Annotated in this window: 48 protein-coding genes, 3 tRNA genes, 1 pseudogene and 2 riboswitches (1 of these 54 running past the window's edge); of the genes and pseudogenes, 27 read left to right on the forward strand and 25 right to left on the reverse strand. The window is 68.1% G+C overall.

Translation table 11 applies throughout. From position 1 onward, the window contains the following. Positions 1-226: 226 nt before the first annotated feature. From BUE42_RS11380 to BUE42_RS11400, 5 genes are all read right to left on the reverse strand, one after another. On the reverse strand, positions 227-1618 hold the full coding sequence (locus BUE42_RS11380) for an L-serine ammonia-lyase (RefSeq protein WP_073465233.1): 1392 nt from the start codon (positions 1616-1618) through the stop codon (positions 227-229). 20 nt (positions 1619-1638) lie between these two features. Next, positions 1639-4539, reverse strand: a complete 2901-nt coding sequence (gene gcvP, locus BUE42_RS11385; RefSeq protein WP_073465234.1) for an aminomethyl-transferring glycine dehydrogenase — start codon at positions 4537-4539, stop codon at positions 1639-1641. 22 nt (positions 4540-4561) lie between these two features. After that, positions 4562-4936, reverse strand: coding sequence for a glycine cleavage system protein GcvH (gene gcvH, locus BUE42_RS11390; protein WP_047594784.1), 375 nt, complete (start codon positions 4934-4936; stop codon positions 4562-4564). A 46-nt stretch (positions 4937-4982) separates the two neighbouring features. Continuing rightward, entirely contained in the window at positions 4983-6131 is a 1149-nt protein-coding gene (gcvT, locus tag BUE42_RS11395) for a glycine cleavage system aminomethyltransferase GcvT (RefSeq protein ID WP_073465388.1), read from the reverse strand. A gap of 59 nt (positions 6132-6190) precedes the next feature. Next, positions 6191-6302: riboswitch (glycine riboswitch) on the reverse strand. 16 nt (positions 6303-6318) lie between these two features. Beyond that, a riboswitch (glycine riboswitch) is annotated at positions 6319-6403 on the reverse strand. Between the two features lie 33 nt (positions 6404-6436). Next, on the reverse strand, positions 6437-6703 hold the full coding sequence (locus BUE42_RS11400) for a hypothetical protein (protein WP_143171442.1): 267 nt from the start codon (positions 6701-6703) through the stop codon (positions 6437-6439). Between the two features lie 206 nt (positions 6704-6909). Here BUE42_RS11400 and BUE42_RS11405 point away from each other — a divergent pair, with 206 nt between their 5' ends. Together BUE42_RS11405 and BUE42_RS11410 are read left to right on the forward strand one after the other, a co-directional pair. Beyond that, the gene (locus tag BUE42_RS11405) at positions 6910-7161 is read left to right on the forward strand and encodes an AbrB/MazE/SpoVT family DNA-binding domain-containing protein (RefSeq protein ID WP_073465389.1); all 252 of its coding nucleotides are present in this window, start codon (positions 6910-6912) and stop codon (positions 7159-7161) included. Next, positions 7158-7553: a type II toxin-antitoxin system VapC family toxin gene (locus BUE42_RS11410; RefSeq protein WP_073465236.1), complete on the forward strand. Its 396-nt coding sequence runs from the start codon at positions 7158-7160 to the stop codon at positions 7551-7553. Before BUE42_RS11405 ends, BUE42_RS11410 begins: the two co-directional genes overlap by 4 nt. A gap of 57 nt (positions 7554-7610) precedes the next feature. Here BUE42_RS11410 and BUE42_RS11415 read toward each other — a convergent pair whose 3' ends face one another. Next, positions 7611-7853 (reverse strand): AbrB/MazE/SpoVT family DNA-binding domain-containing protein, encoded by a 243-nt coding sequence (locus tag BUE42_RS11415; protein WP_073465237.1) that lies wholly within the window; start codon positions 7851-7853, stop codon positions 7611-7613. Between the two features lie 247 nt (positions 7854-8100). Between BUE42_RS11415 and BUE42_RS11420 the strand changes: the two genes are divergently transcribed. Beyond that, positions 8101-8457, forward strand: coding sequence for a hypothetical protein (locus tag BUE42_RS11420; RefSeq protein WP_073465238.1), 357 nt, complete (start codon positions 8101-8103; stop codon positions 8455-8457). Positions 8458-8733: 276 nt separating this feature from the next. Here BUE42_RS11420 and BUE42_RS11425 read toward each other — a convergent pair whose 3' ends face one another. From BUE42_RS11425 to BUE42_RS11445, 5 genes are all read right to left on the reverse strand, one after another. After that, positions 8734-10143, reverse strand: a complete 1410-nt coding sequence (locus BUE42_RS11425; protein WP_073465239.1) for an efflux transporter outer membrane subunit — start codon at positions 10141-10143, stop codon at positions 8734-8736. Then, on the reverse strand, positions 10140-13331 hold the full coding sequence (locus BUE42_RS11430) for an efflux RND transporter permease subunit (RefSeq protein WP_073465240.1): 3192 nt from the start codon (positions 13329-13331) through the stop codon (positions 10140-10142). The genes BUE42_RS11425 and BUE42_RS11430 overlap by 4 nt, the downstream gene beginning before the upstream one ends. Further along, positions 13328-16480 carry an efflux RND transporter permease subunit gene (locus tag BUE42_RS11435; RefSeq protein WP_073465241.1) on the reverse strand — a complete coding sequence of 1051 codons (3153 nt, stop codon included), beginning with the start codon at positions 16478-16480 and terminating at the stop codon, positions 13328-13330. Before BUE42_RS11435 ends, BUE42_RS11430 begins: the two co-directional genes overlap by 4 nt. Positions 16481-16492: 12 nt before the next feature. Further along, on the reverse strand, positions 16493-17932 hold the full coding sequence (locus BUE42_RS11440) for an efflux RND transporter periplasmic adaptor subunit (protein ID WP_073465242.1): 1440 nt from the start codon (positions 17930-17932) through the stop codon (positions 16493-16495). A 186-nt stretch (positions 17933-18118) separates the two neighbouring features. Continuing rightward, a complete protein-coding gene (locus BUE42_RS11445; RefSeq protein ID WP_073465390.1) occupies positions 18119-19804 on the reverse strand; it encodes an electron transfer flavoprotein-ubiquinone oxidoreductase in 1686 nt (561 codons plus the stop codon). On the opposite strand from BUE42_RS11445, the gene BUE42_RS32140 reads away from it, so the two are divergent. Further along, the gene (locus tag BUE42_RS32140) at positions 19803-20057 is read left to right on the forward strand and encodes a hypothetical protein (RefSeq protein ID WP_143171443.1); all 255 of its coding nucleotides are present in this window, start codon (positions 19803-19805) and stop codon (positions 20055-20057) included. The two genes, BUE42_RS11445 and BUE42_RS32140, sit on opposite strands and share 2 nt — an antisense overlap. 263 nt (positions 20058-20320) lie before the next feature. Here BUE42_RS32140 and BUE42_RS11450 read toward each other — a convergent pair whose 3' ends face one another. Then, entirely contained in the window at positions 20321-21448 is a 1128-nt protein-coding gene (locus BUE42_RS11450) for an NADH:flavin oxidoreductase/NADH oxidase (protein ID WP_073465243.1), read from the reverse strand. 144 nt (positions 21449-21592) lie between these two features. Between BUE42_RS11450 and BUE42_RS11455 the strand changes: the two genes are divergently transcribed. The 3 genes from BUE42_RS11455 (at position 21593) to BUE42_RS11465 (ending at position 25518) form a co-directional block, all read left to right on the forward strand. Further along, positions 21593-22375, forward strand: a complete 783-nt coding sequence (locus tag BUE42_RS11455) for an SDR family oxidoreductase (RefSeq protein ID WP_073465244.1) — start codon at positions 21593-21595, stop codon at positions 22373-22375. Further along, complete coding sequence (locus BUE42_RS11460; RefSeq protein WP_235002273.1) at positions 22372-23037, forward strand: YceH family protein; 666 nt, start codon at positions 22372-22374, stop codon at positions 23035-23037. Before BUE42_RS11455 ends, BUE42_RS11460 begins: the two co-directional genes overlap by 4 nt. 72 nt (positions 23038-23109) lie before the next feature. After that, on the forward strand, positions 23110-25518 hold the full coding sequence (locus BUE42_RS11465; protein WP_083614077.1) for a transporter substrate-binding domain-containing protein: 2409 nt from the start codon (positions 23110-23112) through the stop codon (positions 25516-25518). 4 nt (positions 25519-25522) lie between these two features. Here BUE42_RS11465 and BUE42_RS11470 read toward each other — a convergent pair whose 3' ends face one another. The 3 genes from BUE42_RS11470 to BUE42_RS11480 all read right to left on the reverse strand — a co-directional run bounded on the left by BUE42_RS11470 (position 25523) and on the right by BUE42_RS11480 (position 28153). Beyond that, positions 25523-26092, reverse strand: a complete 570-nt coding sequence (locus BUE42_RS11470; protein ID WP_073465246.1) for a LuxR C-terminal-related transcriptional regulator — start codon at positions 26090-26092, stop codon at positions 25523-25525. 54 nt (positions 26093-26146) lie between these two features. Next, positions 26147-27139: a phosphoribosyltransferase gene (locus BUE42_RS11475; RefSeq protein WP_073465247.1), complete on the reverse strand. Its 993-nt coding sequence runs from the start codon at positions 27137-27139 to the stop codon at positions 26147-26149. A gap of 114 nt (positions 27140-27253) precedes the next feature. Next, positions 27254-28153, reverse strand: coding sequence for a PEP-CTERM sorting domain-containing protein (locus BUE42_RS11480; RefSeq protein ID WP_073465248.1), 900 nt, complete (start codon positions 28151-28153; stop codon positions 27254-27256). Positions 28154-28338: 185 nt separating this feature from the next. Here BUE42_RS11480 and BUE42_RS11485 point away from each other — a divergent pair, with 185 nt between their 5' ends. Together BUE42_RS11485 and BUE42_RS11490 are read left to right on the forward strand one after the other, a co-directional pair. Further along, positions 28339-29046 (forward strand): CoA transferase subunit A, encoded by a 708-nt coding sequence (locus BUE42_RS11485; RefSeq protein WP_073465249.1) that lies wholly within the window; start codon positions 28339-28341, stop codon positions 29044-29046. A 2-nt stretch (positions 29047-29048) separates the two neighbouring features. Beyond that, complete coding sequence (locus tag BUE42_RS11490; RefSeq protein ID WP_073465250.1) at positions 29049-29687, forward strand: 3-oxoacid CoA-transferase subunit B; 639 nt, start codon at positions 29049-29051, stop codon at positions 29685-29687. A gap of 3 nt (positions 29688-29690) precedes the next feature. On the opposite strand, the gene BUE42_RS11495 is transcribed toward BUE42_RS11490, so the two are convergent. After that, complete coding sequence (locus BUE42_RS11495; RefSeq protein ID WP_073465251.1) at positions 29691-30731, reverse strand: quinone-dependent dihydroorotate dehydrogenase; 1041 nt, start codon at positions 30729-30731, stop codon at positions 29691-29693. Positions 30732-30800: 69 nt separating this feature from the next. Between BUE42_RS11495 and rpiA the strand changes: the two genes are divergently transcribed. From rpiA to BUE42_RS11510, 3 genes are all read left to right on the forward strand, one after another. After that, positions 30801-31460, forward strand: a complete 660-nt coding sequence (rpiA, locus tag BUE42_RS11500) for a ribose-5-phosphate isomerase RpiA (protein ID WP_073465252.1) — start codon at positions 30801-30803, stop codon at positions 31458-31460. Positions 31461-31538: 78 nt separating this feature from the next. Continuing rightward, positions 31539-31724 (forward strand): hypothetical protein, encoded by a 186-nt coding sequence (locus BUE42_RS11505; RefSeq protein ID WP_073465253.1) that lies wholly within the window; start codon positions 31539-31541, stop codon positions 31722-31724. A gap of 14 nt (positions 31725-31738) precedes the next feature. Beyond that, positions 31739-32836 (forward strand): alpha/beta fold hydrolase, encoded by a 1098-nt coding sequence (locus BUE42_RS11510; RefSeq protein ID WP_073465254.1) that lies wholly within the window; start codon positions 31739-31741, stop codon positions 32834-32836. Here BUE42_RS11510 and mnmC read toward each other — a convergent pair whose 3' ends face one another. The 4 genes from mnmC to earP form a co-directional block, all read right to left on the reverse strand. Next, positions 32837-34699 (reverse strand): bifunctional tRNA (5-methylaminomethyl-2-thiouridine)(34)-methyltransferase MnmC2/FAD-dependent 5-carboxymethylaminomethyl-2-thiouridine(34) oxidoreductase MnmC1, encoded by a 1863-nt coding sequence (mnmC, locus tag BUE42_RS11515; RefSeq protein WP_073465255.1) that lies wholly within the window; start codon positions 34697-34699, stop codon positions 32837-32839. Further along, on the reverse strand, positions 34696-35640 hold the full coding sequence (locus BUE42_RS11520) for a heme-dependent oxidative N-demethylase subunit alpha family protein (RefSeq protein ID WP_143171444.1): 945 nt from the start codon (positions 35638-35640) through the stop codon (positions 34696-34698). The genes mnmC and BUE42_RS11520 overlap by 4 nt, the downstream gene beginning before the upstream one ends. Before the next feature lie 65 nt (positions 35641-35705). Continuing rightward, positions 35706-36260, reverse strand: a complete 555-nt coding sequence (efp, locus tag BUE42_RS11525; protein ID WP_073465257.1) for an elongation factor P — start codon at positions 36258-36260, stop codon at positions 35706-35708. Positions 36261-36352: 92 nt separating this feature from the next. Then, entirely contained in the window at positions 36353-37390 is a 1038-nt protein-coding gene (gene earP / locus BUE42_RS11530) for an elongation factor P maturation arginine rhamnosyltransferase EarP (RefSeq protein ID WP_143171457.1), read from the reverse strand. A 26-nt stretch (positions 37391-37416) separates the two neighbouring features. Between earP and uvrC the strand changes: the two genes are divergently transcribed. The 4 genes from uvrC to BUE42_RS11550 are packed head-to-tail and all read left to right on the forward strand — an operon-like array spanning position 37417 to position 41450. Then, positions 37417-39390: an excinuclease ABC subunit UvrC gene (uvrC, locus tag BUE42_RS11535; protein ID WP_073465258.1), complete on the forward strand. Its 1974-nt coding sequence runs from the start codon at positions 37417-37419 to the stop codon at positions 39388-39390. Then, on the forward strand, positions 39377-39913 hold the full coding sequence (locus BUE42_RS32145; protein ID WP_143171445.1) for a hypothetical protein: 537 nt from the start codon (positions 39377-39379) through the stop codon (positions 39911-39913). The genes uvrC and BUE42_RS32145 overlap by 14 nt, the downstream gene beginning before the upstream one ends. 23 nt (positions 39914-39936) lie before the next feature. Then, positions 39937-40503 carry a CDP-diacylglycerol--glycerol-3-phosphate 3-phosphatidyltransferase gene (gene pgsA / locus BUE42_RS11545; protein WP_073465260.1) on the forward strand — a complete coding sequence of 189 codons (567 nt, stop codon included), beginning with the start codon at positions 39937-39939 and terminating at the stop codon, positions 40501-40503. Continuing rightward, positions 40500-41450 carry a DMT family transporter gene (locus tag BUE42_RS11550; RefSeq protein ID WP_073465261.1) on the forward strand — a complete coding sequence of 317 codons (951 nt, stop codon included), beginning with the start codon at positions 40500-40502 and terminating at the stop codon, positions 41448-41450. The genes pgsA and BUE42_RS11550 overlap by 4 nt, the downstream gene beginning before the upstream one ends. Here BUE42_RS11550 and BUE42_RS11555 read toward each other — a convergent pair. After that, entirely contained in the window at positions 41353-42333 is a 981-nt protein-coding gene (locus BUE42_RS11555) for a LysR family transcriptional regulator (RefSeq protein ID WP_235002275.1), read from the reverse strand. The genes BUE42_RS11550 and BUE42_RS11555 overlap by 98 nt on opposite strands. A 75-nt stretch (positions 42334-42408) precedes the next feature. Between BUE42_RS11555 and BUE42_RS11560 the strand changes: the two genes are divergently transcribed. The 9 genes and pseudogenes from BUE42_RS11560 to BUE42_RS34275 all read left to right on the forward strand — a co-directional run. Continuing rightward, positions 42409-43296, forward strand: a complete 888-nt coding sequence (locus BUE42_RS11560; protein ID WP_200798946.1) for an alpha/beta fold hydrolase — start codon at positions 42409-42411, stop codon at positions 43294-43296. Positions 43297-43300: 4 nt separating this feature from the next. Beyond that, positions 43301-44401 (forward strand): tartrate dehydrogenase, encoded by a 1101-nt coding sequence (locus BUE42_RS11565; RefSeq protein WP_073465263.1) that lies wholly within the window; start codon positions 43301-43303, stop codon positions 44399-44401. Between the two features lie 267 nt (positions 44402-44668). Then, complete coding sequence (locus BUE42_RS11570; RefSeq protein ID WP_047485758.1) at positions 44669-44941, forward strand: HU family DNA-binding protein; 273 nt, start codon at positions 44669-44671, stop codon at positions 44939-44941. 10 nt (positions 44942-44951) lie between these two features. Continuing rightward, positions 44952-45027, forward strand: a tRNA-Val gene (locus BUE42_RS11575). Between the two features lie 171 nt (positions 45028-45198). After that, positions 45199-47136, forward strand: coding sequence for a SurA N-terminal domain-containing protein (locus BUE42_RS11580; protein ID WP_073465264.1), 1938 nt, complete (start codon positions 45199-45201; stop codon positions 47134-47136). Between the two features lie 54 nt (positions 47137-47190). Continuing rightward, positions 47191-47266, forward strand: a tRNA-His gene (locus BUE42_RS11585). A gap of 213 nt (positions 47267-47479) precedes the next feature. Next, positions 47480-47872, forward strand: a complete 393-nt coding sequence (locus BUE42_RS11590) for a 2'-5' RNA ligase family protein (RefSeq protein WP_073465265.1) — start codon at positions 47480-47482, stop codon at positions 47870-47872. A 480-nt stretch (positions 47873-48352) separates the two neighbouring features. Next, positions 48353-48739: a hypothetical protein gene (locus BUE42_RS32150; RefSeq protein WP_143171446.1), complete on the forward strand. Its 387-nt coding sequence runs from the start codon at positions 48353-48355 to the stop codon at positions 48737-48739. A gap of 81 nt (positions 48740-48820) precedes the next feature. Further along, a pseudogene (locus BUE42_RS34275) lies at positions 48821-49171 on the forward strand (SOS response-associated peptidase family protein); the annotation flags it as partial. A 666-nt stretch (positions 49172-49837) separates the two neighbouring features. Here the strand turns inward: BUE42_RS34275 and BUE42_RS11610 are convergent. Then, a tRNA-OTHER gene (locus BUE42_RS11610) sits at positions 49838-49918 on the reverse strand. 464 nt (positions 49919-50382) lie between these two features. Here BUE42_RS11610 and BUE42_RS32155 point away from each other — a divergent pair. Beyond that, positions 50383-51360 (forward strand): hypothetical protein, encoded by a 978-nt coding sequence (locus BUE42_RS32155; protein WP_143171447.1) that lies wholly within the window; start codon positions 50383-50385, stop codon positions 51358-51360. Positions 51361-52120: 760 nt separating this feature from the next. Continuing rightward, complete coding sequence (locus tag BUE42_RS11615) at positions 52121-53665, forward strand: sensor histidine kinase (RefSeq protein WP_073465268.1); 1545 nt, start codon at positions 52121-52123, stop codon at positions 53663-53665. Here the strand turns inward: BUE42_RS11615 and BUE42_RS34280 are convergent. The 3 genes from BUE42_RS34280 to BUE42_RS11630 all read right to left on the reverse strand — a co-directional run. Continuing rightward, positions 53615-54145 carry a cupin domain-containing protein gene (locus BUE42_RS34280; protein WP_073465269.1) on the reverse strand — a complete coding sequence of 177 codons (531 nt, stop codon included), beginning with the start codon at positions 54143-54145 and terminating at the stop codon, positions 53615-53617. The two genes, BUE42_RS11615 and BUE42_RS34280, sit on opposite strands and share 51 nt — an antisense overlap. A 21-nt stretch (positions 54146-54166) precedes the next feature. Next, complete coding sequence (locus tag BUE42_RS11625; RefSeq protein ID WP_073465270.1) at positions 54167-54400, reverse strand: hypothetical protein; 234 nt, start codon at positions 54398-54400, stop codon at positions 54167-54169. A gap of 680 nt (positions 54401-55080) precedes the next feature. After that, positions 55081-56024, reverse strand: partial view of an outer membrane protein transport protein gene (locus BUE42_RS11630; protein WP_200798947.1) — the 3' portion only. 418 nt of this gene lie beyond the right edge of the window; 944 of the gene's 1362 nt are visible here — the last part of the coding sequence; its start codon lies beyond the right edge, outside the window; it ends in the stop codon at positions 55081-55083.

Raw genomic sequence — 56024 nt, forward strand, 5'->3', positions numbered from 1 at the left:
GGGACGGGGCGCCGGAGCTGGCTGGTTTGATGGCCCCGCGCGCAGCGCGATCGTGAACTGACTGTCGCCGACTGTTTGACCACAACGAACGAAGTGAGTGGCGGGAGTTTCGGCGACGGGCCATCAAACCAGTCAGCGGAGGGAAGTCGATGCGCCCCCGGGGGGCGCATCGACCGCACCGTCCGGCGCACCACAGCCTCCCCGCACGCGCCTTCCGCACGCGCCGTCAACACTCCACGATGTTCACCGCCAACCCGCCGCGCGCCGTTTCCTTGTACTTCGTCATCATGTCCGCGCCGGTGTCGCGCATCGTCTTGATGACCTTGTCGAGGCTCACGTGGTGCGTGCCGTCGCCGCGCATCGCCATGCGGGCGGCGTTGATCGCCTTCACCGACGCGATCGCGTTGCGCTCGATGCACGGGATCTGCACCAGCCCGCCCACCGGGTCGCAGGTGAGCCCCAGGTGGTGCTCCATGCCGATCTCGGCCGCGTTCTCCACCTGCTCGGGCGTGCCGCCCAGCACCGCGCACAGCGCGCCCGCCGCCATCGAGCACGCGACGCCGACCTCGCCCTGGCAGCCGACCTCGGCGCCGCTGATCGACGCGTTCTCCTTGTAGAGGATGCCGATCGCCGCGGCCGTCAGCAAAAAGTCGACGATGCCGGCCGGCGTGGCGCCCGCGACGAAGCGCGCGTAGTAGTGCAGCACCGCCGGCACGATGCCGGCCGCGCCATTGGTCGGTGCCGTCACGACGCGCCCGCCGGCCGCGTTCTCTTCGTTGACGGCCAGCGCATACAGGTTCACCCAGTCCAGCACCTGCAGCGGATCGCGCAGCGCCGCCTCGGGGTTCGATGACAGCTGCCGGTGCAGGTCGGCCGCGCGCCGCCGCACCTTGAAGCCGCCGGGCAGCACGCCGTCGGTGCGCGAGCCGCGCACCACGCAGTCCTGCATCACCTGCCAGATGTGCAGCAGCCCGGCATCGATCTCCGCATCGCTGCGCCAGTGCCGCTCGTTGCGCCGCATGATCTGCGCGATGCTGCAGCCCTCGCGCTTGGCGATCAGCAGCAGGTCGGCGCCCGAATGGAAGGGCAGCGGCAGCACCGTGGTGTCCGGCGCCAGCACCTTCTGCTTGCTGCCGTCGGCCGCCAGCTCCTCGCTGACGACGAAGCCGCCGCCCACCGAGTAGTACGTGCGAGCCACCAGTTCGGCACCCTCCGCGTCGTACGCGGCGAAGCGCATGCCATTCGCATGGAAGGGCAGCGTCTGCCGGCGGAAGAAGACCAGGTCGGTCTTCTCGGTGAACGTGATCGCGTGCTCGCCGAGCAGGCTCAGCTGCTTGCTGCCGCGGATCGCGTCGAGGTGCGCAGGGATCGCATCCGGATCGATGCGGTCCGGCTCATGCCCCGCCAGCCCGAGCAGCACCGCCTTGTCGGTGCCGTGCCCCTTGCCGGTCGCGCCGAGCGAGCCGTACAGCTCGGCCAGCACGCGGGTCACGCGCGGCAGCAGGCCATCGTGCTGCAAGCGCAACGCGAACAGCCGCGCCGCGCGCATCGGCCCCACGGTGTGCGAGCTCGACGGGCCGATGCCGATCTTGAACAGGTCGAAGACCGACACGGCCATGGGGCGTCCTCAGGTTGAGATCACGAGTAGTCGGACAGCGGCGGGCAGCTGCAGAACAGGTTGCGGTCGCCGTAGACGTTGTCCACGCGCCCGACCGGCGACCAGTACTTCTGCTTCTTCAGGCTCTTCACCGGAAAGGCCGCTTCCTCGCGCGAATACGCATGCGGCCACTCGGTCTTCATCAGCGCGCCGGTGGTGTGCGGCGCGGCCTTCAGCGGGTTGTCGTCCTGCGGCCACTGCCCTTGCTCGACCTTGCGGATCTCCTCGCGGATCGCGATCATCGCGTCGCAGAAGCGGTCCAGCTCGACCAGCGGTTCGCTCTCGGTCGGCTCGACCATCAGCGTGCCGGCCACCGGGAAGCTCAGCGTCGGTGCATGGAAGCCGTAGTCGATCAGGCGCTTGGCGACGTCTTCGGCGCTCACACCCGAGGTCTCCTTCAGCGGGCGCAGGTCGAGGATGCACTCGTGCGCGACGCCGCCTCCCTTCACGCCGGCGATGTTGCCGCTGTAGTGGATGTCGTAGTGATCGGCCAGCCGCGCGGCCACGTAGTTCGCGCTCAGGATCGCGGTCTCGGTCGCGGCCAGCAGGCCTTCGGCGCCCATCATCCGCACGTACATCCAGCTGATCGGCAGCACCGCCGCATTGCCCAGCGGCGCAGCCGAAACGGCGCCCACTTGCTGTTCAGTGCCGATGCCCGCCGCGCGGTGCGCCGGCAGGAACGGCACCAGGTCGGCCGCGACGCACACCGGGCCGACGCCCGGGCCGCCACCGCCGTGCGGGATGCAGAAGGTCTTGTGCAGGTTCAGGTGGCTCACGTCGCCGCCGAACTCGCCCGGTGCGGCAATGCCGACCAGCGCGTTCATGTTCGCGCCGTCCACGTAGACCCGCCCGCCATGCTGGTGCACCAGCGCGCACAGCTCCTTCACACGCGTCTCGAACACGCCGTAGGTGGACGGGTAGGTGATCATCACGCAGGCCAGGTTCGCGCTGTGCTGCTCGCACTTGGCCTTCAGGTCGGCGAGGTCGACGTTGCCGTCGGCATCGCACTTCGTGACGACCACCTGCAGCCCCACCATCTGGGCGCTGGCCGGGTTGGTGCCGTGCGCCGATTCGGGGATCAGGCAGATGTTGCGGTGGCCTTCGCCGCGCGACTTGTGGAAGGCCTTGATCACCAGCAGCCCGGCGTACTCGCCCTGCGAGCCGGCGTTGGGCTGCAGGCTGATGCCGGCATAGCCGGTGGCCTGGCACAGCCAGTCGCGCAGCTGCTGGTCGAGCAGCGCGTAGCCGGCCAATTGGTCGCGCGGTGCGAACGGGTGCACGTTGGCGAACTCCGGCCAGGTGATCGGGATCATCTCGCTGGTCGCGTTCAGCTTCATCGTGCAGGAGCCGAGCGGGATCATGCTGCGGTCGAGCGCGAGGTCCTTGTCGGACAGGCTGCGGATGTAGCGCAGCATCTCGGTCTCGCTGTGGTGCGTGTTGAACACCGGGTGCGACAGGAAGGCGCTGCGGCGCGCCAGCTCGGCCGGCACCAGCGCGGCAATGCCCTTCTCGCTGCGCGACCACAGTGCCGTGCCGTCGAACGGGCGAGACGGCACGATGCGCAGCAGCGTGTCGATGTCGCCGCGGGTGGTGGTCTCGTCGAGCGTGATGCCCACGCTCGCGGCCGACGCGCGGCGCAGGTTGAAGCCCGATTCGCGCGCGGCCTGCAGCACGGCCTCGGTGCGGCCGCCGGTCTGCACCTGCAGCGTGTCGAACGCGCTCTCGTGCGCCAGCGTGCAGCCGGCTTCCTTCAGGCCGGCCGCCAGCACCGCGGTGTAGCTGGCGACGCGGCCGGCGATGCGCTTCAGGCCTTGCGGGCCGTGGTACACGGCGTACATGCTGGCGATCACCGCCGGCAGCACCTGGGCCGTGCAGATGTTCGACGTCGCCTTCTCGCGGCGGATGTGCTGCTCGCGCGTCTGCAGCGCGAGGCGGTAGGCCGGGTTGCCGTGCACGTCGACGCTGACGCCGACGAGGCGGCCGGGCATCGAGCGCTTGAACTCGTCCTTCGTCGCCATGTAGGCGGCGTGCGGGCCGCCGTTGCCCATCGGCATGCCGAAGCGCTGCGTGTTGCCGACCGCGATGTCGGCACCCATCTCGCCGGGCGGCGTGATCAGCGTGAGGGCCAGCAGGTCGGCCGCGACGATGGCCAGGCCACCAGCGGCATGCACCGCGGCGATGACCGGTGCCAGGTCCCGCACGACGCCGTTGACGCCGGGGTACTGGAACAGCGCGCCGAAGGGCTTGTCCTTCGCCGCATCGGCGGCCGGGCCGGTGACGACCGCGAGGCCCAGCGGCTCGGCGCGCGTGCGCACCACCTCGAGCGTCTGCGGCAGCACGTCGTCGGCGACGAAGAAGGTGCTGCTCTTGCTCTTGCCGACGCGCAGCGCGAGCGTCATCGCCTCGGCCGCGGCGGTGGCTTCATCGAGCATCGACGAGCCGGCGATGGCCAGGCCGGTCAGCTCGCAGACCATGGTCTGGAAGTTGACGAGCGCTTCCATGCGGCCCTGCGAGATCTCGGCCTGGTAGGGCGTGTAGGCGGTGTACCAGGCCGGGTTCTCGAGGATGTTGCGCAGGATGACGCCCGGCGTGAGGGTGCCGTGGTAGCCCTGGCCGATGAAGCTCTTGAGCACCTGGTTGCGCGCGGCGATGCCCTTCAGCTCGGCCAGCGCCTGCGCCTCGGTCAGCGCGGCCGGCAGCTGCATCGGCACCGGGCGGGCGATCGCGCGCGGCACGATCGCGTCGATCAGCGCGCGGCGCGACGCGGCACCGATGGCCGACAGCATGTGCCGTTCATCCGCCTCCTCGATGCCGATGTGGCGGGCGACGAATTCGGTGGGGTTCTCGAGGGCGCCCAGGGGCGTGGCGGCGGACATCAACATGGCGCGTTTCCGGGTTGCAGGATCAGGCGTTCTTGACCAGTTCGTCGTAGGCGGGCTGGTCCATCAGCTGGTCGAACTCGCCCATGTCGGTGACGTGCACCTTGAAGAACCAGCCGTTGCCCAGCGGGTCGCTGTTGGCGAGCGACGGGTCGGCGCGCAGCGCCTCGTTGACCTCGACGATCTCGCCGGCCACCGGCATGTACAGGTCGGCGGCGGCCTTCACCGATTCGACGACGCCGGCGACCTCGCCCTTCTTGAAGCTGCGGCCGACTTCCGGCAGGTCGACGAAGACCACGTCGCCCAGCGCGTCCTGCGCATGGATCGTGATGCCGACGGTGGCGGCTTCGTGGTCTTCGATGTTGATCCACTCGTGGTCGGGGGTGTACATGGTCGTCATCGGGGGCTCCTTGGGGGCGAGGTCAAAAAAGGGGGTGGAAGAACAATCAACCGCGGAAATAGCGGTGCGGCGAGAACGGCATCGGCGCGACGCGCATCGGCTGCCGCTTGCCGCGCACCTCGGCGAACACCTCGTGGTGCGGCAGCGCATGGTTGCCGGCGAGGTAGGCCATCGCGATCGGCTGGTCGACGCTGGGCGACAGCGTGCCGCTGGTCACGTGGCCGAGCTTGTGGCCCTGGGCGTTGACGATGGTGGCGCCTTCGCGCACCGGCACGCGCTCGAGGCCGAGCAGGCCGACGCGCTTGTTCGTGGGGCCGTGGGCGAGCTGGCCGTCGATGACGCTCGAACCCGGGTAGCCGCCGGCACGCGCACCGCCGGAGCGGCGCACCTTCTGGATCGCCCAGGTGAGGCCGGCCTCGACCGGCGTGGTCTTCTCGTCGATGTCGTGGCCGTACAGGCACAGGCCGGCTTCCAGGCGCAGCGTGTCGCGTGCGCCGAGGCCGCAGGGCTTGACTTCGGGCTGGGCGAGCAGTGCACGGGCCAGCGCCTCGGCCTGGTCGGCGGCGACCGAGATCTCGAAGCCGTCTTCGCCGGTGTAGCCGGAGCGGGTCACGAAGCAGTCGGCACCGGCCAGCGTCAGCGCGCGGCCGGTCATGAAGGTGAGGGTGGCGGCATCGGCATTCAGCCGGGCCAGCGCCTTGACGGCCTGCGGGCCCTGCAGCGCGAGCAGCGCGCGCTCGGGCAGCGCCTGCACGGTGCACTTGTGGCCGATGTGGGTCACCATGTGCCTGATGTCGGCGTCCTTGCAGGCGGCGTTGACGATGACCAGCAGGTCCGTCTCGCGGCGCGTGATCATCAGGTCGTCGAGGATGCCGCCGCTGGTGTTGGTGAAGAAGCCGTAGCGCTGCTTGCCGACGGCGAGGTCGACGATGTCGACAGGCACCAGCGATTCGAGGGCCTTCGCGGCGTCGGGCCCGACCAGGCGGACCTGGCCCATGTGAGAGACGTCGAACAGCGAGGCGGTGCTGCGGCAGTGCCGGTGCTCGGCGATGATGCCGCCGGGGTAGTTCACCGGCATCTCGTAGCCGGCGAAGGGCACCATCTTGGCGCCGAGTTCGAGGTGAAGTGCGTGGAGCGGGGTCTTGAGCAGGGGGCTGTTCGTTGACGAGGACAGCGGCAGGTCGAGTGCGGACATGGTCTTCTCCGAGGGCATTCACCGGTCCAACGTGTCGCCATGCCGGCCGACGCGTTGGGGATGCCCTCTCTGTCCGCTTTACCTGAGAGATTGGCAGCCCCCGGATCCCGGTTGACCGCTTGCCCCTTCGGTGGACTCACTCGGGGTGAGCCTCTCTCCAGCGAGGAACGCCCCTCGCGGGGCGCTTGCCAGTCCTTTTGCCTGAGCGTTCGAGCCGGCATCGCTGCCGGTCCTGCGCCTTCGGCGGCTTCGCTTGGAAGCTCTCTCCTGGCGGCGCGAGTTTAGCTCGGAAAGAGCCGGTTTCGTCAGCGGCCGGTGGCGCCGGTCGGAACGATCATGCGGCTGGTGCCGTCGCGAATGCGCTCGGCATCGGCGCGGGCGGCCTCGATCTCTTCGGGCGTCATCGGACGGCAGGTGCCGCGGCGTGCGATGTTGCTGCCGATGGAGGCTTCGGCGGGGCACTTCGGGGCCGCAGCGGTCTGCTGGGCGGGCGCGGTTTGCGGCTTCGGCGCGGGGTCGGAGGCACAGGCGGCCAGCAGCGCGCACAGGGCAGCCAGGGGGATCAGTCGCATCATTTTTTGGGATGGGGAGGGAGGGGTTGTCGAGGAGATCGCGCGGGCGCGATGCACGAATCGACAGGATACCGGGTTGGGTTGCACGGAAGCAAACGTGATGCGTCGAGCTGGGTCGACTGGTTCTCGATGCCTTCGAGCGCATCGGTTTCTCGGTAAGGCAATTTTGCATTACGATGGAATCATCGATGAACGGAGATGACACCATGAGCACACTGACCGTCACGACGCGGGGCCAAGTGACTTTCCGCAGAGAGGTGCTGCAGCATCTGGGCATCCAGCCCGGCGAGAAGATCGAACTCGATTTGCTGCCGGACGGTCGGATCGAGCTGAAGGCCGCGCGGCCTACGGGGTCGATTGAAGGCTTCCTCGGCTTGCTCGCAGGCAAGACGACGAAGGTGGCCACGATCGACGAGATCAACGAGGCGGCTGCCGGGGGCTGGGCAGGCCGGAAATGAAGATCACCGTCGACACGAACGTGCTGGTGCGCGCGGTCGTGCGTGACGATCCGAAGCAGGCGCGCGTCGCCGACAAGGTGCTCAAGGAGGCGACGCTGATCGCGGTGTCGCTCCCCTGCCTGTGCGAGTTCGTCTGGGTGTTGCGCAAGCTCTATCGGTTTGACGAAGCATCGATCGCCACCGCCATCCGGGCACTGATCGCCACCGAGAAGGTGGCGGTGAACCGACCCTCCGTCGAGGCCGGCCTTGCGGTTCTCGATGCAGGCGGCGATTTCGCGGACGGCATCATGGCCTACGAGGGGAGTTGGCTCGGCGCCGAGACCTTCGTGTCCTTCGACAAGCAAGCGGTGTCGCTGCTCACGCGACAAGGGCAGGCCGCGCGCTTGCTCTGACAGAGCCTCGGCAGCCCATTGCTGTTCTGTAGCCCGGATGCCAATCCGGGGCCCTGGTCATCGGCGCCAGGCCTTCACGTCGTCAATGCTGATGCTCGAGCCCTTGCCGCCCTTTGACTTCAGCATGCCCGCCATGTCTCGCAGCGAGCCTGTCTTCGCTCGCACGACCAAGCTGCCGTCGGGCATCAGGTGCCAGACGAGACGTGTGCCTTCGCGGAGGCCGAGTTGTTCTCGGACTTGTGCCGGGATTGTTGTGCGGCCTTTGGCGGTGACGATGGAGTCGGGCACGATGCTGTTCATTCGAAGAATTCAGACGCCGGTTGTACCAGCTCTCGCGATAGCTCGGAGCTGTCCTTTCACATCAAGCGGAGAGCCTCGCTCGACTTCTTGCCGCGAGCCAACCTCACTCAGGTGGACCGCCAACGGAGGGTCTGCACAAAGACGGTCGTACTTCTCGAGGAACGGGATGGCCCTCGACGTCACAGACACTTTGGACGGCAGTGCTTGAATCCTTCCTCGCTGTGCGGCCTTACTCCTTCTCCAAATCATGAAGTTCCACTTTCCATTCTCTTCCCCAAAGTCTCATGTCGTCAGCCAGCAGGCAGCGCTGAAAAAGTTTTCGGAATTCGGCAATCGCGCCGAGACGCTCCCGCTCAAAGTCCGCATGGTGAAGGTCAAGGCCTTGGGCGCACTGAGGATTCAGCTCAACGCTGACCTGAAAAAGATCGGCAGGGCGTCGCATTCCGAACGCTTCAAGAGTGAGCTGGAGGCCGTGTGTGCGAATTTCAAAGTCGACATCGAGGCTGCCGTGGCCCGTGGCGACAACGATGCTTTTGCGGAAACGCTCGGCGCGCTGTATCGCTCGTACGATGGAGCGTGTGGCGGATTGACGAGGCCGACCTGAACGCAGCTCGGGGCGACTTGAACTCGACAACTGAGCCAGCGGCCGTCTCGTAGCAGATGGTTCGGATGTCAATCCTGCGAGGGCAAATTCGCGCCACCACGGATTGGCCTGCGACTGCGTAGCCCGGGTGCCAACGGGATCAACCCTCACTTGTCCGCTGTCACGGCCGAGGGGGAGTAGGGCAGTGCCACAAAGGCGCGTGCGGCGAGTCACAGCCTCCCCGCGCGCGCCTTTGCCGCACCGATGCGCTGCCCCCGACCCCGATTGTCATCCGGACTACTTCCAGCTCGCATGCCACCCACCGCCCATCGCCTGGATCAAGCCGATCGCCGCCAGCTGCTGGTCCACCTGCAGCTGCACCAGCGCGCGCCGCGCGCTCAGCGCCGATGACTGCGCGCTCGCCACCTCCAGGTAACTGACCTGCCCGGCGCGATACCGGTTCAGCGTCTGCACCTCGGTGTCGTCGGCCGCCTTCGAGGCCTGCTGCCGCAGCGGCGATTGCTCGGCCAACATCCGCACCAGCGACAACTGGTCCTCCACCGCACCCAGCGCCGCGAGCGTCGTCTGCCGGTAGCGGGCCACCGCCGCATCGCGGCTCGCCTCGGCGCCTTCCACGCGCGCCCGCGTCGCGCCCGCATCGAAGATCGTCTGCGCCACCGACACCCCCAGCGACCACAGGTTCTGGCTCGCGTTGAACAACTGGCTCGCCGCGCTGCTTTGCTGCCCGTACGAGCCGCTCAGCGACACACTCGGAAAGTACGCGCTGCGCGCAATGCCGATCTGCGCATTGGCCGACGCCACGCTGCGCTCCGCACCGGCGATGTCCGGCCGGCGCTGCAGCAGCTCCGACGGCACCACCAGCGGCACCGCCGGCACCGTCATCTGCCAGGCGGCGGGCGGCAGCGCGAACTGCGCCGGCGCCTTGCCCACCAGCACCGCAATCGCATGCTCCAGCACTGCGCGCTGGCGGCGCAGCGTCGCCAGGTCGGCCTGTGCGTTCGCGAGCTGCGTCTGCGCCTGCAGCAGGTCGCTCTTCGGTGCGATGCCCGCGTCGTAGCGGTTCTGCGTGATCGTCTGCGAGCGCGTGAAACTCTCGACCGTGCGCGTCACCACGTCGACCTCGGCATCGGCCTCGCGCAGCGAAAAATAGTCGGTGGCCAGCGCCGCCTGCGCCGACAGCCGCGCCGACGCCAGGTCGGCCTCGCTGGCCTGCGCGGTCGCCGTCGCGGTGTCGACGCCGGCTTCGAGCTTGCCCCACAGCGGCGCCTCCCAGCTCGCGCCCAGGCCCACTTGGTAGGTGTTGCCGGTCGACGTGCGCGCGCCGCCGCCGGAGCGCGTGGCGCCGCCGCTCAGGCTGACGTTCGGGAAGAACGAGGCCCGCGCCTCCTTCACCAGCGATTGCGATTGCGCATAGCCGGCCACCGCGGCCGCGATGTTCTGGTTCGACACCTCGACCTGCCCGGCCAGCGTGTTCAGCGTCTCGTCGCCGAACAGCGTCCACCACGGTCCGCGGTCCAGAGCATCGGCCGGCGCGGCCGGCAGCCAGCCCTCGGCCGCGGCCGGCACCTCCTTGTAGCCGGCTGGCAGCGCGGTATCCGGCACCTGGTAGCGCGGGGTCACCGAGCAGCCGGCCAGCAGCACGGCCACAGCGAAGGGAGTCAGTCGCGAAGTTGTGCGTGAAGTCATGCTTGCAGTGCGGCGTCATGGCCGCGGCTCAGATGGCGCTCGTCCGCGCCGCGGCGGCGCAGCTTGTCGAGCAGGAGGTAGACGACCGGTGTGGTCAGCAGCGTCAGCAACTGGCTGGCGATCAGCCCGCCGATGATGGCGACGCCCAGCGGCTGGCGCAGCTCGGAGCCTTCGCCGAAGCCGATCGCGAGCGGCAGCGCGCCCAGGCCTGCGGCCAGCGTCGTCATCAGGATCGGGCGGAAGCGCAGCAGGCAGGCCTCGCGCACCGCGTCCAGCGGCGACAGCCCGCGCGAACGCTCGGCCTCGAGCGCGAAGTCGATGATCAGGATCGCGTTCTTCTTGACGATGCCGATCAGCAGGAACACGCCGATCAACGCAATGATCGAGAACTCCATGCGGAACATCAGCAGCGCCAGCACCGCGCCGACACCGGCCGACGGCAGCGTCGACAGCACCGTGATCGGATGCACCAGGCTCTCGTACAGCACGCCCAGCACGATGTAGATCACGACGATCGCCGCCAGGATCAAGAGCGGCTGCTGCGCCTGCGAATCCTGGAAGCCGCGCGCCGTGCCCGCGAAGCTGCCGCGCACGTTGGCCGGCATCGCGATGTCGGCTTCCGATTGCTTCACCGCCGCCTGCGCGTCCGACAGGCTCACGCCGTCGGGCAGGTTGAACGACACCGTGGTCGCGAGTTCGCCGTCCTGGTGGTTGATCGAGGTCGGCGTCGCGCTCTCGGTGAAGCGCGCGAGCGTCGACAGCGGCACCATCGTGTTCGCGGTGTTGCTCAGCGCCGAGCCACCCGAGGCATCGCGCAGCGCCGGGTTCACCGACAGCGTCGCGGTGGTCGCTGCACCCGTGCCGGCCTTGCGCGGGATGTACACGTCGTTCAGCGAGGTCGGGCTGCGCGTCAGGCTGCGCGCCGCCTCCATCACCACGTGGTACTGGTTCAGCTCGCCGTAGATGGTGGCCACCTGGCGCTGGCCGAAGCTGTCGTACAGCGCGTTGTCGACATCGCGCGTCGTGATGCCCAGCCGCGCCGCGGTCGCCTTGTCGATGTCGACGAAGCTCTGCACGCCGTTGTCCTGCTGGTTGGTGTCGACGTCGGCCAGCTCTTCCTTCGTGCGCATCTGGTCGGCCAGCTTCAGCGCCCAGCTGCGCAAGTCGGCAATGTTGTCGCTCTTCAGCGTGTACTGGTAGGTCGAGTTGCTCGCGCGGCCGCCGGCCCGCAGGTCCTGCACCGGGTTCAGGAACAGCTGCACGCCGGTCACGGTGGCCAGCTGCGGGCGCAGCCGCGCGATCACCGCCTGGCCGCCGTCCTTGCGCTGGCCGGCCGGCTTCAGGTTGATGAACATGAAGCCGCCGCCGGCCCGCCCGCCGCCGGTGAAACCGACCACGGTGTCGACCGCCGGATCGGCATGGATGATGTCGACCAGCTGCTTCAGCTTGCCCTGCAGCGCCTCGAACGAGATGCTCTGGTCGGCCGCCAGCCCGCCGTTCAGCTGGCCGTTGTCCTGCTGCGGGAAGAAGCCCTTCGGCGTCGCCTGGAACAGGTAGACGTTCAGGCCGATCACCGCCAGCAGGATCAGCATCACCAGCGCCTTGCTGTGCAGCGCCCAGTCCAGGCTGTGCTCATAGCCGCGCAGCACGCCGGCGAAGATGCGCTCCGAGAACCTCGCCAGCCGGCCGGGCGGCTTGCGGACCGGGCCGCCCGGCTTGAGCAGCCAGGCGCACATCATCGGCGTGGTGGTCAGCGAGATCACCAGCGAGATCAGCACTGCCACCGACAGCGTCACCGCGAACTCGCGGAACAGCCGGCCGATCTGCCCGCTCATGAACAGCAACGGGATGAACACCGCCACCAGCGACAGGCTGATCGACAGCACCGTGAAGCCGACCTCGCGTGCGCCCAGCAGCGCGGCCTCGAAGCGGTCCATGCCGGACTCGATGTGGCGGCTGGTGTTCTCGAGCACGACGATCGCGTCGTCGACGACGAAGCCGGTGGCCACGGTCAGCGCCATCAGGCTCAGGTTGTTCAGGCTGTAGCCCAGCAGGTACATCACGCCGAAGGTGCCGAGCAGCGACACCACGGTGGCGACCGCCGGCACGATGGTGGCGCGCAGGCTGCGCAGGAACACGCTGACGACCACGACGACGAGCAGCACCGAGATCACCAGCGTGCCCTCGATCTCGCGCAGCGACGCGCGGATCGAGTTGGTGCTGTCGGAGGCCACCTGCAGCGCGATGTCGCTCGGCAACTGCGCCTGCAGCTCGGGCAGCAGCGCGCGCACGCCGTCGACCGTCTCGATCACGTTGGCGCCGGGCTGGCGCGTCAGCAGCACGATCACCGCCGGCTGGCCGTTGAACAGGCCGAGCGTGCGCACGTTCTCGACACCGTCGCTGACCCTGGCCACATCCGAGAGCCGCACCGCCGAGTTGTTGCGCCAGGCCACCACCAGCCCGCGGTAGTCGGCGGCCGTGCGCCCCGGTGCCGGCGTGTAGATCTGCATGCGGCGCTCGCCGTCCTCGATCGCGCCCTTCGGCCGGTTCGCGTTCGAGGCCTGGATCGCGGCGCGCACGTCTTCGGAGCTGACGCCGAAGCGGTTCAGCGCGAACGGCAGCAGCTCGACGCGCACCGCCGGCAGCGAGCCGCCGCCGAGCTCGACGTCGCCGACGCCGTCCACCTGGGCCAGCTTCTGCTGCACGATGTTCGACACCGCGTCGTAGATCTGCCCCGGCGTGCGGGTCTTCGAGGTCAGCGCGAGGATGATGATCGGCGCGTCCGACGGGTTCGCCTTGCGGTAGGTCGGGTTGCTGCGCAGCGTCGACGGCAGGTCGGCGCGCGATGCGTTGATGGCCGCCTGCACCTCGCGCGCCGCGCCGTCGATGTTGCGGCTCAGGTCGAACTGCAGCGTCACGCGGGCCGAGCCGGTCGAGCTCGACGAGGTCATCTCGTTGACGCCGGCGATCGTGCCGAGGTGCCGCTCCAGCGGCGTGGCCACGCTGCTGGCCATCGTGTCGGGGCTCGCGCCGGGCAGCGAGGCGCTGACCGAGATGGTCGGGAAATCCACCTGAGGCAGCGGCGCCACCGGCAGCACGAAGAACGCGCCGATGCCGGCCAGCGCCATGCCGATGGTCAGCAGCACCGTCGCGATCGGCCGCGTGACGAAGGGCCGGGACAGGTTCATCCGGCCGCTCCATCAGGGACTGCGGCGGCGCGGCGCACGCGCCGGCCGAGGCGGTCGAAGCCGAGGTAGATGACCGGCGTCGTGAACAGCGTCAGCACCTGGCTGACGATCAGCCCGCCGAAGATCGACAGGCCGAGCGGCATGCGCAGCTCGGCTCCTTCGCCGCCGCCGAACATCAGCGGCAGCGCGGCGAACAGCGCCGCCAGCGTCGTCATCAGGATCGGCCGGAAGCGCAGCAGCGCCGCCTGGTGGATGGCCTCGCGCGGCGACTTGCCCTGGTGGCGCTCGGCGTCGATCGCGAAGTCGATCATCATGATCGCGTTCTTCTTGACGATGCCGATCAGCAGGATGATGCCGATGATGCCGATCACGCCCAGGTCGTTGCCCGACAGCATCAGCGCGAGCAGCGCGCCGACGCCGGCCGACGGCAGCGTCGACAGGATCGTCAGCGGGTGGATGTAGCTCTCATACAGCACGCCGAGCACGATGTAGACGCAGACCAGCGCCGCGAGGATCAACCACAGCTCGTTGGCGAGCGAGGCCTGGTAGGCGCCGGCCGCGCCGAGGAAGGTCATCGTCACCGAGGCGGGCAGCGCGATGTCCTTGGCCGCCTGCTTGATCGAATCGACCGCATGGCCCAGCGATTCGCCGCTGGCGGTGTCGAAGCCGAGCGTGGTGGCCGGGTACTGCGCGACGTGCGTCACCTGCAGCGGCGCCGGCTTCTCGCGGATGGTCGCGATCGCCGACAGCGGCGTCGCCTCCCCCGAGCTGGTGCGCAGGTTCAAGAGGCCCAGCGTCTGCGCGCTGTTCACCAGGCCCGGCTGCGCCTCGAGGATCACGCGGTACTGGTTGGTCTCGGTGAAGATGGTCGAGACGATGCGCTGGCCGAACGCGCTGTACAGCGCGTCGTCGATGGCGCTGGCGGTGATGCCCAGGCGCGACGCGGTGTCGCGGTCGATGTCGATGTAGGCCGACATGCCTTGTGCGCCGGCATCGGTCACGATGTTGCGCACCTGCTTCACGGTGCGCAACTGGTCGGCCAGCTTGTGCGCCCATTCGGCGACGATGTCGCTGCTGACGCCTTCGAGCGACACGCGGTATTCGGTGGGGCCGGATTCGGCGTCGATCGTCAGGTCTTGCGTCGGCTGCAGGTACAGCGTGACGCCGGCCACCTTCTGCACGCGTTCGCGCAGCCGGTCCATGATCTGCGCCTGCGTGCCGCTGCGCTTGGCGCGCAGGTTGATCAGCATGCTGCCGGTGTTCAGCATCGTGTTGTTGGCCGCGTCGACGCCGGTGAACGAGCTCAGGCTCGCGACATCGGGGTCGGCCAGCACGGCTTGCGCGGCCTTCTGCTGCAGAGCAGCCATTCGGCTGTACGACACGTCTTGCGCGGCCTCGAGGCGGGCCTTCAGCTGGCCGGTGTCCTGCGTCGGGAACAGGCCCTTCGGGATCACCATGTACAGCACGACGGTCAGCGCGAGCGTCGCGGCGGCCACCAGCAGCGTCAGCGCCTGGCGGTCGAGCACCCAGCCGAGCCAGACGTCGTAGCGCGCGATGAAGCGGTCGAACAGGCGCTGGAACGCGGCGCCGAAGCCCTTGGCATGCCGCGGGTCGCCGTGCGCGGTGTCATTCGACTTCAGCCAGCGGCCCGACATCATCGGCACCAGCGTCAGCGACACCACGGCCGAGATCAGGATGGTGATCGCGAGCGTCACCGCGAACTCGCGGAACAGCCGGCCGACCACGTCGCCCATGAACAGCAGCGGGATCAGCACCGCGATCAGCGAGACGGTCAGCGAGATGATCGTGAAGCCGATCTGCGTCGCGCCCTTCAGCGCGGCCTCCATCGGCGGCTCGCCTTCCTCGATGTAGCGGGCGATGTTCTCGATCATCACGATCGCGTCGTCGACGACGAAGCCGGTGGCGATGGTCAGCGCCATCAGGCTCAGGTTGTTCAGGCTGTAGCCGAGGAGGTACATCACGCCGAAGGTGCCGATCAGCGAGATCGGCACCGCCAGGCTCGCGATCACGGTGGCGCGCAGGCTGTGCAGGAACGCGAAGATCACGATCACCACCAGCAGCACCGCCAGCAGCAGCTCGAACTCGACGTGCTTGACCGATGCGCGGATGCCGGTCGTGCGGTCGCTCAGGATGCTGACGTTGACGCTGGGCGGCAGCCCGGCCTGCAGCTCGGGCAGGCGCTGCTTGATGCCGTCGACGGTGGCGATCACGTTGGCGCCGGGCTGGCGCTGCACGTTCAGGATGATGGCCGGCACCAGCGGTCGCGCCTCGGGGTTGGCGACGCAGTCGGCGCAGTCGATGCCGGCCCACGCGCCCAGCCGCACGTTCTCGGCGCTGTTGACGACCTGGGCCACGTCGGCGATGCGCACCGGTGCGTTGTTGCGCCACGCGACCACCAGCGACTTGTAGTCGTCGACCGTCAGCAGCTGGTCGTTGGCGTTGATGCTGTAGGTGCGGGTCGGGCCGTCGAAGCTGCCCTTGGCGCTGTTCGCGTTGGCGCCGGTGATGGCGCTGCGCAGCGTGTCGATGCCGATGCCGTACGACGCGAGCGCCTGCGTGTCGGCCTGGATGCGCACCGCAGGCCGCTGGCCGCCGCTGAGCGACACCAGGCCGACGCCGCTGACCTGCGACATCTTCTGCGCGAGCCGCGTGTTGACGAGGTTCTGCACCTCGGTGAGCGGCAGCGAATCGGAGGTGATCGCGAGCGTCAGCACCGGCGCGTCGGCCGGGTTGACCTTGGCGTAGACGGGCGGTGCGGGCAGGTCGGCCGGCAGCAGCGAGCCGCCGGCGTTGATGGCGGCCTGCACCTCTTGTTCAGCGACGTCGAGCGTCTGGCCGAGCGAGAACTGCAGCGTGACGATCGACACGCCGGCAGCGCTCGACGAGCTCATGCGCTGCAGCCCGGGCATCTGGCCGAACTGCTTCTCGAGCGGCGCGGTGACGGTGTTCGTCATCACCTCGGGGCTGGCGCCGGGGTAGAGCGTCTGCACCTGGATGGTCGGGTAGTCGACCTGCGGCAATGCGGCCAGCGGCAGGAACTTGAAGCCCACCAGGCCGGCGAGCACGATGGCGACCATCAGCAGCGAGGTCGCTACCGGTCTTTCAATGAACGGACGTGACGGACTCATGAGCGGTCCGGCTTATTGCTGTTCGGTCTGTTCGCGGCGTTGGCGGCGGCGCTCGCCCCAGGCCCCGGAGGCGCCGGAGGCGAAGCCGGCGGGCGCCGAGGCGCCATCGGCGGCGGCGCGCGGGCTGCGCTCGCCACGCGGACCCGACGCGCGGCGGCCCGGCGGGAACGCGCCGGCCGGGCCGGAGGCGCCTTGCGCACCCGAGGCGGCGCGGTCGGCCGACAGCGTCACGCGGGCGCCGTCCTTCAGCCGGTCGGCGCCTTCGGTGATGACCTGTTCGCCGGCTTCGAGCCCGGTGGTGATCGACACCTTGTCGACCGTGGCCTGGCCGCGCGTGACCGTGCGCTGCTGCACGGTGCGGTCGGGCTGCAGCACGTAGACGTAGTCGCCGTCGCGGCCGTTGCGCAGCGCGGTGATCGGCACGACGACGGCGCCCTTCACGGTGTCGAGCAGCAGGCGCACGTTGACGAACTGGTTCGGGAACAGCGCGCCGCCCTCGTTCTTGAAGCGGGCCTTCGCACGCACGGTGCCGGTGGTGGTGTCGACGAGGTTGTCGAAGGTCGAGAAATCGCCGCTGTCGAGCTTGTTGGTGCGGGTGCGGTCGTAGGCGGCGACCGGCAGCCGTGCGCCGGTGGCCACGCGGGCCTGGATCGCGGGCAGGCGGTCCTGCGGGATCGAGAACGCGATGTCGATCGGCTCGGTCTGCGTGATCACCGCGATGCCGGTGGCGTCGCCGGACGAGACGAGGTTGCCTTCGTCGACGCTGCGCAGCCCGATGCGGCCGCCCACCGGCGCGGCGATGCGGGTGTACGCGAGGTTCAGGCGCGCGGTGCCTTCGGAGGCCTTGTCGGTCATCGCGGTGCCTTCGAGCTGCTTCACGAGCGCGGCCTGGGTGTCGACGTCCTGGCGCGCGATGGAGTCCTGCGACAGCAGCGTCTGGTAGCGCTTCAGCGTGACGCGCGCGGCATCGAGCTGGGCCTCGTCGCGCAGGCGCTGGCCGCTGGCCTGCAGCAAGGCCATCTCGAACGGGCGAGCGTCGATGGTGGCGAGCAACTCGCCTTTCTTGACGACTTGGCCCTCTTTGAAGAGCACCTTGGTCAGCACGCCCGAGACCTGCGGGCGCACGGTGACGGTGGCGGCGGGGGTGACGGTGCCGAGGGCCTCGATCAGCACCGGCAGCTCGGCCTGGGCGGCGGTGGCGACGCCGACGGTGGTGGCGCCGGCACCGCGGCGGCCGGCAGCTCCTCCTGGGCCGCCGGGTCCGCCCGGGCCACCGGGGCCACCGGGGCCGGCCATCGCGCCGGCGGGTGCTGCGGCGGGCCGGTGGGTGAGGTACCAGGCGAGGCCGCCCAGCAGGGCCAGGCCGATGATCGCGATCAGCGTTCCCAACCAGCGCCGGCGCGGGGCGGCAGGGAGGGTTGGCGTGGTGGCGTCTTTCGGCGTGTGGTCCATGGGCATGGGCAGCATTCAGTGGGTGATGCGTCGGCGGATGCGCGACTGTGCCACTTGTGCAAGGCGGTCCGTCGGCGGCTGGGTGCCTCGGCACATGGCGTGCCCGCATTCCAACCGGTCAACGTTGCCGGCTTGTTGCTGCCCCGTGCCCCGGTGTCAACCTGGGGCCCCGGACTGGCGTCCGGGCTACATGCCCGCGTAGTTCGGCCCGCCGCCGCCCTCGGGTGCGACCCACACGATGTTCTGCGTCGGGTCCTTGATGTCGCAGGTCTTGCAGTGCACGCAGTTCTGCGCGTTGATCTGCAGGCGGTCGGCGCCACTCTCGTTCTTCACGAACTCGTAGACGCCGGCCGGGCAGTAGCGGGCCTCGGGCCCGGCGTACTTCGCGAGGTTGATGCCGACCGGCACGGCCGCGTCCTTCAGCGTCAGGTGCGCCGGCTGGTTCTCGCCATGGTTGGTGTTGCTGATGAACACGCTGGAGAGCTTGTCGAAGGTCAGCTTGCCGTCGGGCTTCGGGTAGTCGATCTTCGGGCACTCGGCCGCCGGCTTCAGACGCGCGTTGTCGGGCACCGTGCTGTGGATCGTCCACGGCGGTGCCTTGAAGCCGAGCTTGGGCAGCAGCCACAGCTCGATGCCGTTCATGATCGACGACAGGAACAGCCCCTTCTTCATCCACTGCTTGGTGTTGCGCGAGGCCTGCAGCTCTTCGTACAGCCAGCTCTTCTCGAAGGCCTGCGGGTAGGCGCTCAGCTCGTCGTGCTGGCGGCCCGACGTGACGGCGTTGAACGCGGCCTCGGCGGCCAGCATGCCGGTCTTGATCGCAGCGTGGCTGCCCTTGATGCGCGAGAAGTTCAGGAAGCCGGCTTCGCAGCCGACCAGCGCGCCGCCGGGGAACACGAACTTCGGCAGGCTCATCAGCCCGCCGCAGGTGATGGCGCGCGCGCCGTAGCCGATGCGCTTGCCACCTTCGAGGCAGGCGCGGATGGTGGGGTGGGTCTTCCAGCGCTGCATTTCCTCGAACGGGCTGAGCCAGGGGTTGCTGTACTCGAGGCCGGTGATGAAGCCGAGCGTGACCTTGTTGTCTTCCATGTGGTACAGGAAGCCGCCGCCGTAGGTGCTGTTGTCCATCGGCCAGCCGAGCGAGTGGATGACGTGGCCGGGTTTCGCCTTGGCGGGGTCGATCTCCCACAGCTCCTTGATGCCGAGCGCGTAGGTCTGCGGATCGCGGCCGTCGTCGAGCTTGAAGCGCGCGATCAGTTGGCGGCCGAGCTGGCCGCGCGCGCCTTCGGCGAACACGGTGTACTTGGCATGCAGCTCCATGCCGAGCTGGAATTCGCCGGTCGGTTCGCCGTCCTTGCCGACGCCGAGGTTGCCGGTGGCGATGCCCTTGACCGAGCCGTCGCCGTTGTAGAGCACTTCGGTGGCTGCGAAGCCGGGGAAGATCTCGACGCCGAGCGCCTCGGCCTGCTGGCCGAGCCAGCGCACGACGTTGCCGAGGCCGACGATGTAGTTGCCGGCGTTGTGGAGGCTGGCGGGGATCAGGAACTGTGGCGTGCGCAGCGTGCCGGTCTGGCTGAGGAACAGCATCTCGTCGTGCGCGACGGGCTGGTTCAGCGGGGCGCCGAGTTCCTTCCAGTTGGGGAACAGCTCGGTGAGGGCACGCGGGTCCATGATGGCGCCGCTCAGGATGTGGGCGCCGGGCTCGGAGCCTTTTTCGAGCACGACGACGGAGATCTCCTTGCCTTGGGCCGCGGCCAACTGCTTCAGCTTGATGGCGGTCGCCAGGCCGCCGGGGCCGCCCCCGACGACCACGACGTCGTACTCCATGGATTCACGCGGGCCGTGTTGCTCGAGGATGGCTTCGGGGGTCATGTCGTTCCTTGTGTCCTGGGCGCGGCGCGCGGCGGCGGCGCTTGTCTCGGTGCGCGGCATTGTATCGACGCTCGATGCGGAAAAGAACGATCGTTCTTTTCTGACATTGCCGGGTCTCGCCCCGGCGGGCGAGTCACTTTCATTTGGGGCTCAAATGAAAGTAACCAAAGCAAAGAGCCTCAATGCAACACCATACGGTTCGTTCTGGCCCGCTGCGGACAACACGGCCACGCCGTTGAGGATCCAACCTTGATTGGGATTGTTGCCCTCCCGACCCTACGCGCCTCGCTTCGCATCGGCGCCCGAGCTACAGGCCAACAATCCCAATCAACGGACGATGTGCAGCGGCGTGGCCGTGTTGTCCGCAGCGGGCCAGAACGAACCGTATGGTTTTCCAGGCGCCTTTGCTTTGGTTACTTTCATTTGGCAAGGCAAATGAAAGTGACTCGCCCGCCGGGGCGAGACCCGGCAGCAGCCTCACGCAGTGAACCACCCCCCGGGAAGGGGGAAAAGCGCCTACCGTCCGCCGAACGGTACGCCCGCCAGCACGTCCGCATGGCCCCGCGGCGCAGACCGCCCGTACTGCGGAGGTGGAGTCACTTGCCCGCCCAGCTCGGCCGCTGCGTGCCACACCCACCGTGGGTTCCAGAGCATCCCTCGGGCGAGCGCCACCATGTCGGCGTCGCCATCCACCAGGATCTGCTCCGCCTGCGCCGGCTCGGTGATCAGCCCGACCGCCATCGTTGGCAGCCCGGTCGCCTCGCGCACCGCCCGTGCGAACGGCACCTGGTAGCCGGCTCCCAGCTTGATCTGCTGCTGCGACGTGATGCCACCCGACGACACGTCGATGAAATCGCAGCCGTGCGCCTTCAGCGCCTTCGCGTAGTCGACGGTCTGCTCCAGCGTCCAGCTCGGCACACCGCTGTGCTCCATCCAGTCGGTCGCCGACACGCGCACGCCCAGCGGCTTGTGCGCCGGCCACACCGCGCGCATCGCATCGAACACCGCCAGCGGCAGGCGCATCCGGTTCTCCAGGCTGCCGCCCCACTCGTCGGTGCGCTGGTTGCTGATGGGCGACAGGAACTGGTGCATCAGGTAGCCGTGCGCGCTGTGCATCTCGATCACGTCCAGTCCCAGCCGCTGCGCTCGCTCGGCCGCCTTCGCGAACTGCGCGATCACCGTGTGGATGTCGGCCTCGCTCATCGCATGCGGCGGCGCCTCTTCCGGGCGCTGGCGCACCGCCGACGGGGCCCATGGCGTCCAGCCGCCGTCCTGCGGCGTGATCAACTGGCCACCCTTCCACGGCGGCGCACTCGAGGCCTTGCGGCCGGCATGCGCCAGCTGGATGCCGATGGCGCCCTTGGCATGCGGGCGGATCGCCGCCAGCACCCGGGCCAGCGCGGCTTCGTTTTCATCGCTCCACAGCCCGAGGCAGTCGGGCGTGATGCGGCCCTCGGGGCTGACCCCCGTCGCCTCGATCAGCGTCAGCGCGGCACCACCCTGGGTCATCGTGCCGAGGTGCATCACGTGCCAATCGGTGGCCGATCCATCCTGCGCCGAGTACTGGCACATCGGCGCGACGATCACGCGGTTCGGGAGGTGGAGCTCGCGCAGCGCGAGCGGGCGGAACAGGGTGGGGTTCATCGGACTCCTGGCGGCAATTCGGGGAAGGGATCGGTCATTGAAGCGCGGTGGCTTCGTGCTATCTTGCCCCACACCTTTCGCCGCCGCAGACCCCGGGCCTTTGGCGGACGCATGCCACACCGAACGAATCCAGGAGCCAGGAACATGAGCTACAGCATCGATCTCTCCGGCCGCGTCGCGCTGGTCACCGGTGCCTCCAGCGGGCTGGGCACCCAGTTCGCGAAAACCCTCGCCAATGCCGGCGCCGCCGTCGTGCTGGCCGGCCGCCGCGTCGAACGTTTGAAGGCGCTGCGCGCCGAGATCGAGGCCGGCGGCGGCGTCGCCCACGTCGTCAAGCTCGACGTCACCGACCACGACAGCATCAAGGCCGCCATCGCCCACGCCGAGACCGAGATGGGCACGCTCGACATCCTCGTCAACAACTCCGGCGTCAGCACCACGCAGAAGCTGACCGACGTGACGCCCGACGACTACGACTACGTGATGGACACCAACACCAAGGGCGCGTTCTTCGTCGCGCAAGAAGTGGCCAAGCGCATGCTGGCACGCGCCAAGGGCGCGGCGCCCGGCACCTTCACCGGCGGGCGCATCGTCAACATCGCGTCGATGGCCGGGCTCAAAGTGCTCGGGCAGATCGGCGTCTACTGCATGAGCAAGTCGGCCGTCATCCACATGACGCGTTCGATGGCGCTCGAATGGGGCCGCTACGGCATCAACGTCAACGCGATCTGCCCCGGCTACATCGACACCGAGATCAACCACCACCACTGGAAGACCGAGCAGGGCAAGAAGCTGATCGACATGATGCCGCGCAAGCGCATCGGCCAGCCGCAAGACCTCGACGCCGTGCTGATGATGCTGTGCGCGAACGAGAGCCACTTCGTCAACGGCGCGGTGGTGCAGGCCGACGACGGGTTCGCGGTGTGAGCCTGCGGCCCCTGACCCTGCTGGAGGCGCGGGCGCTCGGCGTGCTGGTCGAGAAGGCCGCCACCGTGCCCGACAGCTACCCGCTGTCGCTGAACTCGCTGGTGGCCGGCTGCAACCAGAAAACCGCCCGCGACCCGGTGATGAACGCGACCGACGCCGAGGTGCAGTCGGCCGCCGACGCATTGAAGGCGCTGAACCTGGCCTTCGAATCCAGCGGTTCGCGCGTCAGCCGCTACGAGCACAACTTCGCCCGCGCGCTCGCGCTGCCGTCGCAATCGGTCGCACTGCTCGCGGTGCTGATGCTGCGCGGGCCGCAGACGGCGTCCGAGCTGCGCGGCAACTGCGAGCGGCTGCACCGCTTCGCCGACACCTCGTCGGTCGAGGCCTTCCTCGATGAACTCGCGACGCGCGCCGACGAGAAGGGCGGCCCGCTGGTCGTCAAGCTGCCGCGCGCGCCCGGGGCCCGCGAGGCGCGCTGGACGCACCTGCTGAGCGGCGCCGTCGATGCGTCGGCGATGCCGGTGGCGGCGAGCGACGACGATTTCGTCGCCACCAGCGAGCTGGCGGCCTTGAAGGCGCAGCAGCTGAGCCTGAAGCGCGAGGTCGACGACCTGCGGGCGCTGGTGGAGCGCCTGTACCAGGAATTGGGTGTCGGCCGGTAGAACCGAAACGACGAAACGACGAAAACCACGAATTGGCGTTGGCGAGCCGGTCGACGAACTGAGCGGAGTCTCATGAGCGGAGCGAGGACGTGGTGCCACAGGCTGGCGGCCGTGATCGGCCTGGCCGCTGCGTTCATCCACCTGCCGGCCGCGACCCAGCCGCTGGCCTCCACGCTGCGGCTCACCGACGCCGAGCGTGCCTGGGTGGCCGAGCACCCGGTGGTGCGCATCGGCACCTCGCCCGGGCTGCCGCCGTATTTCACGTTCGATGCCAGCGCGGTGCGACCGCAGGGCTACGTGATCGAGCTGATGGACCTGCTGGCCGAGCGCACCGGGCTGCGCTTCGACTACCAGCGCTCGCCCAGTCAGGCCGTGCTGATGGAGACGCTGGCGCGCGGCGAGCTCGACGCGGTGGCGTTCACGCCGGCGCCGGCCGATGGCCAAGGCGCCTTCCTGCACACCCGGCCGATGCTCGGCGCGAACATGGTGCTGGCGGTGCGGCGCGACATCTCCGACGTGTCGCCGGCCACCGAGTTCGGCGGCTACCGCGTCGCGGTCGAGGCGGCCTCGGCGGCCGACGGGCTGCTGGTGTCGCGCTTCCCCGGCGCGCAGGTGCAGCGCTACGACAGCGCCGAGGCCGCGTTGCGCGCGGTGGCGTCGGGCGATGCCGACCTGTACATCGGCTACCGCCACGTCGCGGTGCACTACATCGAGAAGAACCTGCTGGCCAACGTGCAGGTGCGCGGCGGCTTCGGCCCGGGGCTGACGGCGCTCGGGCCGGCGGTGCGGCGCGACCTGCCGCTGCTGCACGCGGTGCTCGACAAGGCGATGGCCTCGGTGACGCAGAGCGAGCAGGCGCAGCTGGCGCGCCGCTGGCTGCCGGACGATGGCGACGGCGTGCCGCGCGGCGCGGTGCTGACCGATGCCGAGCGGCGCTGGGTCGATGCGCACGGCCGCATCCGGGTCGGCTACGACGCGGCCTTCGCGCCGATCACGCTGCGCAACGACCTGACGCAGCTGCGCGGGCTCGGCGCCGACTTCATCCGCCTGGCGACCAGCAAGGTCGGCGTGACGATCGAGAGCGAGACCGGCGGCAGCTTCGCCGAGATCTACCAGCGCGGCCTGAAGGGCGACATCGACGTGCTGGTCGGCGCCGCGCGCACCACGCAGCGGCGGCAGGATTTCGACTTCGTCGGCCCGTTCCTGCGCGTGCCCACCGGCATCGTCACGCGCAGCCCGGACGGCCCGCTGGTGACCCGCCTGGGCGAGGTCGGCCACATGCGCATGGCCTTGCTGCAGGACCACTTCCTGATCCCGCAGCTGAGCAGCCGCTACCCTGCGATCCAGTTGCTCACGTTCCCGACGCAGGAGGGCGCGTTGCAGGCGGTGGCCGAGGGCCGGGCCGACCTCGCGATCGGCAACCTGAAGGTGGTGAACCAGCTGATCAACGACGGGCTGACCGGCCGCGTGCGCGTGACCGGCACGCTGAGCGATGCCGACAGCGAGCTGTACTTCGCGGTGCGGCGCGACCTGCCGGAGCTGTCGCACCTGCTGCGCAAGGGGCTCGATGCGGTGAGCGCGAGCGAGGCGGCCGACATCGAACGCCGCTGGCTGCTGGGCAGCGGCACGCTGAGCATGAGCCGCGATCAGGCGGTGCGCCTGGGCGCGCTGCTGCTGGCGACGCTGCTGGTGCTGCTGACCTGGTTGCTGCTGCTGCGGCGCGGCAACCGGCGCTTGCGGATGGCGCGGCAGATCGAGCGCGATGCACGCCGGCTGGCCGAGGACAGCACCGCGGCGCGCGGCCGCTTCATCAGCTACCTGACGCACGAACTGCGCGGCACGATCGGCGCGATCGGCACCGGCGCGCAGATGCTGAAGGAGAACCTGCCGCCCGAGCGCCGGCAGCGGCTGGCCGATGCGATCAGCGAATCGGCCGAGGGGTTTCGCAGCCTGCTCGAGACGACGCTGCAGTACGAGCAGCAGCTGGAGCGCCGGGTCGAGCTGCAGCTGGCGCCGACCGAGTTCGCGGTGCTGTGGCTGCAGATGATCGCGCCGCTGGAGTTGAGCGCGCAGGGCAAGGGCCTGGGCTTCCACGCGACGCTGGAAGCCGACGGCGCGGCGCGCGTGCTGGTCGACGCGCAGCGGCTGCGCCAGGTCGTCAACAACCTGGTGGGCAATGCGATCAAGTTCACGCGCGAGGGCGAGGTGACGGTGCAGGGGCGGCTGAAGGGCGAGGGCAGCGCGGTGCAGCTCGAGCTGGACGTGTGCGACACCGGGCCGGGGCTGACCGACGAAGACCGGCTGCGCCTGTTCCAGCCGTATGCGCAGGGCGTGCAGGGTCAGAAGCTGCGGCAGGGCGCGGGGCTGGGGCTTGCGATCACGCGGCAGATCGTCGAGGCGATGGGCGGGCGGATCAGCGCCGAGGCAGCGCCGGGGGGCGGGGCGGTGTTCCGCGTCAGCGCGACGGTGGTGCAGGCTTGAGCCGTCAGGCTGCCAGCAGCTTGTAGATCAGCTCCGGCGTCGTCGCTGCGCCGTACTTGCGCATCAGCCGCGCGCGATACACGTCGACGGTGCGCGGGCTGATCCCCAGCCGCTTGCCGATCAGCTTGCTCGTGAGCCCCTCGATCAACAGCGCGGCGATCTCGCGCTCACGGGCCGTCAGCTCGGCCTTCAGCCGGCGGCGCGACGACAGGTCCTCGAAGCTCCAGATGCCGGCCGCATGCGGCTGCGCCGGATCGAGCGCGCGGCCCGACACGTGGCACCAGAACAGCTCGCCACGCTGCGGGCCGTCGACGCGCTTCATCACGCGTTCGTCGGCATACCAGCCGCTCGCGTCGAGCGCCGCGACGATGCGCTCGCCGGTGCGCTCGAACTCCTCGTGCGTGGGGTAGAGCATCTCGAACGATTGCCCGACCAGCTGGTCGCGCGCCGCACCGAACATCGCCAGCACCTGCTGGTTGCAGTCGACCATCAAGCGGTTGCGCGACAGCACCAGGCCGACGGGAGCGAGGTCGAAGGCGGTGCGGTAGTCGAGGGCGAGGGCGAGGGTGGGCATGCGGGGATGGTACGGCGTGGGTGTCGGCCGCCTGGCGGATTCCCGCGCCCCGGGTCAGGCGGCCGGCACGCCGGTTTCGAACCTGCCCAGCGTCGCCTTGGACGGGTGTGCATTGATCAGGACCGGATCTCCGCTTCGCCACCAGAAGACTCTCATGTGGGGCGCGTGCGCAGAAATCAGAACGGCCTGGTGCACGCATGACTCGATGAAGTCGGTGACGCCGAGTCGTTCGGCCGCCATGGCCTTGTGGATGGCGATGGAACGATCGTCGTGACCGTGCCGCGCCGGATCGCGAAAGTGCACGTCGATGCTGGCATAGCCGCGACTGTCGAGCCACGCACGCGTGCGCGCATGGTCGGTGTGCGGCCGTCCCGTGACGACACAATGCTGCCGCTTCGACAGGGGCGGAGCCTTCGCCGCGCGCGGCAACGCGTCCCTCTCGTTCAACGCGGCATCCATGCAGGTGTCGTAGCGTTGCGCGGGAAGATCGTCGCAAAGGACCCCGTCGAGATCGATGCCCCAGCTGCGATAGCAGTGGTCCGGCGCCATCGGGTGGTGGCCGTGGGCGCCATCCTCATGCCAGTAGTCGCGGCGAAACTGCGTGGAGACGACCTCGCGCTCCCACGGCAGCACGGTCTGCACATGGGGGCGGTGCATCGACCAGTCGGGCCGGATTCTCGACAACTCGTCGGAGACGACCGTCAGCACCCGATGATCGGCGTGGGTGCGCTGGACGAGCGCCCGACAGTTCACCAGCGTGTGGCCGTGGCCGGCCATGTCCTCGCACAGCAGAAGCCGACCTGGCGGGGGTGCGTCGCCGTGCCACGATGCCTCTTGTCGACCGCGATCGTATCGAATGAACGACAGCGGCGCGCCGGTGGCGAACGCCGCGCATTGCGCCGGGAACAATCCCCCGCGGAGCACCGCCGCCACGGCCACGAATTCTTCGGCGCGCAGTTCGTCGCCAATGCTGTCGATCCACTGGCTGATTTGCGTGTACCCGAGGTAGGAAGGGCGCCGGTCAAGCGAAGGGACGGTGGAGAGCATGGCAGGCAGGAGTCATTGCACTCCAGCGACTGTGCTGGGGCAGCTCCTCGCCGACGTCTCGCGATGCGAACGGCCGGGGCTCTGCGCGAAGACCCGGGCCCACGGAGTCGGGCGTCAGGCGGCTGGTGCGCGCGTGGACGAACCTCGGGGCCGCCGCCGCCACCCCACCCACCCGATGCCCAGTGCCATCAGCAGCGCGGCCGCCGGCTCAGGAACGGCCGCCATCGGGTTGCTCAACGCGATCAACTCGAAGGCCGCGAACAGCGGCAGGGCGCTGTTGTTGTGCACTGTCAGCGACATCACGCCGAACGAGTCGGCGCTGTAGGTGAAATCGTCCGGGCTGGCCACGCGGCCCTGCGAGCCGGCATCGTTGTGGAACGGATCCCGGTTCAGCATCCATGCCTGCAGCGAGACCTCGTGCCGGTAGGCCTGCTCGTCGCGCACGCTCAGCGTCGCGACGTGGTAGTACTCGTCGTTGACGGTGTCGGTCCGGAAGTCCGTCGTCAGCGGGTGATAGTCGCTTCGGGTGAGCGTCGCGATGCCCGACAGCGTGAGCGACGCATAGGGATCCAGCTTGAAGGCGCGGTACCAGGTGATCTCGGTGTCGGCCGTGTCGGTCGGCAGGTCGGTCCGCCAGCTCACGCCGAGATGGCTCGGCCCGGAATGCGCCTCGGTCGACAGCACCGAGCCGGGCAGCGGCGGCTGCTGCCGGACACCCACGCCGAACGGCGGACTGAAGTCCAGGCCGTTCTGAATCGGGTACTGGATATCGTGGCGCACGTTGTCGCCGTTCGCATGCCCGCTCGACAACGAGGAGTTGACCCAGTTGCCCGTCCACCACGTGCCCACGCTGCCGGGCAAGCGCGGCGCATCGGGCGTCGGCGCGAGCGAGGTCAGCGAGAGCGGGTCCAGCGTGAACGATGCGCTGCCGTATTCCTCGGCGTGAGCGATGCCGGCCAGGCCGAGTCCGGCGAGCAGGAGACCGACGAAGCGGGGAAGTGCGTGGATGTTCATCGCGGCGATCTCCTTTGGGTGGTCAACGGTGGCGCAAGGCGGCGGAACGAGGGGCAATCGGCATGCCCGGTGCCGGCTCTCCTCAGGTGAAGAACCTAGTCATTTCTACGTACCGCCGTTGCGGTCTACGTAACGCGTTACGTAGTACGCTTCCCGGCTGATTTCCATTGCGCAGGAGACGCTCCATGAACAAGGTGTACGCCAGTGCCGCCGATGCCCTGAAAGGCATCGTGCGTGACGGCCAGTTGCTGGCCGTCGGCGGCTTCGGGCTGTGCGGCATTCCCGAGGCCTTGATCGCCGCGCTGCGCGACAGCGGCGCGAAGAACCTCACGGTGATCTCGAACAACGCCGGCGTCGACGGCTTCGGCCTCGGCCAACTGCTCGAGACGCGCCAGATCAGGAAGATGATCTCCAGCTACGTCGGCGAGAACAAGGAGTTCGAGCGCCAGTACCTGGCCGGCGAACTCGAACTCGAGTTCACGCCGCAGGGCACGCTGGCCGAGAAGCTGCGTGCCGGCGGTGCCGGCATCCCGGCCTTCTTCACGAAGACCGGCGTCGGCACGCTGGTGGCCGAAGGCAAGGAAACGCGCGAGTTCGATGGCGCCGTCTACGTGATGGAGCGCGCACTGCTGCCCGAGGTGAGCCTGGTGAAGGCGCACAAGGCCGACCGCAGCGGCAACCTGGTGTTCCGCCGCACCGCGCGCAACTTCAACCCGGCCGTCGCGATGGCCGGCAAGATCACCGTGGTCGAGGTCGAGGAGATCGTCGATACCGGCGCGCTCGATCCCGATGCGGTCCACCTGCCGGGCATCTACGTGCACCGCCTGGTGCTGAATGCGCACCCGGAGAAGCGCATCGAGAAGCGAACCATCACTGAAAAGGCAGGGAGCTGAGCATGGCCTGGACCCACGACCAAATGGCCGCCAAGGCCGCCGCCGAGCTGCAGGACGGCTTCTACGTCAACCTCGGCATCGGGCTGCCGACGCTGGTGGCCAACCATGTGCGCAGCGACATCGAGGTCTGGCTGCAGAGCGAGAACGGCATGCTCGGCATCGGCCCGTTTCCCACCGAAGACCAGGTCGACGCCGACCTGATCAACGCCGGCAAGCAGACCGTCACCACCATCCCCGGCTCGTCGATCTTCGGTTCGCACGACAGCTTCGCGATGATCCGCGGCGGCAAGATCAACCTCAGCATCCTCGGCGCGATGCAGGTCAGCGACCGGGGCGACCTCGCCAACTGGATGATCCCCGGCAAGATGGTCAAGGGCATGGGCGGCGCGATGGACCTGGTGGCCGGCGTCGCGCGCGTGCTGGTGCTGATGGAGCACGTCGCGCGCAAGAAGGACGGCAGCGAAGACCTGAAGATCCTGCCGGCCTGCACGCTGCCGCTGACAGGGGTCGGCGTGGTGAATCGCATCATCACCGACCTCGCGGTGCTCGACGTGACGCCGCAGGGGCTCAAGCTGGTCGAGATCGCGCCGGGCGTGTCGCGCGAGGAGCTGCAAAAGAAGACCGGCGTGCCGATCCTCTGAGGGCTACGCCTTCTGCTTCAGGGCCCGTGCCGCCTCGGTGACGAGCTCGGGCCCCTTGTAGATGAACCCGGTGTAGAGCTGCACCAGGTCGGCGCCGGCCGCGATCTTCGATTGCGCGTCGGCGCCGCTCAGCACGCCGCCCACGCCGATGATCGGGTAGCCGGCACCCAGCGCTGCGCGCAGTTGCGCGATCACCCGGTTCGACGCCTGCAGCACCGGCGCGCCGCTCAGGCCGCCGGCTTCCTCGCCATGCGGCAAGTGCTTCACCGCATCGCGCGCGATCGTCGTGTTGGTCGCGATCACGCCGTCGATCGCGTTCTTCTTCAAGGTCGCGGCGATCACGCCGACCTGCGCCTCATCGAGGTCGGGCGCGATCTTCACGAACACCGGCACGCTGCGCCCATGCTGCTGCGCCAGCTGCTGCTTGCGCGCCTGCACCGCCGACAGCAGCGCATCCAGCGCCTCGTCGCTCTGCAGCGCACGCAGGTTCTTGGTGTTCGGCGACGAGATGTTGACCGTCACGTAGTCGGCATGCGGGTACACGCCGTCCAGGCAGAGCAGGTAGTCGTCGACCGCACGCTCGATCGGCGTCGCGGCGTTCTTGCCGATGTTCAGCCCCAGCACGCCGCCCTGCGTGCGAAAGCGCGCCTGCTTCACGTTGGCGATGAAGGCGGCCAGCCCCTGGTTGTTGAAACCCAGCCGGTTGATCAGCGCATTCTCCTGCGGCAGCCGGAACATGCGCGGCTTCGGATTGCCCGGCTGGCCCAGCGGCGTCACGGTGCCGACCTCGATGAAGCCGAAACCCATCGCCGCGAGGCCATCGATGCAGCGCCCGTTCTTGTCGAGCCCCGCCGCCAACCCGACGCGGTTCGGGAAGCGGATGCCCGCCACCGTCACCGGATCGTCGACCCGCGGCTGCGCGACCGCGCAGATCAGCGGCGTGCGCTGGAGGCGCGCCAGCGCGCCGAGCGTCAGGTCGTGGGCCTGCTCCGGGTCGAGGCCGAACAGGAAGGGGCGGGTGAGGGCGTAGGGGACCAGGGCCATGGAGTGCGGACAGCAGCGTCTTGGATAATCGCGGATTGTCTCAAACGCGTGCCTGGCCACGACCCGCCCATGACCCAAGATGAACTGAAGGCCCTCGTCGGACAGGCCGCGCTGGCCTACGTGCAACCCGGCAGCATCGTCGGCGTCGGCACCGGCTCCACCGTGAACTGCTTCATCGACGCGCTGGCCGGCATCAAGGACCGCATCGTCGGCGCGGTCTCCAGCAGCGAGCGAAGCTCCGAGCGGCTGCGCGCGCACGGCATCGCGGTGCTCGACAGCAATGCCGTCGACAGCATCCCCGTCTACGTGGACGGCGCCGACGAGATCGACCACCACGGCTTCATGATCAAGGGCGGCGGCGCGGCGCTCACGCGCGAGAAGATCGTCGCCGACATCGCGAAAAGCTTCATCTGCATCGCCGACGAATCGAAGCTGGTCGACACGCTCGGCCGCTTCCCGGTGCCGGTCGAGGTGATCCCGATGGCGGCGGCGCAGATCGCGCGGCGGCTGCGCGCCCTCGGCGGCGACGCGCGGCTGCGCGTCGGCGTGGTCACCGACAACGGCTGCAGCATCCTCGACGTGCACGGCATGGCACTCATCGACCCGATGGCGATGGAGCGCGAGATCAACCAGTGGCCGGGCGTCGTCAGCGTCGGCATCTTCGCGCGCCACCGGGCCGGCGTGTGCCTGCTGGGCACCGCGCAGGGCGTGAAGACGCTGACGTTCTGATCCACTCCCGGGCGTCTGGCGCCCCCAAAAAGGGCGTAACCTCGGGCCTGTTCCGAATCCGCTGAAAAAGGACGGCCCATGGCCAAACCCAACTACTCGTTCGAAAAGCGCCAGCGCGAGCTGAGCAAGAAGAAAAAGAAGGAAGAGAAGCTGAAGGAGAAGGAGCTTCGCAAGACCAGCCCGGGTTCGGGCGACGGCGGGCAGGACGAGCCCGCCGAGGGTCAGACGCAAGACTCCGGCACCGGAAACCAGCCGGCGCCCTGAGCGCCGCACCTGCGATGGCTCGCCGAGGCAAGCCGCCGCCGCCGCTGGCCCCCGGCGCCTACGCGGCTGCGCTGAAGGCCGGCTTCGTGGCGACCTCCACCCAGGTGCAGCAGATGCACCAGGCGATCGCGGACCAGGCTTTTTCGGCGGTGCAGCAGCTGCCCGTCATCGCGGCACCGGCCCGCTGGGTGCAACGGGTGCACGACACCCTCAGCACCGCGGTCCACGCGACGGTGCGCCAGACCGGCGCCTCCGTCCTCACGCTGGCCGGCCATGCCGAGCAGCGCCTCACCGATCCGACACGCCAGCCCGGCACGCGCGAGCTGGCCCTGCGCAGTGCGCTGAACGGTGTCGTCGGCGATGCGCTGCAGGCGGCCGGCAATCCGCTGGCGGTGCGCATGGCCTTGCTGCCCGAGGGCGCGTCGCCCGGCGAGCGGGTCTGCGTCTTCATCCACGGCCTGGCCTGCGACGAAAGCAGCTGGACCGTCGCGCGGCGCGCCTCCGAGGGCGACTCCTACCCGGCGATGGTCGCGCGCGAGTTCGGCGCGACGCCGCTCTTCCTGCGCTACAACAGCGGGCTGTCGATCGGCGACAACGGCCGCGCGCTGTCGGCGCTGATGGCGCAATTCATCGAATCGGCGCCCGCGCGCGCGGGCAGCATCGTGCTGGTCGGCCACAGCATGGGCGGCCTGGTCGCACGCTCGGCGTGCGAGCAGGCGTCCGTCGATGGCAGCCCGTGGCTCGGTCGCATCCGGATGCTGGTGTGCCTGGGCACGCCGCACCGTGGCGCGCCGCTGGAGCGGGCCGGACATGTGGTGTCGTCGGTGCTCGATTGGTCGGCGATGACGCGGCCGCTGAGCCGGCTGGCCGATGCGCGCAGCCGCGGCATCCGCGACCTGCGCGATGGTGTGGCGCCGAGCACGGTGGCGGTGCCGATGCGGCTCGTCGCGGGGCTGGGCGACGGGCTGGTGCGGCCCGGCAGTGCCGGCGATCCGGGGCTGGCCGGCGATGTCGAGCGCGTCGAGATCGACGGCGTCGGCCACATGGAATTGCTGAACCACCCGCGCGCCGCGGCCGCACTGCGGCGCTGGCTGCGCGCGACCTGGCCCTGATCAGCGCGCGTCGCGCCGGACCTGCCGGGCGATGAAGCGGCCCGGGTCGATGGCATCGAGCAGGCTGCTCTCCAGCGGCGCCGGCGCACCGGTGATCGACGAGGCCAGCACGCCGGCACCGAGCGCCGACCAGGTGATGCCGCGCGAGCCCAGTGCGGTGAACACGAACAGGCCCGGCACGCGCGGCACGAAGCGCACTTGATCGATCGGCCGCGCGACGGCGGCTTGCAGGTCGGGCACCGCGCCGACGATCGGCAGGCGGTCGCCCGCGACCCAGCGCCACGCGGTGCGGCCCTGCAGCGCGCTGGCGTCGACCGGGGCGGCTTGCCCGGTCAGTTTCCGGTACTGCGCCAGGTTGTGCTCATGGTCGGCTTGCCGCAGCTCGGGTGCCATGTCGCCAGCGCGGCTGGTGGCGCCGAACACCGCCATGCCGTCAATCGGCGGGAGCAGGTAGCCGGCACCGGCCAGCGGGATGCGGGGGAGGATCCAGCTCGTATCGACAGCGGCTGGCGCGAAGCTCAGCTGGCCGCGCACTGCGTCGACCGTCCAGTCGGGCTGGCCGAGCAGCCGCAACGCGTCGCCGGCGTTCGCGAGCACGAGGACGGGGGCGTTGGCGATTGGCACGCCCAACGCGTCTTTCAGGTGCCAGCAGCCCTCGTCATCGCGCTGGATCGAGTCGATCTGCATGCCGCCACGCCACTGCACCCGCTCGCCGCCCTGCGCGATGAACCAGCGCACCAGCGCGTCGGGCCGCACCCAGCCGCCCTGCGGGTAGAACCAGGCCGGGTGGCGCAGCGCCAGGCCTGCGAGCCGGGCGGCCGCGTCGGCATCGAGCGCTTGCACGTATGCGGCCGGCAGCCCGACGCGGTCGAGCACGGCCTGCATCGCGGCTGCATCGGGCAGCGCGGTCTCGAGCCGCAGCAAACCGTCCAGCGAGCCGGGCACGCCATCGTGCAGCGCGCCGGCCAGCACGCGCGCGATCTCCAGTGCGGCCGCGCGGTTGAAGCGCGCATGCGTGCCGTCCTGTGCATTGACGATGCCGTGGAACAGGCCGGCCGGGTTGCCCGAGGCCTCTTGCGCCGGGCTGTCATGCCGGTCGATCAGCTCGCAGTGCCAGCCTTGCGCGGCCAGCGCAGCCGCCGTGGCGCTGCCGGCCAGGCCCGCGCCGACGATGATCGCGCGGCGTTCGGTCGACGGCGCTGCAGCCCGCGCCGGCGCGCGGCGCGGCACAAAGGCCGGCGCATAGCGGCCGCGCGTGATGCCGTGATTGCCGCCGAGCTCCGGTGCCGGTTCCATCTGGAAGCCCGCCGTCACCAACCCGTCGCGCACCGCGCGCGCGGCGCTCCAGGTGGACACCGTCGCGCCCGGGGCGGCCAGGCGGCCGAGGGTCTTCAGCAGGCGGCTGTCCCAGGTGTCGGGGTTGCGCGCCGGTGCGAAGCCATCGAGGTAGAACGCATCGACCTCGGCGACCAGCTCGGGCAGCCAGTCGCGCGCGTCGCCGAGCGCGAGCAGCAGCTGCACCCGGCCGCCCTCGAATGGCAGGCGGTGCAGGTTGGGCGTCAACGGCGGCCAGGCGGCTTCGAGCTGCTGGGCGAGCGCGGCCCACGCCGGCTCGCGCGGCACCTGTTGCAGTTCGTCGTGCGGTAGCGGGTTCAGCTCGGTCGAGATGAAGTACAGCGTGTCGCAGCGCTGCGGATCACGCCGCCACGCGTCCCAGGTGGCGAGGAAGTTGTTGCCGAGGCCGAAGCCGGTCTCCAGCACGACGAAGCGCGTGCGGCCCTGCCAGCGCTGCGGCAGCTGGTTGCCGCCGAGGAACACCTGCAGCGCTCGCTGCGCGGCGTCCGCAAGCGGGTGGGTGTTCATGAGGCGCGCCGCGCGAGCCAGTCGAGCAGGCGGTCGCGGGCGTCGGTCAGGCCGCGGTAGGCCAGCACCGACGGGCTCATCGTCGACAGCGCATCGTGCACCTGGCGCGCCTGCGCCGGGTCGGCCAGCGCCTGGGCCAGTGGCGCGAGGCCGACGCGGATCGTGAACACCGCCTGGCGCAGGCCGGCCACCGGGATGAAGGTCTGGTGCTCGGTGCGGAAGAAGGCGCGCGACGCGAGCTCGTCGGCGCTGGCCGCCGGCGACCAGGGCGCCGGGTCGACGCGGTCCGGGTGGGCATGCAGCCGCGGATGGCGCGTGATGGTCCAGACGAAGCGCTCCCAGCGATCGGCCTGCGTGACGAGCCGCGCGAGGTGGTCGCTGGCGTTGACGAGCAGCTGGTTGTCGGCGACCGGCGCATGCACCTCGGCGAAGTGCCGGCCGACCTTCTCCTCGGGCGCCCAGTTCGACGGCAGGCACACCGCGAGCCACGGAATGCGGGCGCTGTCGCCATCGATGACCGCGAAATCTTCGGCGAACGCGAGGCACAGCAGTGCCGGCAGCCGCCAGGCGCTCGGCAGCGCCGACAGGCAGGGGCCGACCTCGGGCAGCGCGTCGCCGTCGGCCCGGGGCTCGTCGCCGACGAGCGACCAGCCCAGCAGCGGGGCCTGCCACGTGCCGGCCTGATGGCGCCACGCGCCGGGATGCTCGGCGGCCGCGTGCTCGCACAACGCCGCCAGTGCAGGGGCGGCGTCGAAGCCGGGCGCCGCCAGCAGCGCCTGGGGCGCGAACGCTGCCAGCACCGCGAGCTTCTCGCGCAGCACGCGCTGCCCGGGCCGCGACGGCGTCAGCTGCGGCGCACCCGGCGCGAGCCGGCGCAGGCCGGGCTGCATCCGGAACGGCGCGGTGACGGCGGTAAAGTCGAAGCCAGCGGCAGAACCCATGGTCACGGACGGTAGCAAAAAGGGCACCCGAGGGTGCCCTTTGGGGGGAGTGCCGGCCGCGCGGATCAGACGCGCTTGCGGTACTCGTGCGTGCGGGTGTCGATTTCGATCTTGTCGCCGGTTTCGACGAACAGCGGGACCGAGACCTCGAAGCCGGTTGCCAGCTTGGCCGGCTTCAGCACCTTGCCCGAGGTGTCGCCCTTGACGGCCGGCTCGGTGTAGGTGATCTCGCGCACCAGGCTGGTCGGCAGTTCGACCGAGATGGCCTTGCCGTCGTAGAACACCACTTCGACCGGCATTGCCTCTTCGAGGTACTGCACTGCGTCGCCCATGTTCTCGGACTCGACCTCGAACTGGTTGTACTCGGCGTCCATGAACGCGTACATCGGGTCGGCGAAGTAGGAGTAGGTGCACTCCTTCTTGTCGAGGATGACCTGGTCCATCTTGTCGTCGGCCTTGAAGACGACTTCGGTGCCCGAGTTGTTCAAGAGGCTCTTGAGCTTCATGCGCACGGTGGCGGCATTGCGGCCACCGCGGCTGTATTCGGTTTTCAGCACGACCATCGGGTTCTTGTCGTGCATGATCACGTTGCCTGCGCGAATTTCCTGTGCGATTTTCATAACGGTTTCCGTGGGGCGGTGTTGCGCGGTGTTGCGTCTAGATCGGCGCGCGCCGGAATTTCGATCACCCAGAACGCGCAAAGCCGGCGATTTTATAGTGATTCGGAGACGAAAGACAGCAGCTGACCGGCGAGGTCGGTCTGGTTGAGCAGGTCTTGGCGCCAATTCAGGCACTGGGCCTGCCAGGACGCGCGATCAGGCCCGACGGCGGAAGGGGCTTGCAGGTCGTTCCAGCCGTGCCACGCCGCGCGGATGTCCGCTGAGGCCGCGAAGCGCTCCAGGAAGGCTTGCAGCTTGGCGTCGTGCACCCCATCGTCCTGCGGATAGATCTGCCAGACGAAGGGCTTGCCGGCCCAGAGCGCGCGCACCAGCGAATCCTCGCCGCGCACGAAGTTCAGGTCGCAGGCCCACAGCAGGCGGTCGAAATCTGGCTGCGTGAGATAGGGCAGGGGCTGCACGCGAACCGACGCTGGCAGCTCCGGCAGCGGCGGCGCGGTGCCAGGCACCAGCAGCAGCGCTGGCTGTTGGCCCAGGCAACCCAGCAAGGCCTCGGCCGACGGCACGCGGTAGCAGAACAGGCTGGCGAGCTGCTCGCCCGGCCGCGGCACGACGTGCTGCGCCGCCAGCCACGCAGCGCGGTCGAAGGCCTCGTGCTGCGCCATCAGCCCCGGTTCGCGCAGCAGCCCGCCGGTGGCCGCGGTGAAGCCGGGGTAGAAGAACCACTTGCTCATGCCCCGCGCCGGCCCATGCATCTGCGGCGAGCGCAGGCGGTGGCTGCGCTCGACATAGCCTTCGGCGCTCAGGTACTCGAGGTTGATCCACACCGGCTGGCGGGGCGCTTCTGCAATCCGCACCAGCACCGCCGGCGGCAGCTCGCAGCCGAACGCCTCGATCACCACGTCGCCGATCGGGCGGGTCTCATCCTCGGCCTCGGGCCACGCATGCAGCTCGACGCCGGCCGCGCCGCCCGGCGCCATCCACACGAGCGCGCGCGCATCGTCGACCCACAGCTGCACCCGTTCGCCGCGCGCGGCCAGGTCGGCGGCGAGGCGCCAGCACACGCCGATGTCGCCGAAGTTGTCGACGACGCGGCAGAAGACATCCCATTGCAGGTGCGGCATGCAGGCCATTATCGGCAGCGGCACAATCGCAGGCGATGAACGAGACGACGTCGTTGCCCGAAGAAGAACCTGCCGATGCCGGATCGCCCGCCGATCCCGGCCGCGAGCACCTGCTCGCCGAAGTGCTGGCGCTGCCCGCGCTGCCCGGCGTCTACCGCTATTTCGACGCGCAGGATGCGGTGCTCTACGTCGGCAAGGCGCGCGACCTGAAGAAGCGCGTCTCGAGCTACTTCCAGAAGAACCATGGCGGCACGCGCATCGGCCACATGGTCAGCAAGATCGTGCGGATGGAGACGACGGTGGTGCGCTCGGAAGCCGAGGCGCTGCTGCTCGAGAACAACCTGATCAAGACGCTCAACCCGCGCTACAACATCCTGTTCCGCGACGACAAGAGCTACCCCTACCTGAAGATCGTCTCGCACGCGTTCCCGCGCATGGCGTACTTCCGCGGCGCGGTCGACCGCCGGCACCGCTACTTCGGGCCGTACCCGAGCGCCTGGGCGGTGAAGGAATCGATCCAGCTGCTGCAGAAGGTGTTCCACCTGCGCACCTGCGAGGACTCCGTCTTCAACAACCGCACGCGGCCCTGCCTGCTGTACCAGATCAAGCGCTGCTCCGGCCCCTGCGTCGACTACATCGCCGCCGACGACTACGCGCGCGACGTGGCCAATGCCGAACGCTTCCTGCTCGGCGAGCAGCAGGAGGTGATGGACGGGCTGCAGGCGCAGATGATGGCGCACGCCGAGGCGCTGCAGTTCGAGCAGGCGGCCGAGATTCGCAACCAGCTGGGGGCCTTGTCGAAGGTGCTGCACCAGCAATCGGTCGAGGACAACACCGGCGTGTCGACCAAGGACGCCGACATCCTCGCGGTGAAGGTGCAGGGCGGCCGGGCCTGCGTGAACCTCGCGATGGTGCGCGGCGGGCGCCACCTCGGCGACCGGCCGTACTTCCCGGCGCATGTCGACGACGCCACCGAGATCGCGAGCACTGCCGCCGACGGCGACACGCCGGACGACGCCGCGCGCGTATCGCCCGAGGTGCAGGTGCTGGAGGCCTTCATCGCGCAGCACTACCTCGACAGCGAGGTGCCGCCGCTGCTGGTGCTGAGCCACGCGGTCAGCAAGACGCTGATCGACGCGCTGACCGAGCACAGCGGCACCCGCGTCAGCGCGCAGCACCAGCCGCGCGATGCGCGCCGCGCGTGGCTGGACATGTGCATCCAGGGCGCGCAGCTGAAGCTCGCGCGGCTGCTGTCGGAAGAAGGCTCGCAGCAGGCGCGCACGCGTGCGCTGGTCGAGGCACTCGACCTGTCGCCGGAGAACATCGACACATTCCGCATCGAGTGTTTCGACATCAGCCACACCGCCGGCGAGTCGACGCAGGCATCGTGCGTGGTGTTCGAGACCCACAAGATGCAGAACGCGCAGTACCGCCGCTACAACATCGAGGGCGTGACCGGCGGCGACGACTACGCCGCGATGCGCCAGGTGCTGACGCGGCGCTACAGCAAGGTCGCCGCGGCGCTGGCCGACAAGGACTCCGGCGAGCCGGCCGGCGTGCGCATGCCCGACCTGGTGCTGGTCGACGGCGGGCGCGGCCAGGTGAGCATGGCGCGCGAGGTGTTCGTGGAGCTCGGCCTGGACCTGTCGCTGATCGTCGGCGTCGAGAAGGGCGAGGGCCGCAAGGTCGGCCTCGAGGAACTGGTGTTCGCCGATGGCCGCGAGAAGGTCTACCTGGGCAAGGATTCGGCGGCGCTGATGCTGGTCGCGCAGATCCGCGACGAAGCGCACCGCTTCGCGATCACCGGCATGCGCGCGCGGCGCGCCAGCGTGCGCACCGGCGGCAGCCGGCTCGAAGACATACCCGGCGTGGGGCCGAAGAAACGTGCGAAACTTTTGCAGCGCTTCGGAGGCGTGCGTGGCGTGGGCCATGCGAGCGTGGAGGATCTCGTCACCGTCGACGGGATTTCTAGAGAACTCGCGGAGGAAATCTATCGTGCGCTTCATTGAAAAGTACCCATCGCGTCGGGCCTGGCTGGGCGCGGCGATGCTCGCCGTGCTGGCCGCCTGTTCATCACCGCCGCCGGCACCGGCGCCCGCACCCGCACCTGCGCCATCTTCACGGCCCGCGCCCGCCCCGGCACCCGCGGCCGCCGCGCCCGCCCCCTCCGCCGGCGGCTTCGTCAAGCTGACCGCGCCGGGCCCGGTGCGCAACTGGAACGAAGTGCGGCTGCAGGCCGCGCGCCGCATGGTGGCGTCGAACCCGAACGGCACCTACATGAGCCGCCCGCCCGACATCCTGCTGGCCATTCCGGTGCTCGAGGTCGAGCTGAATTCCGACGGCAGCGTGCGCCGCATCGACGTGCTGCGCTACCCCGGCCAGGCGCCCGAGACCACGCAGATCGCGATCGACGCGATCAAGCGTGCCGCGCCGTTCGGCGATGTGTCGCGGCTGCCCAAGCCCTGGAAGTTCGTCGAGACCTTCCTGTTCGACGACGACAAGCGCTTCAAGCCGCGCACGCTGGATCCCTGAAGAACTTGGGCACAATGCCGCCCATGTTCTTCAATCTCCCGACGCTGCTGACCTGGGCGCGCATCGTTTCGATTCCGCTGGTCGTCGGGGTGTTCTACCTCGACGTCAAGGAACCGCACCAGAACCTGATCGCGACGGTGCTGTTCATCGTCGTCGCGCTCACCGACTGGGCCGACGGCTACCTGGCCCGCCGCCTGAACATGACCTCGTCGTTCGGCGCCTTCCTCGATCCGGTGGCCGACAAGTTCCTGGTCTGCGCCGCGCTGCTGGTGCTGGTGCACCTGGGCCGCCTGCATGCGCTGATCGCGCTGGTGATCATCGGCCGCGAGATCGCGATCTCGGCGCTGCGCGAATGGATGGCGCAGATCGGCGCGTCGCGCAGCGTCGCGGTGCACATGCTCGGCAAGCTCAAGACCACCGTGCAGATGATCGCGATCCCCTTCCTGCTGTACCACGGCACGCTGTTCGGCCTGGTCGACACGCAGCTGTGGGGCACCTGGCTGATCTATGCGTCGGCGGTGCTGACCATCTGGTCGATGGTGTACTACCTGCAGAAGGCGCTGCCGGAGATCCGAGCCAAGGTGCGATGAGCGCCACCGCCACCCGCGACCGCCTGGTGCAGGCGATGCCGCCGGTGTTCGTGCTGATCTGGAGCACCGGTTTCATCGTCGCGCGCTACGGCATGCCGCATGCGCCGCCGATCTCGTTCCTGAGCCTGCGCTATGCGCTGTCGGTGCTGTGCTTCGGGGCCTGGGTCGCGCTATCGCAGGCGGCTTGGCCGCGCGGGCGCTCGCAGTGGCTGCACCTCGCGGTCGCGGGCGTGCTGATGCATGCCGGCTACCTGGGCGGCGTGTGGGCCGCGGTGAAATCGGGCATGGGGGCCGGCACGATCGCGTTGCTGGTCGGCCTGCAGCCGGTGCTGACGGCGGTGTGGGTGAGTGCCACGTCGACAGCGTCCGATGGGGAGTCGCGCGTGTCGTCCCGCCAATGGCTCGGCCTGGCGCTCGGCCTGTCGGGGCTGCTGCTGGTCGTGTGGCGCAAGCTCGGCGCCGGCGAGCTGACGGCCTGGAACCTCTCGCTCGCCGCGTTCGCGCTGCTGTGCATCACGGCCGGCACCCTCTACCAGAAGCGCTTCGTCGCGCCGTGCGACGTGCGCACCGCCAACACCGTGCAACTGCTGGCGGCACTGGCGGTCAGCCTGCCGTTCGCGCTGCTCGAGCACGAACCCATCGTGTTCCATCCGCACCTGATCGGCGCGCTGGCCTGGTCGGTGATCGGCTTGACGCTGGGCGGCAGCTCGCTGCTGTACCTGCTGATCCAGCGCGGCGCGGCCACCCGCGTGACGAGCCTGCTCTACCTGGTGCCGCCGACCACCGCGCTGATGGCCTGGCTGCTGTTCGGCGAATCGATCACGCCGACGATGGTGCTCGGCATGGCGCTCACCGCCGTCGGCGTGGCGCTGGTGGTGCGCTCGCCGGCTCAGGCGTCGGCGGGACCGGCGGCGCCAGCCACGGCGGCGACGCCAAGGCCTGAATGAGCTGCTGCTGAAGCAGCCGCACGCGGCGCGGCACGACGCTGTTCGGCGCGCGCGGCGGCAGCACCCAGTGCACGTCGGCATCGAGCATCGCGTAGCGCGGCAGCACCTGCTGCAGCCGGCCGCTGCGCAGGTGCTCATGCACATCCCACAGCGAGCGCAGCATCAGCCCGTGGCCGGCCAGCGCCCAGTCGCGCACGACCTCGCCGCTGTTGCTCGCGAGCGGGCCGTGCACCCGCATCGTCACCGCGGCGCCGCGCGGCGCCAGGTCTTGCAGGCGCCACGTGGCGGGCTGGTCGTCGTTCTCGCTGACGATCAGGCAGGCGTGCTGCGCGAGTTCATCGAGCCCCTGCGGCACGCCGGCCCGCTGCAGGTAGGCCGGCGCGCCGACGATGATGCGGCGGTTCGACGCCAGCCGGCGCGTGACGACGTTCGGATCGCGCGGCGCCCACAGCCACACCGCGGCATCGAAGCCGGCGGCCCGCAGGTCGGGCAACTGCTCGCGCAGGTGGAGCTGCACCTGCACCTGCGGGTACGCGGCGTGGAACTGCGCCAGCAGCGGCCCGAGCCAGGCGTGGCCGAAGCCGAACGAGCTGCACAGGCGGATCAGGCCGCGCGGCTCGTCGTGGCGCTCGGTCAGCTGCGCCTGCAATTGCTCGAAGCCCTGCAGCAGCGGCCGCGCCTGCGCGAGGAAGGCCTCGCCGTGCGGCGTGAGCTGCAGCCGCCGCGTGCTGCGGTGGAACAGGCGCAGCCCGAGCCGCGACTCCAGCGCCGCCAGCCGCTTCGACACCGCCGGCGGGGCCAGGTCGAGCTGGCGCGCCGCGGCGGCCAGGCTGCCCAGCTCGGCCGCGCTGCTCACCAGCACGAGGTCGGAGCGCTCGATCATTGATGCCTCCAGGGAACGAATGGGTTTCCGGATTATTGCTTGCCGGCCCCGTTCGACCGCACCAGAATGCAGCGCATGTTCGAAGGATTCGAGAGCCGGCGTTTCGCCGTCGAGGGGGCCGAGATCCATGCGCGGGTGGGCGGGCAGGGCGCGCCGCTGCTGCTGCTGCACGGCCATCCGCAGACCCATGCGATGTGGCACCGCGTGGTGCCGCAGCTGATGCAGCGCTTTCGCGTCGTCGCGATGGACCTGCGCGGCTACGGCGACTCGTCGCGGCCGTCGCCCGATGACGCGCATGCATCGCACAGCAAGCGTGCGATGGCGCGCGATGCGGTCGGCGTGATGGCGCAACTCGGCCACGCACGCTTCGCGGTGTGTGCGCACGACCGCGGCGCGCGCGTGGCGCACCGGCTGGCGCTGGACCATCCCGATGCGGTGTCGCGGCTGCTGCTGCTCGACATCGCGCCGACGCTCGCGATGTACGAGGGCACCACCGATGAATTCGCGCGTGCCTACTGGCACTGGTTCACGCTGATCCAACCGGCGCCGCTGCCCGAGCGGATGATCGGCCACGACCCGGTGTTCTACCTGCGCAGCGTGATGGGGCGGCGCCATGCCGGGCTGGCTGCGTTCGATCCAGCGGCGCTTGCTGAATATGAACGCTGCATCGCGTTGCCGGGCAGCGTGGCATCGATCTGCGAGGACTACCGGGCCTCGGCCAGCATCGACCTCGACCATGACCGCGCCGATCGCGCGGCCGGGCGCCGCGTCGAGCTGCCGTTGCGCGTGCTGTGGGCCGAGCACGGCGCCGTCGGCCGCTGCTTCGATGCGCTGGCGCTGTGGCGCGATGCGGCGCGCGACGTGAATGACGTCAGCGGCCGCGCCGCGCCCTGCGGCCACTACATCGCCGAAGAATTGCCCGAGCTGCTGCTCGCCGAGATGAACGACTTCCTGAAGGATTGAAGAGATGAGCACGCCCGTGAAGAAGACCCACCGCATCGCCGTGATCGCCGGCGACGGCATCGGCAAGGAGACCGTGCCCGAGGGCCTGCGCGTGCTCGAGGCGGTGGCTGGCCGCTTCGGCATCGGGCTGCAGTTCGACCATTTCGATTTCGCGAGCTGGGACTGGTACGAGCGCCACGGCCAGATGCTGCCGGACGACTGGAAGCAGCAGATCGGCGGCCACGATGCGATCTTCTTCGGCGCGGTCGGCTGGCCGCAGAAGATCCCCGACCACGTCTCGCTGTGGGGCTCGCTGCTGAAGTTCCGGCGCGAGTTCGACCAGTACGTGAACCTGCGCCCGGCGCGCCTGATGCCCGGCATCCGTTCGCCGCTGGTGGGCCGCGACGGCCAACCGCGCGCGCCCGGCGAGATCGACATGATGATCGTGCGCGAGAACACCGAGGGCGAGTACTCCAGCATCGGCGGGCGCATGTACGAGGGCAGCGAGCGCGAGATCGTGATCCAGGAGACGGTGATGTCGCGCGTCGGCGTCGACCGGGTGCTGAAGTTCGCGTTCGAGCTGGCGCAGACGCGCCCGCGCCGCAAGCTGACCTCGGCCACCAAGTCGAACGGCATCTCGATCACGATGCCCTACTGGGACGAGCGCGTCGAGGCGATGGCCCGCGCCTATCCGGAGGTGAGCGTTGATCGCTTCCACATCGACATCCTGACCGCGCACTTCGTGCAGCGCCCCGAGGTGTTCGACGTGGTGGTCGCGAGCAACCTGTTCGGCGACATCCTGTCCGACCTCGGGCCGGCCTGCACCGGCACGATCGGCATCGCGCCGTCGGCCAACCTGAACCCGGCCGGCACGCATCCGTCGCTGTTCGAGCCGGTGCACGGCTCGGCACCCGACATCGCCGGGCGCGGCATCGCGAACCCGATCGGGCAGATCTGGTCGGGCGCGATGATGCTCGACCACCTGGGCCACCGCGACGCGCATGATGCGGTGCTGCGCGCGATCGAGACGGTGCTCGATCCGTCGTCGGGTGCACCGCGCACCCCCGACCTGGGTGGTGCGGCCCGCACTGCAGACCTGGGCCGCGCCATCGCCGAATGCATGTGACACCACATGACAGGCGGGGTGGCTGAAACGGCTGCAACCCGCGCCGAATATGACGCGGACAGCCTATTGTCAAGCGAGGAAGCACGCGCGCGCGTGCCGCCTTCGGATGCAGCTGATTACGCATAGAATCCGCTTCCGCGCTTGACACTGTGGGTGCCTGAGGCTGTAATCGTTCGAGCCGATTGCCCCGTACCGCGCGGCCCGGATCCAGGCTCCACACCCATCCAGATTCTTTTCAAGACACCTTTTTTTTGAGGGGGTACCTTCGTGAACAAATCCGAACTGATTGAGCACATCGCCAAGCAGGCCGACATCTCCAAAGCAGCAGCGACCCGCGCGCTCGAAGCTCTGATCGGCGGCGTGAAATCCACGCTGAAGAAGAACAACAGCGTGTCGCTCGTTGGCTTCGGCACCTTCAGCGTCAGCAAGCGTGCCGCCCGTGCCGGCCGCAACCCGCGCACCGGCGCCACCATCAAGATCAAGGCCGCCAAGGTGCCGAAGTTCCGTCCGGGCAAGGCCCTGAAGGACGCGGTCAACTGAGAACGGATCCGGGTGCTTAGCTCAGTTGGTAGAGCGGCGCCCTTACAAGGCGTAGGTCGGGGGTTCGAGCCCCTCAGCACCCACCAGGTGTTACCGGTCCGAGGACATCACTGCGGCAGAGGCGGCTAGAATCCGCGCCGAGTCCACCCACCGGTATCCTCCCCACGATACCCAATCAAAGGCGAACCCAGGTTCGCCTTTGTTGCATTTGAAGCAGCGCCGTCCGGCTGCACAGCGATCACCCTTCGAGGCCATCGATGTTTGAATTTGTTCGCACGCACAATCGCCTGTTCCAGTTCCTGCTGCTGGTGCTGATCGTTCCCGCCTTCGTGCTGACCGGGGCCTACCAGGGCTACCGTTCGATGTCGGGCAGCGGTGGCGTCGCCACCGTCGACGGCCACAAGATCACGCAGGTCGAGTGGGACGCGGCGCAGCGCGAGCAGGTCGACCGCATCCGCCGCCAGGCCCCGAACGTCGATGTCCGCATGTTCGACACGCCGGCGATGCGCCTGCAGACGCTGGACAACCTGGTGCGCGAACGCGTGCTGCAGACCGCGGCGCTGAAGTCGAACTTCACCGCGACGCCGGAGCGCGTGCTGAACGTCTACATGAACGATCCGCAGTTCGCGCAGTTCCGCGGCGCGGGCGGCGGCTTCGACAAGGAGGCGCTGACGGTCGCGCTGTCGGCCCAGGGCATGACGGTGGCGGGCTTCGAGCAGACGCTGCGCCAGCAGCTCGAGATGCGCCAGGTGATGTTCGGCATCGGCGGCACGGTGTTCGCACCGGCCGCGGCGGCTTCGAGCGCGATCGATGCGATGTTCCAGCAGCGCGAGTTCCAGCAGCAGCGCTTCGACACCAAGGACTACCTCGCGAAGGTGTCGCCGAGCGATGCGGACATCCAGGCTTACTACAAGGACCCGGCGAACACCTCGCAGTTCATGTCGCCGGAGCAGGCGAACATCGAGTACGTGGTGCTCGACGTCGACGCGATCAAGAAGACGCTGACGGTGCCCGAAGACAAGCTGCGCGAGTACTACAAGGCGAACGAGAGCCGCTACGCTGTCGCCGAAGAGCGCCGCGCGAGCCACATCCTGATCAAGGCCGACAAGTCGGCACCGGCCGCCGAGCGCGCGCAGGCCAAGGCGAAGGCGGAAGCCCTGCTGGCCGAGGTCAAGAAGAACCCGGCGAGCTTCGCCGACGTGGCCCGCAAGAACTCGCAGGACACCGGTTCGGCGCTGAACGGCGGCGACCTCGACTTCTTCGGCCGCGGCGCGATGGTCAAGCCCTTCGAGGACGCGGCGTTCGCGCTGAAGCCGGGCGGCATCAGCGATGTGGTCGAGAGCGATTTCGGCTACCACATCATCCAGGTGACGCAGGCCCGTGGTGGCGACAAGAAGAGCTTCGAGCAGGTGCGCCCCGAGATCGAGGACGAGGTCAAGAAGCAGCTCGCGCAGACGAAGTTCTCCGAGTCCGCGGTCGAGTTCACGAACCTGGTCTACGAGCAGCCTGACAGCCTGAAGCCGGTGGCCGACAAGCTGAAGCTGACGGTGCAGACCGCGCAAGGCGTGGCGCGCACGGCCGGCCCGGCGGCCAAGGGCCCGCTCGCGTCGCCGAAGTTCCTCGAGGCGCTGTTCGGCAACGATGCGCTGCGCAACAAGAAGAACACCGAAGCGGTCGATGCCGGTTCGAGCCAGTTGATTTCGGGCCGCATCGTGACCTACAGCCCGGCGGCGATGAAGCCGCTGGCCGAGGTCACCGCGAGCGTGAAGGAGAAGCTGGTGGCGAAGCAGGCCGCTGCACTCGCCCGCAAGGAAGGCGAGGCCCGCCTGGCCGAGTTGCGCAAGGCGCCCGAGACGGCGCTGGCCGATCCGGCGCAACTGGTGTCGCGCGCGCAATCGCGCGACCTGCCGAAGCCCTTGATCGATGCGGTGCTGAAGGCCCCGGCCGCCAAGCTGCCGGCGGTCGACGGCGTCGACCTGGGCGACCAGGGCTACGTGGTCGTGAAGATCACCAAGGTGCTGGGCCGCGACCCGGTGGCGGTCGATCCCGCGCGCTCGCAAAGCCAGTATGCGCAAGCCTGGGCGGCGGCCGAGGCGCAGGCCTACTACGTGGCGCTGAAGAGCCGATTCAAGGTCGACGTGCACCCGGCAGCCGGTGCTGCCGAAGAAGCTGCGGCGAGCAACGCTTCCAACTGACAGCCAGCGCTCGAGACAGGCCTCCAACTGAGGCTATAATTCGCGGTTCCGGTGGTGGCTGTAGCTCAGTTGGTAGAGTCCAGGATTGTGATTCCTGTTGTCGTGGGTTCGAGTCCCATCAGCCACCCCACACGAAGCCCGCTTGCAGCGGGCTTTTTCTTTGTAGCGCCCGCTAACGAGCACACGCTGCAGAGGTTCGTTATTTCCCACGGTGGGAAATGAGGGCCGACCCGCAGCCTGCCGCAACAGCGCTGGCACTCCCTGACGGCGCATACACGTGAAGATGAACCCCCGCCGAGATCACGCCTCCGCACGGCGCCGGATCTGATGTCTAGCCGTCGCCTTGACGCTGCACTTCCTCGGGGACGTCGACTTGATCGATGAGGCGAGTCTGGTCGAGGCGCTGGCCGCCGTGCCGGTGCCCGAGCTGCAGCTCTCGATTCGGTCGACCGCGATTTGGCATGACGGCGTCGTGGTGCTGCTGGCCGAGGGCACGCCGGCGCTAGACGGCCTGCGGCGCGACACCGGCGTTGCGGTGGCAGCCGCCGGCCGCAAGAGCGAACCGCGATGGACGCCGCACATGACGCTGGCCAGGCACGCAGGCGCGGCACCGGCGCCGGCACCGGCAGCGATCGATCCGATCATCTGGGCGCCGCGCGAAGTGTCTCTGGTCTGGTCGCGGCGTGACGCCGCGGGCTACGAGGTGGTGCGAGCCTGGCCGACGGTCACGGGCTGAGGAGACGGACGGCGGCAGTGGTGCCGTCCAGGTCGCCATTCTCGGACTGCGTGCCCAGGTCGCCGGCGATCACGTCACCATTTCTCCCCTCGCGAGTGGAGCACTACAGCGCGCCGCGCTTCACTTCCTTCGACCGGTCGTATACGCGCGCCGCGGTTGCCGGGTTCGCGTGCAGGTCCGGCAACACCCCGTGCTCCAGCTTGTAGTGCGTCGTGCAGTAGGCGCGCAGGTCGTGAAAGGTGCCAGCGCGGCGTACTCTGCCATCGCCGCCAACACCGCTGACTGGCCGCCTCGCGCACGCGCCCATTCCAGGAAGCGCGTGAGGTCCGCGGACTCCGGCACGACGTCCCGCGGTCGCTCCTTGTTCCGGCGTACCTGCTTGCAGGGGTTCACATCGATGTCGCCGCGGTTGATCGCAAGGTTCATCAGGTTCGAGAGCAGCGCCATCTCACGATTGGCGCGGACGGGTGCCCGAATGAAATGCTGGTCGACGTGGTGGAGATGTACAAGCGAGGTCAGCGCCTCGAGCGGGGGAGCCTTGCGTCTGTTCCGGCCCATCGTGGCGTGTTGAGCCTGACGCCGGACCGGCCTGGTCGAGATCCACGGGACCGCAATCCGCCGCTGTTGGCTGGCCTGTGTCGTCCCGAGGGCATGAGCTGGGTCTTGCCGCCGCTGGACAAGGCACGGGTGGTTCGGATCAACCCGCGCGGCATGTTGATCAAGGGGCGGCAGGAGCTTCAGTCGACCAGGTCGAGCCGCAACTCTGAATGGTTCGACCAGGCGTGGTGGGTGAGGGTGGTTGCACCGGCGGTGTGCGCCGCGGCGCTAGAGTTCGAAGCTGTGCAACCTGTACACCTCGCCAACTGAGCAGAAGTCTGGGACTACTGGGACGTGAGCGGACCGATGCCTCCATTGTGATTCTTCGACGGGCACCACGTAGGGCCCAAGAAGCAGGGCCAGTTCCTGCGCGCGGACCACGCGACCGGCGGCCTCATCTACGCCGTCGGGCGTTGGCAGCTCGTGCCAACGAACTGGCCGGACATCGACACCTACCCGTACTCGACGAACAACGCACGCTGGGAAGACAAGGTGCGGGTCAGCCGCACGTTCAAGCCGGTGTGGCTGGCGGGGCAGCGCTGCGTGATTCCGAACCGGAACTTCTACGAGCCCTGCTATGAAACGGGCTCGCACGTGAGCTGCGGTTCGAGAGCGCCGACGGCGGCCCGCTCGGCATGGCCGGGTTGTGGAACAGCTGGATCGACAAGACCACCGGCCAGGTCTTCGAGACGTACGCGATGATCACCATCAATGCGGACGATCATCCAACTAGTTTTTGGAAGGTTCTCCTGTTGGCCGGGATGCTCTGTTGGCTCTCGTCTAGTTCATCGAGGCGAAAGCGGAGAGGGCGCCCATCTCGCAAGATCACAACCGAGACTCAGCGCGAATGGAAGGACGGTGCGAGCCGTCAACAGCAGAAGGGGACGCGGCGGCGTCGCGCCGCAATCGAAGGGCCTCGCCTCTGACGGTGCCGCGACTTAGAACTCAGCGGCAGGATCAGAAGCGGCGCCACTGAGGTCCTTCGCGAGATCCTCTCTGGACCCGGGGAGGCACACCGTGCCTAACACGAAGGAGTCCGCGAGGTGCACGGAGCAATCGTAAGTGCCCGGTCGACGCCTACCTCCGTGACGGCAGTTGATACGGGCCCCGCGCCTGATGAGTGGCGTGTGAGCCTTCAAGCGGGGTCGACGGCACCGGGCGGTGTAGTGACGGGAGAGGGCGGAGCCCAGCAACGGTCTCGCGACTGATGGTGGCCGGGCCGAATGTCCTTCGGCCAGGAGGTGGCAGCGCTGCGGCGAGGATGACGGGCGGCCGCCACGGGGCAGGAGTATTAGACAACTGTCTAATATTTCGACTGTTCTGAGCCCAACGACAAAGGGCACGCATCGCTGCGGGCCCCGTCAATACTGGCTCCTCGACCTGGGCTCGAACCAGGGACCTACGGATTAACAGTCCGATGGCGTTGCAGTACTGACGAAGAATCGAGGGACTCTGGAGGGGCGATCTCAGCTTCGAGCTGATGGCCGCGCTCGGGAGGCTTTTATATCGTTCGTTGCCGCTGGAAAAACTCGACTGCCAATCTGGAGTGCCAAGATGAAAGTTCGTGGCGTCCATCCCGACTCGCCTCAACGAACCCCAGTGCGGGTAGAGTCCGCAGGAAGACCTGGGAACTACGAGGTGAGGCGGCGGCATCGCTCGTTGCCAGAGCGTGGCCCAACAGGCGTACATCGACTCCTCCCCGCGCATGTAGCGTGCACAGGCACGACATGGAATATTTCTTTTTCGAGCCCCAGGCGAGGCCGACTGCGAAAGCGCGATGGCCGGCCTTTGGGGCATATGGGCAAGCAAGAAGACTGGTGAGATAGTCTGCCCTTACAGATGTAGCAGTCCCCATCAACTGACGCGAAGAGCCATCCTGAATACGGCGACTCCGTTCGAAAGAAGAGGTCAGCGTGAAACTTTCAGTTATATCATGGAATATCCGGCACCTCCGCCTTGAGAAAGCGACTGATGAAACTAATCGAAAACACTTCATCAATGGTTTGGCAGACGGGCACATCGTATTTCTATATGAGAACAAGCTAACGAAAAATGAAAACTCTAAACTACGCTCGGCACTAAAAGAAATACTTACGAGTGCGAGAGAAAATCCGCAGCATGTGTACGTGGAGGGAATTCGGATAGAAGTCGGAACAAACGAGCTTGTTCATGTGGTCTACACAGCCGTGCGGCCGACGGGAGAAAATTCCGATTTCGGCCCTGGCAAAGAGATAAGAATTGCCGTGAACCCGAACAATAACTGGGATGCCAAGCTGAGAAGCAGCGGTTGGAAAGCACTGCAAGATTTTCGTTCGGACACCGTAATCTCTAATATATCGTCGGAGAAGTTGGGGCTCGGGCACGGCTACAGAATTCCGGCCGTCGTAGATGTAAAAATCATCAAGCCCGATAGGTCGGAAAGGACCCTCACGATTGCCGGGTGGCATGCCCCAGGTCCATCAATGGCTACGGCACCAACTCTTTTCAACGCATACGCTGAAGTACTGAGGAATGTTGATCTATTTGTTGGCGATTTTAACTACAATCCCGATACAAGGTATTCCCCAGCAGAGTGTGTCGGGGAAGTGCTGTTGCACAAAATATCCGGCTCTACCACTATACGCGATGACGGCTCACCTGTGCAGCACACACAGGGACCTGATTTAGTTTATAGAAATCAAAAAACAACGACCACACTTGCGGGAAAAGAAGAGAAAAGAGTATTCCACTTCGGCAAAAAAAAGGGCGTGAGAAATAAGCCTTTAAAAGTTTATGTCAATAGGATATGCATCGGCAATGCAGAGATCAGAGAAGGAGACGTAGACCTAGGTGAAGAACTATTCCGTCTATCCGATCATAGGCCCGTCATAGTTACTTTACGACGTCTATAGCGCATTCTCCGCTCGAGGCGGCGATCAGTTCGCTGAGCGCTGCTACCTCCGGGTTTCTTTGCTGGGCGGTCTCAAGTCTGAAGTGCAACAACCGCCCGCATCAATGCGTGGTTGAGAATTGACATTGAGAGTCTGCGTTGTGTATGGTGGCGAATACCCCAATTGGCGAATCCCAGTTGTACGACGGGAGAGGTGCGAACCGTGGCAACGATGCACCAACGCTGCCAGTCGGCGTCATCGTTGAAGCAAAGTTGATAGCGTTGCTGCAAGTGCTTGATTTATTATGGGTGCGGGCGATTGCAAATCCGTTGAGCCGAGTGAGCGGTCGACCCGCCACTGCAGAACTGCGCTGGGCCGAGCGACTGGTTCGCGCCAGGTGCGGGCCTTCAATCTCGTTCGGCGACTGGCTCAGATCGACCCAAAGCAGTCGGTGTTCCAACCCAGAAGCGGCCGTTCGTGAGAGCAACCAGCCGATCCGTTGCCGACCTGAACCACTGCGGGACTGAACGCTGACATCGGGGGCGTCACGGCCCGTCACCCGCGATGCCGATTTATGCCTGCTCCCGCGACCTGCCCGCCGCCGCTGCGCGCGGTGAAGCCATGCACTGTCGATAGATCTGCGACGGCCTACGGGATCTCCGGGCTCCTGCTCGCCAATGACGGTCGCATCCCGGCATCAGTTAAATCTTGTGCCGCCATCAAGTACGGCCTATAAGAGGCGCACAGAACGCCACCGCCAGGCGCCAAGGGAGAAGGACACGTGGACTCAACCCGAATTCTCGTCGTAGAACCCGAGAGAGGTGTCGCTGCAGACCTGGGGCGACGCCTGCAGCGGATGGGCCATACGGTTGCGGCAACCGCATCTGAAGGCGAAGCGGCGCTGGACGCGGCGTTGCGATCGCTGCCGGATCTGGTGATCATCAACGGGCAACCCGAGGGCCCATTGACCATCGAGGAGACTGCGCGACGCCTGCGCAAGACGCGCAACATACCCGTGATCCTGGTGACCGACGATGACTCCCCCACGGTGCCGAGCGCCCGCGGTCCCGAGCCCTTCGGCCAGATTCTGAAGACGTTCAACGATCGCGAGTTGCACTCCGCCATCGAGTTCGCGCTCTACCGACATCGCAACGATGCGAAGCTGCGCAAGGTGGAGCGATGGATGTCCTCTACGCTGTCCAGCCTGGGCGACGCGGTCATCGCCACCGACAGGCACGGCATTGTCACGCTCATCAACCCATTGGCGCAGCGGCTGACAGGGTGGACGGAACGAGAGGCCATCGGCCGGCAGTTCATCGACGTGTTTTGTGTGATCGACGGCGAAAGCCGCGAGCCCATTCTCGATCTCATAGAGCGGGCTTCGCTGCAGGGCTTCAGCATCGGCATGGACGAGAACGTGTTCCTGCAATCGCGCAAGGGGGAAGAGCTTTTGATCGATGACAGCATTGCCCCCATCCGCAACGACGCCAATGAGGTGACGGGCGTTGTGATCGTTTTCCGCGACGGTACCGAGCGCAGGCTCGCCGATCAGGCGATCGAGATGCTCAACCAGCAGCTGGAACATCGCGTCCTCGAACGTACGGCGGAACTGGAAGCCGCCAACGAGGCGCTGGCGGCATTTTCCGGTTCAGTGTCACATGATCTACGGGCACCGCTGCGTGCGGTCAGCGGCTTCAGCACCATGCTTTGTGAACGCTACGCCCATGTGCTGGACGTCGAGGGCAAGCGCTTTTTGGAGCTCATTCAGAGCAAGAGCTTGCAGATGACGCGGATGATTGATGACTTCATCCGGCTGGCGGGCCTGCGGCAGGGGCCGCTCAAGGTGACACCGCTGGACAGCAACGCGATGCTGCGTCAGGTGGTGGCCGGGCTGGCCGAGGAAGACACCGCTGCTGGATGCATCGTCGTCGAAGCCTTGCCCGATCTGGAGGGTGACGAGGGGCTCATCCAGCAGCTATGGGTCAATCTGTTGGGCAACGCCCTCAAATTCACGTCGAAAGTAGAGCACCCCGAGATCCGGGTCAGCGCCGACGAGGCCGACGGCATGGTCAATTTCAAAGTTGCGGATAACGGGGCTGGTTTCGACATGGCCTTCGCCGGGCGCATGTTCACGCCGTTTCAGCGCATGCACCTTGAGCGTGATTTCGTAGGGCATGGCATCGGCTTGGCCACTGTGGCGGCGGTAGTCGACCGACACGGTGGGCGCGTCCATGCCGAAGGCAAGGTTGGGGAAGGCGCGACGTTCCACTTCTCGCTACCCAAACAGCACCGGAGTCCTGCTGCAAGTGCCTCCCCCTTGAATTGAATCGACGGGACCAGCGTTTGTCGGGCTCATCTCTACTGCAACGTGCCTGACGCGCTCAACATCCGAGCCGTTTGCGCCATTTGCTCGAGGGTATCGGCCAGCGTACCAGTAGCTTCTGCGGTGAACGAGTACTGCAAGGTTAAGGGTCCATACCTTTGCTCGCGCATCAGAGGGCGCGATGACTATTGCTCGACAGATGACGAGCGGCCGGGCGTGCGTGGTGGGCGCGTCGGCAATCGCGTGGCCCGTGCCTCGCGGCAGCAGTGCCACGTCGCCCGGGCCGATCCGGAAGGGCTCATGCGACGGCAGCCTCAGCCAGCACTCGCCGTCGACCACGAAGTGGAAACACACGCCGTCCTGACGCGGGATCTGGATGCCCCACGGCGCTGTCATGTCGGTGCGGCAGTACGACGCGCGCACCAGCCGCAGATCCTGAAGAACGGGGCTCAGCAGATCGAGGTCGGGTTGGAAGGCGCTCATGGCTGCGGGGTTTGCCTCGGGTCACGGCCCGGTTCGCGTGTAGACCGCGCGGGTGGCGAGCGCCTCCCCCTTTCCTGGTGACGTGAAGTAGAGCTCGATGACGTGGCGGTCCGGGCCTTCGATGCGTATCAGCGTGCGCATCGGGATCGTCTTGCCGACGAAGGCTTCACCCGCGACGCCTTGGTCGACGAAGGTGCCGAACAGGTCAATGCGTGTCTGCGGCCCCGATCCGGTGCTGCTGGCGTAACGCATCATCCCGGCGTTCGTTTCGTCGATCGCGACGTGTCAGCTGCCCGCCAGAGGCGCGAGCGTGGCGTGGCCTGGGCCCGGCAATCCGCGGCGCACCCATGCCGGCAAGTCGGCGGACGCCGCGACGGACGGCGTGATGGCGTTCTCCTTGTCCTGGGCGTGCGCGCCTCCGAGCGCCACGCCGAGCTGCCCAGGCTGCCTCGGACAGCGCCCTGGCCTACAAGGAGACAGCGCGTTGCCGACTAGGCATCACAGCGTACCGCTGACACCGGAATCTGGCGCCGAAGCGCACCCTGGAGGCCACGGAGCATGATTTCAGGGGGTCAACATGCCAAACCAACGGCACAGCCACTATCGCGGGTGCGCCATTACCACGCGCTGGACAGAGGTCACACCTCGACCGGAATGGGCGGAGCGAGACGCCGTGCTTCACGGGTCGGCGAAGCGATTCACAGCCAGTTTTTCAGTCGAAGCGAGCGTCGCTTGCGATGAGTCGTGGCAACAGTTCCCGACGGCGGAGTTCGACACCTTTGCTCGCGCATCAGAGGGCGCGATGACCATGGCTCGCCAGATGATCGACGCGAAGCTCTTCGAACGGTCCAACACCGTACGGCGATGAGCTGTCGGAGCAGGGTGGTCGAAGCCACGAGCCCTGGGCCCTGTCGAGCCAGTCCTCGAAGGCGTTGTCAGAAGCGGAATTGCGCAGACACCGCGACGATGTCGCTGCTCAGCTTGTACGAGCCTTGCAGCCTGCTGGCGCTGGACGACGTCAGGTTCACGCTCGTGTCCTTGATGAACAGGTGCGTGTAGCCGACGCTGTAGGTCAGCGGCTTGCTCACTTGCCACGTCGCCCCGAGGGACAGCCACCTTCGGCTGACGTCAGGGACGCGGACGTCGCGCACCGCATCGGTGACGGGGGTTTGGTCATAGGCGACGCCGCCCCGGAAGGTCCAGCTGTCGTTGGCCCGGTATTCCGTGCCGATCGAGTAGAACGACGTGTTCCGGTAGCCGAAGTGCAGCGTCTCGTCGGGCAGGTTGGAGGCGAAGTCCAGCACCACGCTGCCGAACTTTTCCCATGACGTGCGCGAGTAGTCCGCCATCACCGTCCACTGGTCGTCGAGTCGCTGGCTGACACTGAGCGTCCAGGACGACGGCATCGTCAGCTCGGTGCTCGCGGTCGTGCTCACGAAGGTATTGGGCCTGGCCGCGGACAGCACGGCGTTGGCGGCCGTCGGGATCGAGAAGTCGACCTGGGCGCTCTTCGGCTTGTGCTTGACCTCCGAGCGGTAGGCCAATCCGATCGTCGTCCCCTCAGCCGGGCGCAGCAGGGCGCCGAGCGTGTAGCCGACCGCGGTGTCGTGACCGTCGATGTCGATGTATCCGTCTGCGCTTGCCGGAGAGAAGCCGGGGACGCTGGAGCCGGCCAGCAGGGCACCGAAGTCGATCGCGTCGCGCAACTTCACCTCCATGCGCTCGGCGAACACCGAGGCACCGAGTGACAGGACCTCGTTCACTGTGTAAGACCCTGCCACGCCGGCGTCGATGGCCTTGAGCTCTGTTCTCACGCCTTGGTAGCGGCCGACCCAGCCATCGTCGTAGTCGGTCTTGAAGCCGAACGGTGCCGTGATGG

The sequence above is a fragment of the Rhizobacter sp. OV335 genome (genome assembly GCF_900142965.1).
Taxonomy (GTDB): Bacteria; Pseudomonadota; Gammaproteobacteria; order Burkholderiales; family Burkholderiaceae_C; genus Rhizobacter.

What these genes read in the sequence shown, in the direction of transcription:
- BUE42_RS11380 (WP_073465233.1), bottom strand. Translation starts at nt 1,618, where the DNA reads ATGGCCGTGTCGGTCTTCGACCTGTTCAAGATCGGCATCGGCCCGTCG.
- gcvP (WP_073465234.1), bottom strand. Translation starts at nt 4,539, where the DNA reads ATGTTGATGTCCGCCGCCACGCCCCTGGGCGCCCTCGAGAACCCCACC.
- gcvH (WP_047594784.1), bottom strand. Translation starts at nt 4,936, where the DNA reads ATGACGACCATGTACACCCCCGACCACGAGTGGATCAACATCGAAGAC.
- gcvT (WP_073465388.1), bottom strand. Translation starts at nt 6,131, where the DNA reads ATGTCCGCACTCGACCTGCCGCTGTCCTCGTCAACGAACAGCCCCCTG.
- BUE42_RS11400 (WP_143171442.1), bottom strand. Translation starts at nt 6,703, where the DNA reads ATGCGACTGATCCCCCTGGCTGCCCTGTGCGCGCTGCTGGCCGCCTGT.
- BUE42_RS11405 (WP_073465389.1), top strand. Translation starts at nt 6,910, where the DNA reads ATGAGCACACTGACCGTCACGACGCGGGGCCAAGTGACTTTCCGCAGA.
- BUE42_RS11410 (WP_073465236.1), top strand. Translation starts at nt 7,158, where the DNA reads ATGAAGATCACCGTCGACACGAACGTGCTGGTGCGCGCGGTCGTGCGT.
- BUE42_RS11415 (WP_073465237.1), bottom strand. Translation starts at nt 7,853, where the DNA reads ATGAACAGCATCGTGCCCGACTCCATCGTCACCGCCAAAGGCCGCACA.
- BUE42_RS11420 (WP_073465238.1), top strand. Translation starts at nt 8,101, where the DNA reads ATGAAGTTCCACTTTCCATTCTCTTCCCCAAAGTCTCATGTCGTCAGC.
- BUE42_RS11425 (WP_073465239.1), bottom strand. Translation starts at nt 10,143, where the DNA reads ATGACTTCACGCACAACTTCGCGACTGACTCCCTTCGCTGTGGCCGTG.
- BUE42_RS11430 (WP_073465240.1), bottom strand. Translation starts at nt 13,331, where the DNA reads ATGAACCTGTCCCGGCCCTTCGTCACGCGGCCGATCGCGACGGTGCTG.
- BUE42_RS11435 (WP_073465241.1), bottom strand. Translation starts at nt 16,480, where the DNA reads ATGAGTCCGTCACGTCCGTTCATTGAAAGACCGGTAGCGACCTCGCTG.
- BUE42_RS11440 (WP_073465242.1), bottom strand. Translation starts at nt 17,932, where the DNA reads ATGGACCACACGCCGAAAGACGCCACCACGCCAACCCTCCCTGCCGCC.
- BUE42_RS32140 (WP_143171443.1), top strand. Translation starts at nt 19,803, where the DNA reads ATGTCGTTCCTTGTGTCCTGGGCGCGGCGCGCGGCGGCGGCGCTTGTC.
- BUE42_RS11445 (WP_073465390.1), bottom strand. Translation starts at nt 19,804, where the DNA reads ATGACCCCCGAAGCCATCCTCGAGCAACACGGCCCGCGTGAATCCATG.
- BUE42_RS11450 (WP_073465243.1), bottom strand. Translation starts at nt 21,448, where the DNA reads ATGAACCCCACCCTGTTCCGCCCGCTCGCGCTGCGCGAGCTCCACCTC.
- BUE42_RS11455 (WP_073465244.1), top strand. Translation starts at nt 21,593, where the DNA reads ATGAGCTACAGCATCGATCTCTCCGGCCGCGTCGCGCTGGTCACCGGT.
- BUE42_RS11465 (WP_083614077.1), top strand. Translation starts at nt 23,110, where the DNA reads ATGAGCGGAGCGAGGACGTGGTGCCACAGGCTGGCGGCCGTGATCGGC.
- BUE42_RS11470 (WP_073465246.1), bottom strand. Translation starts at nt 26,092, where the DNA reads ATGCCCACCCTCGCCCTCGCCCTCGACTACCGCACCGCCTTCGACCTC.
- BUE42_RS11475 (WP_073465247.1), bottom strand. Translation starts at nt 27,139, where the DNA reads ATGCTCTCCACCGTCCCTTCGCTTGACCGGCGCCCTTCCTACCTCGGG.
- BUE42_RS11480 (WP_073465248.1), bottom strand. Translation starts at nt 28,153, where the DNA reads ATGAACATCCACGCACTTCCCCGCTTCGTCGGTCTCCTGCTCGCCGGA.
- BUE42_RS11485 (WP_073465249.1), top strand. Translation starts at nt 28,339, where the DNA reads ATGAACAAGGTGTACGCCAGTGCCGCCGATGCCCTGAAAGGCATCGTG.
- BUE42_RS11490 (WP_073465250.1), top strand. Translation starts at nt 29,049, where the DNA reads ATGGCCTGGACCCACGACCAAATGGCCGCCAAGGCCGCCGCCGAGCTG.
- BUE42_RS11495 (WP_073465251.1), bottom strand. Translation starts at nt 30,731, where the DNA reads ATGGCCCTGGTCCCCTACGCCCTCACCCGCCCCTTCCTGTTCGGCCTC.
- rpiA (WP_073465252.1), top strand. Translation starts at nt 30,801, where the DNA reads ATGACCCAAGATGAACTGAAGGCCCTCGTCGGACAGGCCGCGCTGGCC.
- BUE42_RS11505 (WP_073465253.1), top strand. Translation starts at nt 31,539, where the DNA reads ATGGCCAAACCCAACTACTCGTTCGAAAAGCGCCAGCGCGAGCTGAGC.
- BUE42_RS11510 (WP_073465254.1), top strand. Translation starts at nt 31,739, where the DNA reads ATGGCTCGCCGAGGCAAGCCGCCGCCGCCGCTGGCCCCCGGCGCCTAC.
- mnmC (WP_073465255.1), bottom strand. Translation starts at nt 34,699, where the DNA reads ATGAACACCCACCCGCTTGCGGACGCCGCGCAGCGAGCGCTGCAGGTG.
- BUE42_RS11520 (WP_143171444.1), bottom strand. Translation starts at nt 35,640, where the DNA reads ATGGGTTCTGCCGCTGGCTTCGACTTTACCGCCGTCACCGCGCCGTTC.
- efp (WP_073465257.1), bottom strand. Translation starts at nt 36,260, where the DNA reads ATGAAAATCGCACAGGAAATTCGCGCAGGCAACGTGATCATGCACGAC.
- earP (WP_143171457.1), bottom strand. Translation starts at nt 37,390, where the DNA reads ATGGCCTGCATGCCGCACCTGCAATGGGATGTCTTCTGCCGCGTCGTC.
- uvrC (WP_073465258.1), top strand. Translation starts at nt 37,417, where the DNA reads ATGAACGAGACGACGTCGTTGCCCGAAGAAGAACCTGCCGATGCCGGA.
- pgsA (WP_073465260.1), top strand. Translation starts at nt 39,937, where the DNA reads ATGTTCTTCAATCTCCCGACGCTGCTGACCTGGGCGCGCATCGTTTCG.
- BUE42_RS11550 (WP_073465261.1), top strand. Translation starts at nt 40,500, where the DNA reads ATGAGCGCCACCGCCACCCGCGACCGCCTGGTGCAGGCGATGCCGCCG.
- BUE42_RS11555 (WP_235002275.1), bottom strand. Translation starts at nt 42,333, where the DNA reads ATGATCGAGCGCTCCGACCTCGTGCTGGTGAGCAGCGCGGCCGAGCTG.
- BUE42_RS11560 (WP_200798946.1), top strand. Translation starts at nt 42,409, where the DNA reads ATGTTCGAAGGATTCGAGAGCCGGCGTTTCGCCGTCGAGGGGGCCGAG.
- BUE42_RS11565 (WP_073465263.1), top strand. Translation starts at nt 43,301, where the DNA reads ATGAGCACGCCCGTGAAGAAGACCCACCGCATCGCCGTGATCGCCGGC.
- BUE42_RS11580 (WP_073465264.1), top strand. Translation starts at nt 45,199, where the DNA reads ATGTTTGAATTTGTTCGCACGCACAATCGCCTGTTCCAGTTCCTGCTG.
- BUE42_RS32150 (WP_143171446.1), top strand. Translation starts at nt 48,353, where the DNA reads ATGCTGGTCGACGTGGTGGAGATGTACAAGCGAGGTCAGCGCCTCGAG.
- BUE42_RS34280 (WP_073465269.1), bottom strand. Translation starts at nt 54,145, where the DNA reads ATGAGCGCCTTCCAACCCGACCTCGATCTGCTGAGCCCCGTTCTTCAG.
- BUE42_RS11625 (WP_073465270.1), bottom strand. Translation starts at nt 54,400, where the DNA reads ATGATGCGTTACGCCAGCAGCACCGGATCGGGGCCGCAGACACGCATT.